Origin of the sequence: Ferrovum sp., assembly GCF_027317285.1 — a bacterium.
Taxonomy (GTDB): domain Bacteria; phylum Pseudomonadota; class Gammaproteobacteria; order Burkholderiales; family Ferrovaceae; genus Ferrovum.
Genome location: NZ_DAHVHV010000011.1, coordinates 1 through 45,929 on the forward strand (window position 1 = coordinate 1; position 45,929 = coordinate 45,929).

A 45,929-nucleotide genomic window follows, 5' to 3' on the forward strand; every position below is an offset into this window, starting at 1 on the left:
TCCAAGAAGGGTTGACCTGAGTCGTGATCATGAACCCCACCACACTCAACAGTTGGGCATGAAAGAGGTATTGGTTGCCAAACCTGAATCCGTTTCCGAAAATGACCCACAGATAAATGCCCACCAACATGACACCTGTTTCATCGGTGAATACTGGCAGTATTGTTGTTGTTCCTATATCCAGCCATGCACCTGCCAGCCGGCGGAGAACGGATGTTTTGCGACCATACAAGATGGAGGCCATCAGGATCAGGGTCAGTAATAGAAAAACACCGAGAATCCTGAAGGCGATGATGTCGCTGTGGGTCAGTGTGGCATGAGTAATGTAGCGATAGAACAGGTACACAAGGACGACCAACCCCATCCCCAGCCGGATCAGGGATTGCTCGAATTCGACCTTGTCGCATTTCGCGATACGCTCAGTGAGCCAGCCCGTCATTTTGCCTGGCATGGGTGAGGGCCTAACCATTGTGCTGAGTGGATGCGCCTCGTCTGTCGTGGACAGGCATGAGCATGTACGGGTCGAACATCAGGAACCGGATTGGCTATGTTCCGCGTGGATTTTTTCCACGGAGGTTTGAAGGGAAAGCATGACCTTGACCAACAGGGGATCGAAATGCCGCCCGCTTTCCTTGAGCAGATATTGCATGGACGATTCAATGCTCCACGCGGATTTATAGGGCCGGGTGGTGGTGAGTGCGTCGAAGACATCGGCTATGGCCACGATGCGCGCGGAGAGCGGAATGGCCTGACCTGAAATGCCAAACGGGTAACCCGACCCATCGTAGCGTTCATGGTGGGCAAGGGCCACTTCACCGCCCATCTGCAGGTATTTGGACGGACTGTCCTGCAGGATGTCATGGCCGATTTTCGGATGCTGGCGCATGATGGCAATTTCTTCGTCCGAGAGTGGACCGGTTTTGTGCAGGATACTGTCCGGTATGCCGATTTTACCGATATCGTGCAAGGGAGCCGCGAACTCGATGAGTTCCGCTTCCTCCTCGGGCAACCCGATCGCGTCTGCCAGCAGGCGACTATAACTGGACATGCGCAGCAGGTGTCTGGAAGTATCGGCATCCCGGTATTCGGCTGCACGGGCGAGCCGCATCAGCGTTTCCTTTTCACGGCAACGAATTTTTGCGGTGGCCTGGTCGACCAGATGCTCCAGCGACAGGTTCCTGTCTTCCAGAATCAATTGTTGCCGCCGCAGGGTCAGCAGGTTGCGGCAGCGCGCAAAGCACTCGTGCATGTCCACAGGTTTGGACAGAAAATCGGTCACGCCAGCGTCCAGTGCCTCGTGGCGCGTTTCCCTATCCCTCTTGATGGTGATCATGATGACCGGAACGTGTTGGTAGCCGGGCACTTGCCGCAAGAGGCGAATAAAGTCGATGCCATTCATGCCCGGCATCAAATAGTCCACCAACACCAGGCCGGCCGCATGGGTGGCTGCCCAGGCAAGCGCGGCGGAAGGGGAGGACTCTTCCCGCACCTGGATCTCGGCGCCGATGCTGCGCACGACCTGGGCGAGAATGGTGCGACTCGTAGCCTGGTCGTCAAGGATCAGAACGGCGCTGGCGGCGGTATCTGCCGGATTATTGTCTTGGGCCATGGCATCCGTCGAGGGCACAGGATGTCGTCATGATCACCGCCGATCTGCGCCACACTCGCTCATCCTTCATGATAGGTCATCTCCCGTACTGAACCACAGAGTATCGATTGTTCCCGTCATGATACGCCACCGTCAAGTGTTGGATGGTGAATCTCGCTTTTTCGAAGGGCGATCGGGCAAGACCTGACCGTCTGAGGGAATGATAATTGTTCAGCATTTCCCTGAACTTCCCTATAAAATGTGGGAAGTCTTTCCTGAATATCAATCTCGGTTTCGAGGTGGTTTGTGGTGAATCTTCCCGCACATGGCAGTCCGACCTCCCCTTCAGTTCCGGGAGAGGATGCACGCACGGACGAATTGACGGGGCTGCCCAATCGCCGGGCTCTGGAGGAATATCTGCCCCCGGCTCTGGCGCAGGCGGCACAACGACAGCAGGTCATGGCCATAGGCATCCTCGATCTGGATGATTTCAAACCGGTGAACGATGCCCTGGGGTATGAAAACGGGAATGTCCTGTTGGCCGAACTCACCCGGCGCTTGAAAAGCAACCTCGGTGAAGAAAACTTTCTGGCCAGATTGGACGGGGATGAATTCGCCGTCGTATTCAACGCGCTGGTCGCAAACGACGCCCCCAACCAACTCAGGAAACGCCTGGAACGACTGCACGGTGCCGTGACGTCTCCTTTCGTGCTGCCCGGATCCGACAAACCGGCGACCATTGGCATGACCATGGGGCTGGCGCTTTACCCGGTAGATGGGGAAAAACCCCGGGAACTGCTCAGAAAGGCAGGCGCGGCCCTGTATCAGGCCAAGGCACACAAACATGACCGGACGGAGTGGTGGCATTGGGGACCCATTCCCTCCAACACCCCCTCCATCGAACCCCCCTTCAATCCCTTTGGGGAACACGCCTTCCGGTCTCTCGAGGCGGTGCAAAATCATCTGGACCGGATCGGGCACGATTTTTTTGGGTTTTTTTATGCGGAATTGCAGAAACAGGCCACTCCATCGAAGATTCTCCAGTGTTTGACCCCCGACGAATGGGAAAAACTGATCGAGAAACAGGCCAACCATCTAAAAAACCTGATTTCTCCCCAGATGACCGTCGAATCCATCACGGCGCAGGCCACCCGGCTGGGTCAGGTACATGCGCTCGTCGGCGTTTCGGGCTCCTGGCTGACCCGGGCCATGAGCACTTATTGGGCAATCTTTCGTCGTCATCTCGACACCATGTCCCTCATGGACCGGGAGCGTCACAGAATCATGCGCACCGTGGCGGCCCGATTGCTGCTGGACGTCGAAGTCCAACTGGACCAGATCCAGAAGGTCATGGATCAATACAATGCGCATCTTTCCGTCCCCCTCCTCACCCATGGCAGAAAAAAACAGTCCGAACTGGATGATCTGGCCTCGCTCCCCGGCATTCTGGTCTGCCAGGTTTTGCGCCCCAACACCCAGGGCTCCTTTTCCATTGAACGAAGTTCCGGCGCACTGTCTTCGGAACTGATGCGCATTCTCAATACCCCGGGCACGCAACCCCTTCTGGATGCCCGTGTCCCGGCGGGCCAGGGGCTGATTGCCTGCGCCTGGCACACGGGCCAGGCGCAAACCAGCAATGCCTATGGTCAGGATCCGAGAACCCAGGTCTGGCAACAGCTCCTCTGTCCGCTTGGGGTGCGTAGTGCAGTGGCCCTCCCGATCCGTGGCGCCCAGGACATCGAATCCGTTCTTGTCCTGATGGGCGGTTACCCCCATCAGTTTGCAGCTGACTGGATCCAGACCTTCGTCACCTCGTTGCAAAATCGCTGGCACCAGATTTCCGTGACCTACCACACGGTAAACCGGTCTCCTGACACCCCCAATTCCTCTTTTTATCGAAAACTGTTGCATTCGAACGGACTGAAAATGTTCGTTCAGCCGGTCATCGACCTTCACACGGGCCATCTGGTCAAGATCGAAGCATTGGCCCGCCTGGTGGATCCCGAGGGGAAAGTCATCCCGCCCGATGAATTCATCCCCGCCTTGCGCGCCAGTGACCTGACCACCCTTTTTCTTCGGGGTCTGGAACAATGTCTCGAACTGATTCAGGCCAACAGGGAGAATGGTCAGGAGGTGCATATCGCGCTGAATCTTCCGCCCAGCACCCTTCTCCACCCCGAGTGTGCCCTGTGGATCGACGAGAATCTGCGCAGGCATGCAGTATTGCCCCAGCAATTGACCCTGGAGTTATTGGAGGATCAGGAGTTCGACATCCACGAAGTGGATCGGGCCATGAAACGTTTGACCCGACTGGGGGTCCAACTGGCCATCGACGACCTGGGTTCGGGTTACAGCAGCCTTCAGCGGTTCTCGGACTTTCCCTTCGATATCATCAAAATCGACAGATCCATCCTGAAAAGCATCTCTTCCGATCCGATCAAGACCCTGAAACTGATTCGAACCATGATCCAGATTGGTCAGGATTTTGAACGCACCGTGATCGTCGAAGGTCTGGAAAATGCAGACATCATCGAGGTCGTCACTCTTCTGGGCGGACGGTTCGGCCAGGGATATGCCCTCGCCAGACCGATGCCGATCAAGGCCCTGAAATCCTGGACATGCCCCATCGAGTTCAACCTCGCCACTCAAAGTACGCTCCGGTCTTATCTGGGCGCCCTGGCCTACTATTGGCGCTACCTGAGGTTTGATCCCACGACGCCTCACTTTCCCATCCAGCCCCCGGAAACCTGCCCCCTCAGAAGTTTCCTGTTCCATCATCCTCTGGAAAACAGGATCGGGATCGGGCACCTGGATGCCCTCACCACCCCCAACGCCCCCGACAAACGCCAGGAAGCCGGCGACCGGTTGTGTCAGTGGCTCCTCGAACGACTCTGAAAACACACCCAGCGTCATGTTTTTATTACAACAAAATAGCAAAAACGATCTATATACATCCTCAGGCGGCGATGCTACCATCCCCGGATATAAAAGCAAGCGCCGACAACTCCATCAACGGCGTGCTCCGGGGGAAACCACTCATGCGTAACATTACGCTGCATCACTCCAGCACTCACAAATTCATCCTTTTGAATGAAAGCGAACCGGGAGATGAGGGGGGGATTCGTTCAAATCAGTACCTCGTCATGGAAGGGGATTCGGCGGTCCTGCTGGATCCCGGCGGGTTCGGCGTGATGCCGCGCGTGCTGGCCGAACTGCTGCGCCACACCTCTCCCGACAACCTGAAGGCCATCATGCTTTCCCATCAGGATCCGGACATCGTTGGCGGCATCTCCACCTGGCTCGAACTGACCCAGGCGCCGGTGTACGTCTCCCGCATCTGGTTACGTTTTCTGCCCCACTATGGCATCAGGACCATGGAACGTTTCATCGGCGTCCCGGATGCCGGGATGACCTGCACCCTGGACCCCGGTTTTGATCTTCAACTCCTTCCCGCACATTTTCTTCATTCCGAAGGGCAGATCAACGTCTACGATCCCGTCTCCAAGATTCTTTTTTCCGGGGACATCGGGGCCGCCATGCTGCCCGACGACCTGGATTACCCCTTCGTCGACGATTTTTCCCAACACCTGCCCTATATCGAATGGTTCCATCGGCGCTACATGTGTGGCAATCGGGCCGCCCGACTCTGGGTGGACATGGTCTCCAAACTGGATATCAGGATGATTGCCCCGCAACATGGCCCCATTTACCGCCACCAGTCGGTCAAGGACTTCCTGGCGTGGTTCAGGGAACTGGAATGCGGCATCGACCTGATGACCGCGCCGGGAATCTTCCGCTCGGCATGATCTGATGAAAACACCGGTAACCCCTGCCGAAGAATCCCCCGTCGACCTGGAAAGGACACGGCTGTACGTCGTTGAACGGATCGCCACCCTTCTGGAAAGTCAGGTCCGCTCCCAGCTCTTCACGAACAACATCAGCGAACTGGTCAAAAGCGTTCACCAGGAACTCTCCGAACATCTGGATCAGACCCTCTCCCAGGTGGGCAAACTCACCCTGAAGGAAGAAGACCGGTCGTATCTTTCCGAGCGGCTATTGTCCAGTCGTGCACGCTACGGCAGGCTGGAACGGGCCATGGACATCCTGTTCAAGGAACGCCAGCGCCAGTGGTTGCAAAACATTGCCCTATTGCAACAGATTGCACTGGAATTCAACCACACCGTAGAAGGCTTCAAAAATTCCCTGGTGGAAAAGGACCTGCTGGAACGACAAAGCAGAATCCTCGAAACCATCATGCTTTCCCATGAAAAGGTGACCCAGTGGAAAGCCTTCGTCCAGGAGATCCTCTCGGGTTTTCACACCATCTTCCCCTTCAACTTCTTCTTCATCGCTTTTGTGGAAGAATCCGGATTGTCGCTTTATCTGTACTATCTGGGCGATTATTCCGATGAAATCAAAGCGATGGCCAAAACCCAACTGGTCGGGGAGGTCATCGAAAAACTCAAATTGCCCAAGGATGCCCCTCTGGACATCGAGGAGTTTCATATCCTCACCCATGAATCCATTCACCTGCATCTGGATCACAGGGTGGAAATGATCACTGTCCCCGTCCCGGATCTGGAAATGTCCAAACTGGACGGCGTCCTGGGTCTGGCCTTCGGCTCATCCAAAAAACTGTCGGCGCAGGAAGCCAGCGTCATCCGTTCCACCCTGGCGATCATGGTCATGGTGGTCGGCTCCAGCAAAACCCTGAGTCGCACCTTGTCGGAACTCGAATATTATTCCACCCATGACCCCTTGACCGGGCTGCATAACCGCCGTTACTTCCAGGAACTGCTCAGTTACGAAGAGGGTCGATCCGAACGGAACGCTCATAACTTTTGCGTACTGATGCTGGATCTGGACGACTTCAAGGATGTCAACGATACCTACGGACATCCCTGCGGGGACAGCGTCCTGAAACAGGTGGCAGAGACCATCGTTCATTCCATGCGCAAGGGGGATATTGCCACCCGCATCGGCGGAGATGAATTTGCCGTCATCCTGACCGAAACGGACAAGGAGGGCGGGATTGCCGTGGCCGAGAAACTGCGCCTCGGACTGCGGGAACTGTGCTTCCTCAGCCCCGACGGAAAGGAATTTCACATCACCACCTCCATCGGCATCGTCACCTACCCGGAGGATGGGGACAAGGTGGCCGACCTGATGACCGGGGTCGATGTGGGGCTGTACCGGGCCAAACAAATGGGGAAAGACGGGGTCGGCACCATTCGTTCCTCGGGGGAATTACAGGCAGGACGCACCATCCGCGACAACGCCGAAAAGTTGCGCCAGGCCTTGAAGAGCCATCGCATCGTCCCCTATTATCAGCCCGTGTTCGACCTCAGGACCGGCGAGATCGTGGCCTTCGAAACTCTGGCACGCATGAAGGAACTCAACGGGGATACCACTTCCGCCGGAATGTTCATAGAAACCATCGAAAAATACGGACTGGGCCGGGATCTGGATCGCGCCATCCTGGAAAATGCCTTTACCGACCTGCATGCGCTCAGGGAAAAGGGACTTCCCCTCCCGCGCCTGTTTCTGAATCTTTCTGCCCAGGAGATTCAGGGGCGGGGGATTCTCGGCTTCGCCGAACAACTCTGCCGCCAGTTGTCCCTCCCGCCCAATCTCGTCGTATTCGAAATCCTGGAAAGGGACGCCATCGGCGACATGACCAACATGCGCAAGTTCCTGACCAACCTGCGGGATAAAGGATTCTCTTTCGCCCTGGATGATTTCGGCAGTGGTTACAACTCGTTTCATTACCTGCGGGAACTTCGTTTCGATTTCGTCAAACTCGATGGAGCCTTCGTCAGAAACATTCTCAATTCGAAAATCGACTATATTCTGATCAAGAATCTCAATCAACTGTGTCAGGAGTTAGGCATTTTGACAGTCGCCGAGTTCGTGGAAAGCCGTGAAGTGCTCATGGCGCTGGTGGACATGGGCGTCAACTATGCCCAGGGATTTCATCTGGGACTTCCCGGATCGCAAATGACCGCCCCCACGAAAAAACTCATTCTCCCGGAGAAAAAAACTTGAGCAACCATCCGTCCCCGCTCATCGAGTCCGACGACCTGGCCTTGAGAAAATCTTTTATCGGGCTGAAAGAGAGCGACTTTCTCCTGCTCCGGACCTCCTTGCCGAGGGATGGAAAAGTCCTGGAGGAAATCGCCCGGACACTCAATGCCCATCTCGCCCGGATCGATGAAACCCGCGATTATTTCAATGACCCCAAAATGGCGGATCGGCTGCAACAGGTGCAGGTGGACTATTTTCACAGTCTGTTCATGGGTCCCCACGATGAGTCGTTCTTCCGGCAACGTTTCCTGACAGGCCAGCGGCATCATGAGATCGGGCTGGAGCCCGAGTGGTACATCGGCGCCTTCTGTCACTACCTCGTGGGAATTCTCCGCCACATTCATGAGGCGCATCCCGCCGATGCGCTGGAACGAACCGTGTCCCTCATCAAAATCGCCCTGTTCGACATCAGTTTGACCACCGAGGCTTATTTTCGGGCCGAACACGAACAACTCACCCTCCTGTCCAAGGTCTTCCAGGACAACATCGAAGGGGTGGTCATTACCGATACCGGCGGCATCATCCAGCATGCCAACAAGATGTCCGGGCGGCTGATCGGCATTCCCCCGGACCTGTTGATCGGAGTTTCCTTTACGGAACTGATGGCCCTGCCTTCAGCCTCCCCTTCCTTTGCAGACCTGTGCGGCAACGCGCTCGAACAGGAACAGTGGCAGGGAGAAGTGGAATTGAACCGGGTCGGGGCCCATGCCTTCCCGGCCAAAGTGACGATCATGAGCATGGATGCCGCCCATCCCGACCACCGGCAATGGGTCATCGAGTTCACCGACATCACGGAAGCCAAACGCAACCAGGCCGAGCTTGCAGCCAGGACAGAGGAATTGTTCCGCTCCAACCGGGATCTCGAACAATTTGCCTATATTGCCTCCCATGACCTGCAGGAACCGTTGCGCATGGTCGCCAGTTACACCCAGTTGCTGGCGCGACGCTATCAGGGAAAACTCGACGCAGATGCCGACGAGTTCATCCACTATGCCGTGGATGGCGCCGAACGCATGCAGCAACTGATCAATGACCTGCTCACCTTTTCCAGAATCGGGACCCAGGGCAGCCAACATAAGCCGGTCGATATCCAGCTCATCCTGAATCGCGCCCTCTTCAATCTGAAAAGCACCCTGGAGGACTCCCAGGCCCAGGTCACCCATGGCCCCCTCTCCGAGGTTCCTGGCGATACGACCCAACTGGTGCAGTTATTCCAGAATTTGATCGGAAATGCCGTCAAGTTCCGCAGCAAGGAGCCGCCCAGGATTCACATCGAAGCCCAGGAAAAAGAACACGAATGGTTGTTTTCCGTTCAGGACAATGGCATCGGAATCGCACCCGAGTACGCGCAACAGGTCTTCTCGATCTTCCAGCGACTGCACAGCCGTCAGGAATACCCCGGCACGGGTATTGGCCTGGCACTCTGCAAAAAGATCGTGGAACGCCACCACGGAAGGATATGGGTCGAACCGGCACCGAACGGTTCCGGTTCTCTGTTTCAATTCACCTTGATCAAGGAGCACACAAAATGAGCGGACTGATGGGGCGACCAGCCGAGTTTCTGCTGGTGGAGGACAACCCGGGGGACGTGCGACTGACGAAGGAAGCCCTTGCGGAAAGCAAGCTCTACAACAACCTGAACGTCGTCCATGACGGTCTGGAAGCCCTGCGTTTCCTGCGCCAGGATCCGCCCTATGAAAACGCGCCGCGCCCCGACGTCATTCTTCTCGATCTCAACCTGCCCAAAATCGACGGCCGGGAAGTGCTGGCCACCATCAAGTCCACCCCGGAGTTCAAACGGATCCCCGTCGTCGTCATTTCTTCCTCCGAAGCAGAGGCCGACATCCTCCGATCCTATGACCTGCACGTCAACTGCTATGTCACCAAGCCGGTCAATCTCGATCAATTCATCAAGGTCGTACAGTCCATCGAATCCTTCTGGCTGACCATCGTCAAACTTCCCCAGATTTCGCCGGAATCATGAAACTCCTTCTGGTCGAAGACAATCCCGGAGATGTCAGGTTATTCAACCTGATGCTGCTGGGGGAGAGTCCACCCATCGAACTGGTTCATTGTGAATCCCTGGGCGGGGCCCTGGCGGTCATCGAGGAATCCCGCCTATCCTCTCCCTTTGACGCCATCCTCCTGGATCTGTCGCTCCCGGACAGCCAGGGAGTCGAAACCTTCCACCGCATCCATGAGGTTGCGCCCGACATTCCCATCGTCATTCTGACGGCCCTCAACGACAAATCCGTGGCTTCCCGACTGGCCTCCCTGGGAGCACAGGATTACCTCGTCAAGGGATTCGTGGAAGCGGACCTCATGATCCGTTCGCTCCACTATGCAATCGAACGAAAAAAGACCGAAGTCGGCCTGAAAGTGGTTTCGAAGGTCTTCGAGTGCATGCTGGAAGGGATCATCATGGTGGACAGTGAACTATTGGTCACCCATGTCAACCAGGCCTTTACCAACATCATGGGCTACCAGGCCGAGGAAGTCATCGGACACCCGGTCCAGACGCTCATGTCCGACCGGCAGGAAAACACACTCGCCACACTCTGGCACGTACTGACCACCCAGGGGTCATGGCAGGGAGAAGTCTGGCAACGACGCAAATCGGGAGAGATCTTTCCCGCGCACATGAGCGCCAGTGAGGTGTCTCGTTCCCATCGGGAATCCTCCCGGTTCGTCATCGTTTTTTCCGACATTTCGGACATCAAGTTGTCCGAGGAAAGACTCCACTATCTGGCCCACCACGACCCGCTCACGGGCCTGCCCAACCGCCTCTTTCTCAATGACCGCCTGGAACAGGCCATCCTGCACGGAAAACGTCAGAAGAGCGGCGTGACGGTCATGTTCATCGACATCGACCATTTCAAACAGATCAATGACTCCATGGGCCATGCCGCTGGCGACCTGCTCCTTCGGACCACCGCCGAACGACTGGTCACGGCCATTCGCGAAACGGATACGGTCGCCCGCCTGGGCGGCGATGAGTTTGCCATCATCCTGACCGACACCAACCAGTCCAGCGATCTCGAAAGCATTGCCAAAAAGATTCTGGACACCGTTTCCCAGCCCGTCTCACTCCAGGAATTGGGAAAGGTGCAATTGTCCGTCAGCATCGGCATCGCCTCTCACCGTGCCGAACTGTCCGCAGACGAGTTGCTGGAAAAGGCCGACACCGCCATGTACGTGGCCAAAAAGGCCGGCAGGAACCAGTTTCGCTTTTTCAGTCCGAATCTGGATACCGCCGACATCCAGGCCAGGAAAATCGAAGAAGAAACCCTCCGGGCGCTGGACCACCAGGAATTTTCCCTGAGTTACCAACCCCAGTTCGACCTGTCCTCCGGAAAGGTCATCGGCGTTGAAGCATTGCTCCGCTGGCAACATCCGCAACGCGGCCTGTTACAGGCGACGGATTTCATTTCTTCCCTGGAGGATTCGGGATTGATCGTCCCCCTGGGCGAATGGATCCTGACCACGGCCTGCCAGGAATGGAAATCCTGGGGCGCACGCGGTCAACCTCCCATCAAACTGGCCATCAACCTGACCTACAAGCAGTTCACCCATGACGGTTTCCTGGTCATGGTGGAAAGGGTCCTGCGCCAGACGGGCATGGAACCCTGCTGGCTGGAGTTCGAACTGGCACGCCACATCATCACGGAAAACCGCAGTCGTCATTTTACGGTGATCCAGTCGCTCAAGAATCTGGGGATTCGCATCGCCATCAACGGATTCGATTCGGGGGTTTCCTCGCTCAACACCCTCCACCAACTCAAAATCGACACCCTCAAGGTAGATCGTTCCCTGCTGACCGATCTTGGTCACAGCAAGGGCAATGCGCTCTACACCCGGCTCATCCTGTCCCTGGCGCAAAGTTTCGATTTGAAGAGCGTGGCGGAGGGGGTGGAAAATGCGCAACAACTCACCTTTCTGTCCGATCACCATTGCACCGAAGTCCAGGGGTTCCTGTTGTCCCATCCTCTGTCGGCAGATGACCTGTTCCACCTGATCGAGCAGCAAAACAACGAGGCCCCTCCCTCTTCCGCCCGGAATGATTTCTCGTGAAAGTTCCGGTCACGCCTGTCGGGGGGCCGCTTCTCCGGGTCTGCGCTCCCCCCGGTCGTTACGGACGAAAAATGGTTTCCTGACCCGCCAGGAGCTTGCGGATATTGGCGTGATGATGCACCAGCAAAATCACGGCCAGGAGCAGGACGGTCCCCCGCAGCAACCAGGTCTGCAAAAAAAACAGGCCGAAGAAGGGGGTTGCCAGGGAAGTACACAGGGCCGACAGGGAAGAGATGCGGGTCACCGCCATGACGGACAGCCAGACCACCAGGGAACATAGCCCCATCAGGGGATTCAGGGCCAACAGGATACCCAGGGCGGTGGCCACGCCCTTGCCTCCCTTGAACCTGAAAAAGACGGGATACCCGTGCCCCAGGAAGACGGCAACCGCCCCCAGGGCCACGGCCACCTCCGGGGTCCCCAGGGGGACCAGGACACGCATCACCAGCCACACCGCCAGCCATCCCTTGAACGCGTCTCCCAGGAGCACGATGGCCGCCCCCAGACGACTGCCTCCCCGCAGCATGTTGGTGGCACCGGGGTTTTTGGAGCCAAAGGAGCGCGGATCGGGCAGTTTCATGACCCGACTGACCACCACGGCAAAGGATAGGGACCCCATCAGGTAAGCGCCCAAGGTCACAAGGAACAGAATGAGTTGGACAGCGGTCATGAATTATCCTCGGGGATGATGACGGGCATGTAATTGACGCAAGCGTTCGCGGGCCACATGGGTATAGATCTGGGTGGTGGAAATGTCGGCATGACCGAGCAGAAGTTGGACAACCCGCAAATCCGCACCATGGTTCACCAGATGAGTCGCAAAAGCATGACGAAGGGTATGGGGGGAGAGCGGGGTCGTGATGCCTGCACGACCTGCATGTTGTTTGATGCGGTACCAGAAAGCCTGACGCGTCATGGAATCCCGTCGGTGGGTCACAAACAGGGCACGGTGCGGCTGCCCCGCCAGCAAGACAGGGCGCGCCTCCTCGAGATAGCGTTCGAGCCACTCCCTGGCCGGTTCGCCCAGGGGAACCAGGCGCTCCTTGCCGCCCTTGCCCTGCACCCGAACCACCCCTTCGACCAGCCCCAGATGAGCCAGGGGCAAGTCCACCAGTTCGCTGACGCGCAGACCGCTGGCGTAGAGCACCTCGAGCATGGCGCGATCACGCAGACCCAGGGGAGTCGCCACGGGAGGCGCTTGCAGCAGGCTTTCCACCTCTCCTTCGGAAAGTCCGATCGGAAGCCCTCGCTGAATGCGCGGAGACTCCAGACGGAGCGAAGGGTCTCCGGACATCCCTTCCGTGCGTACCGCAAACTGGTAGAAGCGCCTGACGCTGGACAGGGCTCGGGCAGCACTGGTACTGGAAAATTTCCGTTCCTGGAAAAGGTACGCGAGCCACCCCTGCAACTGGAGTTCCGACACCGCATAGGGGGAAACTGCCCCGTATCGGGACGCCAACCAGCCGGCCAGAAGGATCAGATCCCGCCGGTAACTGTCCAGGGTGTTGCGGGCCAGCCCATCTTCCAGCCAGAGACAGTCGCAAAACCGCTCCAGAGCCTGCGTCCAGTCTTCTGCCACCGCAGACACCCTGCCCCTCCTCCCGGGGAAGAAACCTTAAAGAGGCTTGGCCGCTGTTTTGATGCGGTTGGGCAATTTTTCGCGAATACGGGCCGACTTGCCGGAGCGATCGCGCAGGTAGTACAGTTTGGCGCGTCGCACATCGCCACGACGCTTCACCTCGATCCCCGTAATCGAAGGGGACCAGGTCTGGAAGGTCCGTTCCACGCCTTCGCCGGAAGAAACCTTGCGCACGGTAAACGCCGAGTTCAGGCCGCGATTACGTTTGGCAATGACCACGCCTTCAAAGGCCTGTACCCGTTTACGTTCGCCTTCCACCACGGCGACGCTGACCACCACGGTGTCGCCCGGCGCAAAATCCGGGATGGTTTTGCTCAAGCGGGCCATTTCTTCCTGTTCGAGTTGTTCGATGATATTCATGGGTTGATTCCTTGGGCCTCGAAGGCCATTTGATACTCTTTCAAGAGTTTTTCATCATCCCCGGAAAGCGGTTGGCGAGCCAACATATCCGGGCGTTTTTTCCAGGTGCACCCAAGCGACTGCATCCTGCGCCAGCGCTGGATGTGGGCATGATTGCCCGACATCAACACCGGCGGTACTGCCATTCCTTCATAGAGTTCCGGACGGGTGTAGTGCGGCGCTTCCAGCAACCCCTGCACAAAAGATTCCACCCCCACGGACCCCTGGTTGCCCAAGGTTCCAGGCAACTGCCGAATCACCGCATCCATCAGGGTCATGGCGGGCAATTCCCCCCCCGACAACACATAATCTCCCAGGGAGATCTCCTCATCCACCGCGCAGTCGATGACGCGCTGGTCGATGCCCTCGTACCGCCCTGCCAGCAGGATCAGTCCTTCCCGCCGGGTCAATTCCATCACGCGCCCATGATCCAGAGGCCTGCCCTGGGGCGACAGATACACCACATGGGTCTGTTCCACCCCCACTCCCCGTTGCCGCGCACGCGCAGCATTCAGGGCCTTCAGCAGGGGATCGGGCAACATCACCATCCCCGGCCCCCCGCCGTAGGGACGATCATCCACCGTATGATAGTTGTCCGTGGTGAAGGCGCGGGGGTTCCATGGCGTGAACGACCAGATGCCCTGCTCCAATGCACGCCGGGTCACCCCATGCTGGGTCAGCGCAGAAAACATTTCCGGAAACAGCGTGACCACGTCAAAGACATAGGTCATCAGTAATCCAGCCCCCAATCCACCCGTATCACGCCCTCGGCCAGACGCACTTCCTGCAGCACGGGGGCAACAAAGGGAATGAGCCGTTCCACCTCGCCCGCGCGCACCACCAACACCGGATGGGCGCCTGTTTCGAGCAATTCCCCGACCGTTCCCAACGCTTCACCCGCCTCATTGCGCACGGACATCCCCACCAGATCGGACCAATAAAACTCGTCCGGCTCCAGGGCAGGCAATTCACTGCGCGGGATGACCACTTCGAGGCCACGCAGAAACTCTGCCTGGGTACGGTCCGTCACCCCCGCCAGAGCGGCCACCAATCCCCCACCCTGTATCTGCCAGTCCACCAGCGCATAGCGCTGATACTGCCCCTCTTTTCCCAACCCCCACTCGGCATAGTGGGACAAACTGTCCAGCGCTTCACTGTAGGTATGGACGCGCACCCAGCCCTTGACCCCGAAGGGGGTGCCGATGCGCCCCATCACCACCCAATCAGGCAGCGACAGTTTGCGCTCCGACACGTTTGACCAACTTTGCCACCGCGTCGGAAACCTGGGCCCCACGCTCCTGCCAGAAGGCCACGCGCGCCAGGTCGAGACGCAGGGCATCGGCGGCCCCGGCAACGCCCAGCGGGTTATAAAAACCCAGCCGCTCGATAAAACGACCATCGCGACGATTACGGGAATCAGCCACGACCACATTGTAGAAAGGACGATTACGCGCACCGCCACGGGACAAACGGATCACAACCATGTTTACCTGTTCCTGTCAGAGTGGCACGCGGGAACACCCCTCGTACCGAAAAGTCTTTGATTATAAGCCAATCCACCCCGAAGACACAAGAGGCATCATCCCAACTGACGATGTAAGAACTCGTGGAAATGCAACATGCCGTCTTCCATGGGGGACTGGTAAGGCCCCCCCTCCTCCCGGCCGCGTGCGGCCAGGGCACGGCGGCCCCGGTCCATGCGCTCACAAATCTCGTCATCTTCCCGGGCGGTTTCAAAGTAAGCCTGCTGCTGGGCTTCCACGAACTCGCGCTCGAACAGAACGATTTCTTCCGGGTAGTAGAATTCCACCACATTGGTACACTGGTTCGGCCCCGCAGGCCACACCGTGCTGACCACCAGCACATGGGGATACCATTCCACCATGATGTTGGGGTAAATGACCATCCAGATCGCTCCGTTCGCCGGTTCCCGATCACCACTGTAGCGCCGGACCACTTCATGCCACTGCTGATAAACAGGCGACCCGGGTCTTCTCAGGTGATCCTTCACCCCCACGGTCTGCACACTGTACCCCTCCCCGAATTCCCAGCGCAGGTCATCACAATTCACGAAACCGGATAATCCCGGGTGAAAGGGCACCACGTGGTAATCCTCGAGATAAACTTCGATGAAGGTTTTCCAGTTGAAATGATGATGAAAGGTCTTGATCGAATCCATCTGGTATCCGGAAAAATCCAGATCACGCGCTGCCCGGCACCGTGCCAGCCCTTGCAGGACCGATTCGCCCCCTTCAAAGAGCAGCCCGTTCCAGCGCAGCAGTTCGGTACGTTCCAGATCCAGGCAGGGCCGATCGGCAAAATGGGGGGCACCCGCCAGACGGCCGCTCAGATCGTAGGTCCAGCGATGAAGCGGACACACGATATTCTGGGCATGTCCGCGCCCCTGCAGCATGATGGCCTGACGATGGCGGCAGACATTGGACAACAGCGCCACCGAACGGCCATCGTTGACCAGAACCTGCCCATGGTCGCGCCACGGCAGGGAAAAATAGTCCCCTGCGCTGGCCACCATGAGTTCATGCCCCACGTACTGGGGAGATTTCAGAAATAAACCTTCCCGCTCCACCGTTTCAAAGGTGGGGTCGATGTACCAGCGCAATGGCAGATGAGGCAAGGCACTGGAGAATTGCGACATGGATCCCAAACCACTCATGTCCACACCCTCTCTAAGTAAAGCGCAAGAATGCAGGTTGTATGATGTCAGGATCGCCTTGGCGGCCTAACGGACAAAAGGGGGATTATACCCTGAAACCCCACGGGAAGGGCACTGATCAGTTAGAATGAAGCGTTTCGGGGGATGCAAGCCCTCTTCTTCGAGATCACCACCATGACCGAACCCGCCGCGCCAGAAAGTTATGAAAGCGCCCTGAAGGAACTGGAAGGTCAATTGAATCGTCTGGAAAACGATCCGCTGACCCTGGAGGAAGCGCTGGCCACTTACCAGCGAGGCACTTTTCTATTGAACTACTGCCAGAACCGCCTGACAGAGGCAGAACAACGCATTCAGGTACTGGAAGGAGAAAAATTGCAGGATTATCGTATCTCATGACCGTATCTCCCGATTTTTCCGACTGGATGACAGAACAGCGCGCGGCCATGGAACAGTTCCTGGACCAGCAGTTACCCGCCCCCAACGTGGCCCCCACCCGCCTGCACGAGGCCATGCGCCACGCCACCCTGGGCGGGGGGAAACGGATCCGCGCCCTGCTGGCTCTGGCCGCCGGGGAACTGGTCGACGCGCCCCGCGCACGCCTGCTGTGCGTGGCGGGCAGCCTGGAATTGATCCATACCTACTCCCTGATTCACGACGATCTGCCCTGCCTGGATAACGATGTCCTGCGCCGGGGCAAACCCACCTGCCATATCCAGTTTGGAGAAGCCACCGCCCTGCTGGCTGGAGATGCACTGCAGTCCCTGGCCTTTCAATGGTTGTCGGAAGAGTCGGAGCCCCGGTTCCAGGCCAGCCAGATCTCCCTGATTCATCTGCTGGCCGTCGCCAGCGGTTCGCGCGGCATGGCAGGAGGACAGGCCATCGACCTGGAGAGCACGACCACCCCCCTTCCCCTGCCCGAACTGGAGATCATGCACCTCAAAAAGACGGGCGCCCTGATCCGTGCCGCCATCCTGATGGGCGCACACTGCGGACCCACCCCCCTGGAAGCCGCCGATCTGCAACAACTGACCCACTTCGCCAATCGGGTGGGGTTGCTGTTTCAAATCGTCGACGATATCCTGGATGCCACCATGGATACCTCCACCCTCGGAAAAACAGCCGGCAAGGACGAGGCTCACCAGAAGGCCACCTACGTCACCCTCCTGGGCCTGGGTCCCGCCCGCCAACGGGCAGAGGAACTGGAACAGGAAGCGCTGCTCACCCTTGCCCGCCTGCCCCTGGCCACCCGCCGTCTGGAAGACTTGACGCGCTTCATGAACGCGCGTCATCATTGACCAGCCATGCCCAATTTCACCCCGCCCACGCTCGACCAGATCCATTCCCCCGCCGACCTGCGTCGTCTCGAACGTCGCGCGCTCCCCTACCTGGCCACCGAACTGCGCCAATTCATCCTGCACAGCGTGGCCCGCACCGGCGGTCATCTCTCGAGCAATCTGGGTACCGTGGAACTGGCCCTGGCCCTGCATTATGTGTTCGACACCCCGCGTGATCGCCTGGTCTGGGATGTGGGACATCAAACCTATGCCCACAAGATCCTGACCGGACGTCGCGCCGGCATGGCACACCTGCGCATGAAAGGCGGACTGTCGGGTTTCCCCAAACGCAGCGAAAGCGAATACGATGCCTTCGGCACGGCCCACTCCAGCACCTCCCTCAGCGCAGCCCTGGGCATGGCAACGGCTTTCCACCGTGCGGGCAAGAGCGAACGGGCCATTGCCGTCATCGGCGATGGCGCCCTGACCGGCGGCATGGCCTTCGAGGCCATGAACAACGCCAAGAATACGGGCGCCAATCTGGTCGTCGTCCTCAATGATAACGACATGTCCATCTCTCCCCCGGTCGGCGCCCTGCAACATCATCTGGCCCGGATCCTGTCCGGACGCCTGTACAATTCGGTGCGCCGGGGCGGTGAAAAGGTTCTGGGGGTGGCCCCCCCCATCCTGGAGTTTGCAAAACGCTGGGAAGAACACATGAAGGGGATGATGACCCCGCCCGCCACCCTGTTCGAGGAATTCGGCTTCAACTATATCGGCCCCATCGACGGCCATGATCTGGACATTCTGGTCTCCACGCTGACCAACGTCCGCAAACTGGAGGGCCCCCAGTTCCTCCATGTGGTGACGCGCAAGGGCAAGGGCTATCCGCCCGCCGAGGAAGACCCGATCCGATACCACGGAGTCACCCCCTTCGATCCCGAGCGGGGCATTCAACCCAGCCTCAGCCCGGCCCCCGCTTACACGGACATCTTCGGCCAATGGCTGTGCGACATGGCAGCGACCGATCCCCGCCTGATCGGGATCACGCCCGCCATGTGCGAAGGATCCGGCCTCACTCATTTTGCCCGGCAGTATCCCGAACGTTATTTCGATGTCGGGATTGCCGAACAACACGCCCTGACTTTTGCAGCCGGGTTGGCCTGTGAAGGCATGAAACCCGTGGTCGCCATTTATTCCACCTTCCTGCAGCGGGCCTATGACCAACTGATTCACGACATCGCCCTGCAGAACCTGCCCGTGGTTCTGGCCATCGACCGGGCCGGCCTGGTGGGGGCGGATGGCGCCACCCATGCCGGCCAGTTCGACCTGACTTACCTGCGTCCCCTGCCCAACCTGACGATCATGGCGCCCAGCGATGAAAACGAATGTCGCCAGATGCTGAGTACCGCCTTTGCCCTGGAAGGCCCCAGCGCCGTGCGGTATCCGCGCGGACGCGGACCGGGAACTCCCGTCGACCCCAGCCTCTCGGCCCTGCCCGTCGGCAGGGCCGAAGTGCGGCAACGGGGCAGGAACGTCGTTCTGCTCGCCTTTGGCAGCATGCTCACGCCCGCGCTGGAAGCCGGACAACGCCTCCAGGCCACTGTGGTCAACATGCGGTTCATCAAGCCACTGGATGAAGCCCTGATCCTGGAAATGGCCCTGACCCACGATCTGGTCGTCACCGTGGAAGAAAACGCCCTGATGGGCGGCGCAGGAAGTGCCGTGGGAGAGTGCCTGGCCCACCATCAAGTCTCGGTGCCCATTCTCCACCTGGGGCTGCCCGATCACTTCATCGATCAGGGGGAAGTCCGTCAGTTATGGCAGGACTGCGGCCTGGATGCCTCCGGACTGGAACGTCAGATACGGGCACGCCTGGAGTCCCTGACCCATCCGAACCGCGCCCTTGGTTGAGTGCTCCGGGAACTCCCGAAGACTTTTCCACTCCCACCTGCTGGCATCGTTCTTTCTCACCCCCCCTGACCTACGGAGTTTCCATGAACGCCTTTGATCCCGACCTCATTCCCGACATCCAGTCCACCCCGGATACCCGCGAAATCGCCATCGACCGTGTAGGCATCAAAGGCATCCGCCACCCGGTGAAAGTGTCGGACCGTGCCCTGGGGGACGTGCAACACACCATCGCCACGTTCAACATGTACGTCCACCTGCCCAAGCATTTCAAGGGGACCCACATGTCCCGCTTCGTGGAAATCCTCAACCGCGAGGAACGGGAAATTTCGGTGGAATCCTTCGGCCAGATTCTTCAGGACATGGTCCAGCGCCTGGAAGCGCCCGCCGGTCTGATCGAAATGAGTTTTCCCTATTTCGTCAGCAAGGCTGCCCCGGTTTCCGGCGTGAAATCCCTGATCGACTACGAAGTCACCTTCATCGGCAAACTGGCGTTGGGGAAATTCTCCTTCGCCATGAAGGTACTGATCCCCGTCACCAGCCTTTGCCCCTGTTCCAAGGAAATTTCCGCCTACGGCGCCCATAACCAGCGTTCCCATGTCACCATCACGGCCCACACCCAAACCTTCGTCTGGATCGAGGAAATCATCCGCATTGCGGAAGAATCCGCATCCTGCGAACTGTTCGGATTGCTCAAACGGGCTGACGAGAAATGGGTCACGGAACGTGCCTACGACAACCCGAAATTCGTGGAGGACATGGTGCGCGACATCGCCCGGAAACTGGATGACGATCCCCGCATCGAAGCCTATGTGGTGGAATCAGAAAACTTCGAGTCGATTCACAACCATTCGGCCTACGCCCTGATCGAACGGGTCAGGCACGCACCCACGCATCCCGCAGGGTCACAGCCCGGTTGAAGACGCGCCGCGCCGGGCTGGAATCCCGGTCATCCTGCACGAAGTAGCCCATGCGCTCAAACTGAAACACCTGGGGACTGTCTTCCGTCACCAGGGCAGTCTCCACCCGAACCTGCAATTCCTCCATGGAATGGGGGTTGAGCAGGGTCCGGTAATCCGGTGCCGCCGCCGGATTGGGGTCCAGGAACAGGCGCTCGTATAACCGGACGGTCGCTTGCCCGGAATGGGTCTGGGAGAGCCAGTGGATGTTGCCCTTGACCTTGACCCGATCGGCGCCCGCCGTACCGCTGCGCGTTTCCGCATCGTAGGTCGCATGGACCACGGTCACTTCCCCCGTCACCGGATCGGTTTCAAACCCGGTACAGGTGATGACGTAGGCATACCGCAAGCGCACCGACTTGCCCGGTGCCAGCCGGAAAAACCCTTTGACCGGTTCCACCATGAAATCCTCCCGTTCGATCAGCAACTCGCGGGTCAGGGGAAGGGACCGTTCGCCCCACTCGGGGTGCTGGGGATGGTTGGGGGCAGAACATTGCTCGACCAATGCCTCGGGAAAGTTGTCCAGTACCAGACGCAGGGGACGCAGGACGGCCACCCGGCGCGGCGCATGCTCGTTGAGGTCACTGCGCAGACAATCCTCCAGCACGCTGTAGTCGATGACGCTGTCCGCCTTGGAAATACCGATCCGCTCACAAAACAGGCGGATGGCGGCCGGCGTGTAACCGCGCCGGCGCAACCCCACCAGCGTGGGCATGCGGGGATCATCCCAGCCGCTGACCCGACCTTCCTCCACCAGCTCGAGCAATTTCCGTTTGCTCATCAGGGTGTGACTCAAATTGAGGCGGGAGAATTCGTACTGGTGGGGCTGTCCGGGAACCGGCGTGTTGGCCACCACCCAGTCGTACAGCGGACGGTGATCCTCGAACTCCAGGGTGCAGAGGGAATGGGTGATCCGCTCCTCGGCATCGGAAATGGCATGGGCGTAGTCGTACATGGGGTAAATGCACCAGGCCGACCCGGTCCGCCAGTGGGGCACGTGGCGGATCCGGTAGAGAGCCGGGTCCCGCAGGTTGAGGTTGGGTGAGGCCATGTCGATGCGCGCGCGCAGGAGATAGCGTCCATCGGGGAACTCTCCGGCACGCATGCGCCGGAACAGGTCCAGACTTTCCGCAGCCGGACGTTCCCGCCACGGACTGGGGCGTCCCGCCTCGGTCAACGAACCCCGGTAGGCGCGAATCTCCTCTGCCGACAACTCGTCCACGTAGGCCTTTCCTGCCTCGATCAACCCTTCGGCATAACGGTAACACCGGTCGAAGTAATCCGACGCGTAGTAAAGGTGATCGCCCCACTCGAATCCCAGCCAGCGCACCGTGTCCAGAATGGACTCGACGTATTCCATCTCTTCCCTGGCCGGATTGGTATCGTCGAAACGCAGGTGGCAAACCCCGCCAAAATCCCGTGCCAACCCGAAGTTGAGGCAAATGGACTTGGCGTGACCGATATGCAGGTACCCATTGGGTTCAGGTGGAAAACGGGTCACCACCCGCCCGCCGGTACGCCCGGCAGACAGATCCTCAGTGACCAGGTGACGAATGAAATTCGTGGGAGTAACAGTGGATTCGCTCATCCAGTGATGATAACCGGGTCCCCCCCCAAGATCAACCCACTCACCACGCGTCGGCAAACAGGTTTCTGTGCGCATTTCTATCGCGCATTTTTAAGCGATCGCCGAAATCAATAAAACCTTTAATGTATTCAATGTCGGTTTTTGTGACCCCTTCGGTTTCAAATACTTTTTTCCATTGAGACACCTGATCGGCCACCAAAAACCACTCTTCTATCGCATCTTTCCGAGACAACCCAAATCTTTCGCACTGCGATAATGCGTTTTGTACAGATGCCTCACTGCCGCGCGCACCAACGCCCATTTGTTGTCTGCCTGCGTTTGACATTAACGGCAAAATATCAAATGCAGGCGCAATCTCCCAATAACCATCCTTGAACATGAATGCGTGATTTTTTTCATGATCGTCTGTATTTTCAATCAATATATTGAAAACCATTCTCCTGAAGATTTCGCGCCTGGATTTTGTTTGCCCAGAAGGTTTTGATGACTGTCGAACAAAATCAGCCATTGCGGGGTAGCTTAACACCCCCTCTGGATGTGCTGCAGGGTTCACTCCGTTTGTCAAAACGGTTTTCGCTGACAGGCAATGTATGCGTCGTTCATTTTCCCTGTCGAACCTGCGCACCATGACAACATGACCAATAGACGTCTGGACGGCAAACGTCTCCGGGACGGTAATCCCGGATTTTGACGCCAAAACCATAGAAGCGTGTTCGACAAGACCAGTATCGACATTGCTTCCGCGCGGAAATTTCGCGATGTATTCAACCCCGTCAGCCACCACAAGAGCTTTTGGGTGCGCGCCCCCCATGGATTTCGTTGAACTTGCAATCAGCTTTTCTCTTTCGGACAGCGGTTCATTGTTTTCAATTCTGAAAATCATATCCTGGAGCAGTTCAATAGAACCAATCTCAGGAAGCGGACCGGCATCGTGCGGCGCATAGAAATCTTTGTTTTTTGAAAAACCAAGCGCCCCAAAATGACCGTCGCCGGCAAGATACAGAAGATCAAGAACGTTAATCTGCTCCGGGTTATCCAGATATCGTATCGCTCTCTCCCCCCACCTGTCCGGCATTGAATCGCTAATAGCGCCAAGGCCCTCTGATGCGTCAAGGGGGATAATGGGGAGCGATATGAGAGGCATATCACCTGACAACGGATAACCTGATGCCATCCATTCCCTATGATACGAAAAAGAGTACCCGCGCCCATGCGCAACCATTCTGACATCGCCAACCGGGGCCGGTTTTTTTGGGTCTACCAAATTCCAAACGTGCAGAATATCATTCATTTCACCCTCTTTCTGGAAGCCCTCAGAATCTCCATGGACAACGCTTGCTGATCAAGGCTTGGGTCGGCGATGTTTGCGAATTCACGAGTCTTTCCGATCAAAAAGAAAGCCACTGCATAGCAGGAAACCCCGACCGTGGGATCTCCTGCCTCCATACGACGCAATGTTGGCACTGAAACCCCAAGACGGAGCGCCCACACGCGCAAAGACTCGCCACGACGTTCTCTCGCCACCCTCAAATCGGAACCAACTTTGATCAAGGCGTTGCGAGCTTGGCCGGGAATGCTTGAAACCGTTTTTGCAGGTCTGCTCATCGTGAATATAAGCATATACATGACCCGGTTTTATGTCAATCTATATGTTTACATTCTTCGATCACCGACAACAACCAGACGAGGATCTGGCCCACAAACACGACGAACGGAATCAAAGGCAGTTGACAGGCACCCCGCTTCCTGTCCAGACTAGGGCGCATGAACGTACGCCCGACTTCACTTCTGCCCGCCCTCTTTCCGACCATCGTGCCTCCAGAGCCTTTCCTCGACGAAGCCGACCTGCTCCGGGAGCTCGGGACCCTGCCCGCCGCGCCCGTGGTTTGGCAGGTACGGTCCCTCGACTCCACCAACCGCTGCCTGCTCGAATGGGCGCCCCAGGGACTTCCCCGATATTTTTGTCTGGCTGCCCGTCAACAAACGGCCGGACGGGGGCGGCAAGGCCGCGCCTGGGTTTCCGATCCCGAGGGGTCCCTGACTTTTTCCCTATGGTCGGTTTTCGATCGCTCCCTTCAGGAGTTGAGCGGACTGCCCCTGGTGGTCTCGCTGGGGGTGCTGGAAGCGCTCCATTCCCTGGGCATCACCACCGTGGGGGTCAAATGGCCCAACGACCTGTGGCGCGAGGGACGCAAGGTGGCCGGCGTACTGGTGGAAACCACCCGCCTTTCCAGCGGACAGGTGGGGGCAGTCATCGGAATTGGCCTCAACGTCGCCCTTCCTCCTGCCGTTCAGGAGGCCTTCTCCCTTTCCCTGAATGATCTGAGGGATGAAGCGGGCCAGGCCCCCCCGCGCGGCACGGTCCTCGGACGTCTCCTGAACACGCTGATTCCCTTGCTGGAATCCTTCGCCCAATCGGGTTTTTCCCCCTTTGCAGAAACCTGGATGACGCATTGTGTGCACCGCAACCAACTGGTCACCCTGCGTCATCCCGATCAAACCCTCAGCCAGGGAGAGTGTATCGGGCTCAGCCCGCTGGGTGGCCTGATTCTGCGGAATCCGGCGGGCGATTCGCAAACCTACCACGGAGGTGAACTGTCCCTGCGCTGGGAGGGAACCTGACGTGCGGCTGTACCTCGATCTGGGCAACAGCCAGTTGAAATGGGGGCTGCGCCAGGAGGGCACCTGGATTCGGCAGGGCCGTCTGCCGCTGAAGCACCTCGACCAACTGGCGACCGAATGGCGCAACTTGCCGCCCATCCGTGCTGCGCATGGCGTTTCCGTCGCCCACCCGGATCTGCGGGCCCAGGTGGAGCGCGCCTGCCTGGCGTTGGGACAGGCGCCCTGCTGGCATTCCAGCAAACCTTCCGAAGGGGGGATTTGCAATGGATACGACAACCCGGCCCAACTCGGTCCGGATCGCTGGATGGCCCTGCAGGGTGCCTGGCAGCTCCAGCACCGGGCCGCCCTGGTGGTGATGGCGGGAACGGCCACCACGCTGGACAGTCTGGACGAAAAGGGGAATTTTTTAGGGGGGATGATCCTGCCCGGACTGACCCTCATGCGCCAAAGTCTCCACCAGAGCACGGCGCACCTTCCGGCCATAGAACAGGGAACCTATACCCTGCAGGCCCGTTCCACCCAGGATGCCATCCGGAGCGGAACCCTGGCGGCCACCCTCGGAGCCCTCACACTGGCCCGGGAGGCACTCAGTCAAAAGGATTCCCGGGTGCCCGTCTTTTTGGGCGGGGGACACCATGCCGAACTCAGTCCGTACCTGGAAGCGCCTCTTCACATCTACCCGGAACTGGTTCTGGAAGGGCTGGCCCTGCTCCTGGAGAAGGATCAGGCGCGGATCTGATGCAGGAGCGCCGTGGTGGAACGCTCATGTTCGAAGGGAATGGACAGCACCCGCCCCCCCCGCGCAAGCACGGACGGTGCCCCCACGATGGCGGACACGGGCCAGTCCCCCCCCTTCACCAGAACCTCGGGCTGACACTCCAGAATGCGGGCCAGGGGGGTATCTTCTTCGAACCAGGTCACCAGACTCACGCATTCCAGAGCGGCCACCAGTGCCAGCCGGTCGGCCAGGACATTGATGGGGCGATCAGCCCCCTTACCCAGACGACGCACGGAAGCATCACTGTTCAGGGCCACCACCAGGGCAGCGCCCTGCGCCCGCGCCCGAGCCAGATAAGTCACATGTCCGCGATGCAGGATGTCGAATACCCCGTTGGTAAATACCAGAGGACGAGGGATCTCCACCAGGCGCACCGACCAGCATTCGGGCGCGACGATCTTCCGTTCGAAGGCGGGAGGCGTGTCCTGCACTACCGGCTCAGGGGGATACCGGTTGAGTCGTGGCGGGCAGTCCTTCCTCCACCGGCGCGGGGGCCTGGACCGGCGCGGGCGGTCCACTCTCGGCCTTGACCGCCGGGTTGGCTTCACTGGCCGGGATGGACGCCGTCGAATATTCAAAGACCTTGACGACTTTCTTGACCCCACTGGTGGTACTGGCCAGTTTGGCTGCAGCATCTCCCTCGCCCTGGGTCACCAGACCCATCAGGTAGACAATATCACCACTACTGGTCACACTCACCTGAAGGGGCGAGAATTTACTGTCATTGTCGGTAATGAAGCGGGTATTGACCTTGGTGGTCAGATAGGCATCCTCTGCCCGCTGGGACAGGGAACTGGGCGGTCCGATCCGGATGTCGTCGATGACCTGCCGCACGTTCGTCAACTTGTGCGCCATGGCATCCACATCGCTCCGCGTCGCCTCATCCGGCACCTGCCCCGTCAACAGCAGGTTGCGGTTGAAACTGGATGCGTTGACATTGACGTCACTGCCATACTTTCTTGAAATGGCTTCCGACATATGAATCTGAATGTCTTCATCATCCAGCTGGGCGCCCGTGGTGCGCCGATCCTGAGCCACCAGTCCGGTTCCCACCGCGCCCGTCGCCATCAGGGGCACACACCCCTGTGTCAGAGGCAAAACACCCAGCATCAACCATAGAGACCAGTTTTTTTTCATTCGTCCGCTCCTACCAGAATACAATCGATGGCATCGCACAAACAGTGCAACACCAGAATGTGAACCTCCTGAATCCGTGCCGTGTTCTGAGCCTCCACCGAGAGGTGGACATCATTCCCCGTCAGCAACTCGGCCAGTTTTCCCCCGCCCTTGCCCGTCAGTGCCACCACCACCATGTCACGATCATGCGCTGCCCGAACCGCCTCGAGAACATTGGGGGACTGCCCGCTGGTGGAAATGGCCAGCAGAATATCCCGCGCCTGTCCCAGAGCCTGCACCTGCTTGGAAAACACCTTGTCGAACTGGTAATCATTGGCGATGGAAGTCAGGGTCGAAGCATCGGTGGTCAGCGCAATCGCCGCCAGAGGGGGGCGCTCCACCTCGAAGCGGTTGAGCAACTCGGCGGAGAAATGCTGCGCATCCGCCGCCGACCCGCCATTCCCGCACACCAGAATCTTGCCTTCTGCCAACAGGCACTGCACCATGCGCTCCGCTGCCATGGCAATGGGGGCGGACAGCACTTGCGCCAGCGTCATCTTCAATTGGGCACTTTCCTGAAAGTGCCGGGTCATGCGAGCGATCAGATCCATCGCCCCATTGTAAACCATATCCCCGGTACAGGTGAACCCTCCCGCTCAGGCCCCCTTGAGACGCAACGCCTCGGCGTAGAGCTGGTTACGGGGCAACCCCGTCGCCTCTCCCATCCATTGCACGGCTTCCCTGACCGGCAAATGGGTCAGCAAAACAGCCAGCCAGCGTTCCTGGGCCGGTTCCAGCGCCGTAGCGGCCCGGACCACCACGGGGGCCGGCTCGACGGCCAGGACGAATTCTCCGCGCTGCTGATTGGGATCCGCCTGGACCCACTGTACGGCTTCCTCGAGCGTGGAGCGGTGCAGGGTCTCGAAACGCTTGGTCAACTCGCGTCCCAGGGTCACCCGGCGAGCCCCCCCCCATTCCTGGGCCAACACCGTCAACGTGGCCAGAATACGGTGCGGCGCTTCGTAAAAGACCACCACGGCAGCCAGATCCGCCAGGGACTGGATCTGACGCTGGCGTTCCCCCTTCCTGGCCGGCAAAAAGCCATGAAAATAAAACTGCGGACAGGTCATCCCCGCAACCGACAGCAAGGTCGTCACTGCACTGACCCCGGGAATCGGCACCACCTTCCCGCCAGCATTCAGGACCTCATCCACCACCCGCGCGCCGGGATCGCTGATGGCAGGGGTTCCCGCATCGGAAATCAGGGCCACCGAGTGCCCTTCCTGCAATTTGTGGATCAGAAGTTGCGCCTTTTTACGTTCATTGTGCTGATGCAGGGACATCAGGGGCGCCATAATCCCGAAGTGGTCCAGCAAGGGACGGGAAGTGCGGGTATCCTCGGCCGCGATCAGGTCCACCTTGCGCAACACCTCGAGGGCGCGCAGGGTCAGATCTCCCAGATGGCCAATGGGGGTCGCCACCACATAGAGCGTGCCCCCAGGTCCCTGGGATTCAGAAGCGTGCAAGGGGGAATATGTCAAGGAACTCTCCATGAACCAGAAAGGCAGTACAGCAGAAGAATGGGCCGCCCAGTTTCTGCAACGTCAGGGACTGACTCTCATCGCCCGAAACTACCACTGCCGATTCGGTGAAATCGACGCCATTGCACGGGACGGCACCACCCTGGTTTTCGTGGAAGTGCGCTGGCGGCAGCGCGCCACTTCCCTTCTACTCGAAAGCATCGACGCCCGCAAACAGCGGTGCTGGTGGCTGACCGCCCGACACTATCTGGCACATCACGGTCTTCCGGCGCGCTGCCGCTTCGATGTCCTGCTCCTGGAAGGCCATCACTGCCACCTGCGGCACTGGCTCCGGAATGTGGCCCTCGACTCCTTCAGTCGCGAAAGTTATTGAACTGCAGGGGGATCTCCAGATCACGGGCGCGGATCAGAGCGATGGCTTCCTGCAACACATCGCGCTTGGCCCCGGTGACCCGCACCGTGTCCCCTTGCAAACTCCCCTGCACCTTGAGTTTGCTGTCCTTGAGCAACTTGACGATCTTCTTGCCCAATTCGGTTTCCACCCCCACCTTGACCGTCACGACCTGCTTGACCTTGGCACCGCCAATGGTTTCTTCCTTGCCAAAATCCAGCGTACGGATATCGATGCCCCGCTTGACCAGTTTGAGGCGCAATATTTCCTTGACCTGTTCCAGTTTGAACGCATCGTCGGCATAGACCGTCAACACATACTCGCTTTGTTCCACCCGGGCATCGGACCCCTTGAAGTCGAAGCGCGTCCCCACCTCCCGGTTGACCTGCTCCACCGCATTGCGCACTTCCTGCTTGTCCACTTCGGAAACGATGTCGAAAGAAGGCATTTTCCTTTTACCCCTTGCGCTGCAAACGGGCGGCAATGCGCATGCGCAGTGCATTGAGGCGGATGAACCCCGCCGCATCGGCCTGCTGGTATGCCCCCCCGTCGTCTTCAAAGGTGGCGATGGTCGGATCGAAAAGAGAGTCCGTCCGTGACTCCCGTCCGACCACCGTCACCGTCCCCTTGTATAACTTGAGTCGAACCCATCCGTTCACGGTCTGCTGGGTATGATCGATCAGGGTTTGCAGGGCCCGCCGTTCCGGGCTCCACCAATAACCGTTATAAATCAGGGCCGCGTAGCGAGGCATCAGATCATCCTTGAGGTGCGCCACTTCACGGTCCAGAGTCAGGGATTCGATGGCCCGGTGCGCCTTGAGCAAAATCGTTCCGCCGGGGGTCTCATAGCACCCGCGCGATTTCATTCCGACAAAGCGGTTTTCCACCAGATCCAGGCGCCCAATCCCATGCTCTCCGCCCATGCGGTTGAGTTCGGCCAATAAAGTCGCGGGCGTCATGGGGACCCCGTTCAGGGTGACGGCATCGCCTTTCCCGAAGGTCAGTTCCAGGTAGCAGGGTTGATCCGGGGCCGCTTCGGGAGCCACGGTCCAGCGCCACATGTCCGCCTCGGGCTCGCGCGCCGGGTCTTCCAGGCCCTTGCCTTCATAGGAAATGTGCAGCAGGTTGGCGTCCATGCTGTAGGGACTGCCGCCGTTCTTGTGTTTCATCTCCACGGGAATCCCGTGGGATTCGGCGTAGGCCAGCAATTTTTCGCGCGAGTTCAGGTCCCATTCGCGCCAGGGGGCAATCACCTTGATGTTGGGTTCGAGGGCGTAATAGCCCAGTTCGAAACGCACCTGATCGTTCCCTTTCCCCGTCGCTCCGTGAGAGACCGCATCGGCCCCCACCTGTCGGGCAATCTCGATCTGGCGCTTGGCGATCAGGGGGCGGGCAATACTGGTCCCCAGCAGGTACTCGCCCTCGTAAACCGTGTTGGCGCGAAACATGGGGTAAACGAAGTCGCGCACGAACTCCTCACGCAGGTCCTCGATGAAGATCTGCTGAATACCGAACTGCTGGGCCTTGCGCCGTGCCGGCTCCAGTTCTTCCCCCTGTCCGATGTCCGCCGTGAAGGTAACCACCTCACATTGGTAGGTATCCTGCAACCACTTGAGGATGACCGAGGTATCGAGCCCTCCGGAATAGGCCAAGACAACTTTCCTGATATCACTCATCACTGCGCTTTCCTTGTCAATCGTTGCCGGGGATCATGCCGTTTCCAGGCGCCCCAGGAGCAAATATTCCATCAACGCCTTCTGCACATGCAGACGATTCTCCGCCTCATCCCACACCACGCTCTGCACCCCTTCCAATACCCCGGCAGACACCTCTTCCCCCCGGTGAGCGGGCAGGCAATGCATGAACAGGGCTTCGGGATGGGCCTGAGCCATCATTTCCTCGTCCACCCGGAAATCCGCAAAAACTTCACGCCGCACTTCGCTTTCGGCTTCATAGCCCATGCTGGTCCAGACATCCGTGGTCACCAGATGCGCGCCCCGCGCCGCATCCATGGGATCGGCAAAGACACTCAGATGTGCCAGTTCTTCGGAAGTGGCTGCCCGGGTGTCCAGGGCATAGCCGTGGGGGGTCGAAACATGCAACTGGAACCCGAACAGGGCAGCCGCCTGCAACCAGGTGGCACACATGTTGTTGCCGTCGCCCACCCAGGCCACGGTCTTGCCCGCCAGGGAACCGCGCTGCTCCATGAAGGTGAAGATGTCCGCCATGATCTGGCAGGGATGGTATTGATTGGTCAACCCGTTGATGACGGGAACCCGGGAATGCACCGCAAAGCGCTCGATGATGGACTGGTCGAAGGTACGGATCATGACGATGTCCACCATCCGGGAAACCACCCGTGCCACATCCTCGATGGGTTCGCCCCGTCCCAACTGGGTTTCCCCCGTGGTCAGGTTGATGGCCGAACCGCCCAACTGGTGAATGCCAGCCTCGAAGGACACCCGTGTGCGCGTGCTGTGTTTCTCGAACACCATGGCCAACATGCGATCCCTGAGGGGATGGTAGATGGTGTAGGACTTGAAAAGCGCCTTGAGGTGACGGGTGCGCTGAAAGAGGTAGTCGAATTCCTCCTGGGTAAAATCCTTGAACTGAAGAAAATGCTTCATGCCCCCTCCAAAAACTGCCGCACCAGGGGAATCAACCCGGACAGCAACCGGTCGATGTCCGCCTGTCCGATGATCAACGGCGGAAGCAACCGGATGACCTTGTCCGAAGTGACATTGATCAACAACCCCTTCTCCAGGGCCAACGTGACCAGGGCCCCACAGGGACGATCCAGTTCAATGCCCACCATCAGCCCCTGCCCCCGGATCGCCACGACTCCCGCGACCGAGGCCAGCCCCGCTTCCAGTCCGGCCCGCAACTGTTCCCCGCGTTCCCGCGCATTGGCCAGCAATCCTTCGGATTCCATGATCTCCAGCGTGGCCAGGGCAGCCGCGCACACCAGGGGTCCGCCCCCAAAAGTCGTGCCGTGATTTCCGGGCTTGAACACCTCGGCGGCTTTCCCACGCGCCAGACATGCGCCAATGGGCACACCGGAACCGAGGCCCTTGGCCAGAATCAGCACATCGGGAGAAACCCCGGCCTGCTGGGTGGCAAACCAGTCCCCGGTCCGGCCGATGCCGGTCTGGACCTCATCCACCATATAGAGCCACTGGCGTTCCTCGCACAGCCGCTTCACCCCTTGCTGGTAGGCGTGGTCAGCCACGTGAATGCCACCCTCTCCCTGGATGGGCTCCAGCAGGACGGCCACCACATTGGAATTGCGTTCGGCCACCGCAGCCACGGCCTCCAGATCGTTGTAGGGAACACGCACGAAACCGGACACCAGCGGTTCGAACCCCGCCTGGGCCTTACGGCTGCCGGTTGCCGAAAGCGTGGCGATGGTACGTCCATGCCAGGCCTTTTCCATGACGATGAGGGTGGGCAGTTCGATACCGCGCTGATGTCCGTACAGGCGCGCGAGTTTGATGGCTGCTTCGTTGGCTTCCGCCCCCGAGTTGCAGAAAAAGGCCCCGTCCATCCCGGCAATCCGGCATAACCGTTCCGCCAACTGTTCCTGGCGCAACACGCGATAAACATTCGAGGTATGGATCAACTGTCCGGCCTGCTCGGCAATCGCGCGCACCAGACGGGGGTGCGCATGGCCCAGTCCGTTGACGGCAATACCCGCCAAAGCATCCAGATAAACGCGCCCCGCCTCATCCCACAGCCAAACCCCCTGGCCATGGGTGAAAGCCACGGGCAACCGCGCGTAGGTATTGAGCAAATGATCCATGCACTCTCCCATTCAAGAAAGCGATAAAACAAAAACGGCGACGATATGCCTACCGCCGCCTCAGGGACTTACCCCTTCAACCAGAAACCGTAGGTCGATCAGGCACTCATCCCCTTGATCGCAGCGGACAGCCGGCTTTTGGTGCGCGCTGCAGAATTCTTGTGAATGATTTTCTTGTCGGCGATCCGGTCAATGGTGGAAGTAGCTACTTGAAACACGGTCTGTGCAGCGGTCTTGTCCCCTTCCAGAACGGCCTTGCGCACCTTCTTGATGGCAGTACGCAAGGTGGAGCGCAGGGACATGTTGTGCGCGCGCTGGGCTTTGGCCTGACGGGCACGTTTTTCGGCTTGAGCGGAATTGGCCATTTTGAATCACCTCTGGTGGACGGGAAATACCGTCACGCATCATTAACATTAACGGAAACCCTGGATTCTAACCTGTTGACCGAGGATTATCAATCCCATGAAAAGAAAAAAAGCAAGGGAAATTGAAATTGACAGGGGGATGGGGTATAGTCGAGACTGGATCTAATCTTAGGGAAGGAGAAGGCAGTGAGCATGGTACCCGATCGCGCCGAGTTGGTGGATCGCTTGCGGACGTTCGACATCATCCCCACGCACCAGCGTCTGGTGATTGCCCAGGCATTGTTTTCCCGACGCCAGCACGTTTCGGCCGATCAGTTACTCAGCCAGGTCAACCTGACCCATGCCGAGGTTTCCAAGGCCACCATCTACAACACGCTCAACCTGTTCGAAGAAAAAGGCCTGGTCCGGCGCGTCGTCGTTGATCCGGAACGGATTTTCTACGACACGTTCATCGACTCCCACCCCCACCTCTTTGACGTCGAGAAAGGCGAACTGTACGACATCGAAGCACCGGACCTGCAGATCGTCGGGCTTCCGCCGCTCCCGCCCGGCATGCGCCAGGAAGGGCTGGACATCGTCATTCGCATGCGCCCCGTCGCGTCCTTCAACCAGGGCTGACTGGCTCCCGGGCGGCACCCGGACCCCGCCGAAAGGCTGGCTCGACCTGGGTCAGGCCAGCGCTTTGGGCAGAGGGAAAACCACGCGTTCCGGCGTCCCCTCCAGTTCCTGAACCCCCTGCGCCCCCAGTTGCCTCAGCCGGTCCACCACTTCCTGAACCAGAACGGCAGGCGCAGAAGCCCCGGCCGTGACCCCCACATGGGATTTCCCCACCAGCCAGGCCGGGTCCAGATCGTCGGCACGGTCCACCATGTAAGCCTCGATCCCGCGGTGGAGAGCCACTTCACGCAAGCGGTTCGAATTGGAACTGGTGGGAGAACCCACCACGATGACCAGGTCCGCGCTCCGGGTCAAGTCCTTGACCGCATCCTGGCGATTCTGCGTGGCGTAGCAGATGTCGTCCTTGCGTGGGCCCTGAATGGCCGGATAACGAAGGCGCAGGGCGTCGATCACGCGCTGGGCATCGTCCACCGACAAGGTGGTCTGGGTGACATAAGCCAGTCGTTCCGGGTGGCTGACCTTCAAATTTTCTACATCCGCCGGGGTTTCCACCAGATAGATGCGATCGGGGGCCTGACCCAGCGTTCCTTCCACCTCGGGGTGCCCGCGATGCCCGATCATGACGATTTCCTGACCGGCCGCGTGCAAACGGGCCACTTCGGTGTGAACCTTGGTCACCAGGGGGCAGGTGGCATCGAACACATGCAGGCCACGCGCTTCCGCCTCGGCCCGCACGGCCATGGAAACCCCATGGGCACTGAAAATGACTGTGGAACCTGCGGGAACCTGGGCCAGTTCGTCCACAAAAACCGCTCCCTGACGGCGCAAATTTTCCACCACGAAACGATTATGCACCACCTCGTGCCGCACGTAAATCGGCGGACCGAAACGTTCGAGGGCCCGTTCCACAATCTCGATGGCGCGATCCACCCCCGCACAGAAACCACGCGGATTGGCCAGAATCACAAAAAATGGGGATCGCTCGCTCATGCCAAAGGCCCTCCTGGCTTTTCTCCGGATTTGGCAGAAGCACGTTTGCCCTGCCCTTCCAGCAGCAACATGACCACGCCCAGCGTAATGGCCGAATCCGCTCCGTTGAACGCAGGCCAGTAATGCTGTCCCACATGCCATTGCACGAAATCGGTCACCTCTCCCGCCACCAGACGGTCCACCAGATTCCCCAGAGCGCCCCCCATGATCAGCGCCAGCCCGGTGCAAAACCAGCGCTCTGCGGCATGGCGCCAGATCAGAATACTGAGCACGATGACGGCAAGCACGGCGATGGCGCTGAACAATCCTTTCTGCCACCCCCCCGAACTGGCCAGAAAACTGAACGCCGCGCCCTGGTTGAAGGCCAGCACCCAGTTGAACCAGTCCGTCACCCGCACCACCTGCCCCGGCACCAGATGTCCGCGTACCCAGGCCTTGCTGGCCTGATCCGCCCCCACCACACCCAGGGCAAGCAGCCAGCCCCATCCCAGGCTACGCATGCTGGCGCTCCTCTCCTGCCCCGAACAGGTTGCAGGTACAGCGGTCGCAAAGATCCGGATGGTCGGGCAGGGTTCCCCGCACCGAGCGATAATGCCAGCAACGGGGGCATTTGGTGCCCTGCGTCAGGGCGATCTGCAGTCCCACCTGCCAGCCCCCCCCGGTCCCGGGAACCTCCAGGGAAAGGGTGCCTTCAGGCCAGTCCGGCATCGAACGGGAACTCACCCTGGCCTGCGACGTGATGAACAGGAAACGCAAATCGTCGCCCATGGCCTGCAAGGCCTGCAAGGGCGCCCCCTGGGCGTGCAAGGTTACCTCTGCCTGGAGGGAGGAGCCCAAAGCGCCGGCGGCGCGCAACGGTTCCAGGTGCTTTCTGACCTGTTCGCGCAGGGTGCGCAATCGATCCCAATCCGAACGCAATGCCGCTTCCCCCGTCAACGCCGGCAGTACGTGCCATTGTTCCAGAAATACGGAAGAGGCCGTTTCCGGGGTTTTGCCCTGCAGAGTCGCCCAGACCTCTTCCGCCGTAAAGGTCAGAACCGGAGCCAGCCAGCGCGTCAACGCCTGGGTGATGTGCCAGAGGGCATTCTGCGCAGCGCGCCGGGAACGGGACGCCTTCCCGGCGGTGTAGAGCCGGTCCTTCAGGATGTCCAGATAAAAGGCCCCCAGGTCCTCGGAACAGAAGGTCAGCAACCGTTGGGTGACCTGATGAAACTCATTCTGGTCATACCCTTTCCGAACCGTTTCATCGACTTCACGGGTCAGGGCCAGCGCATAGCGATCGAGGGTGAGCCAGGACTCCGGCGCCAGGGCATCCCGCCGGGGATCGAAATCCGCCAGGTTGGCCAGCAGGAAGCGCAGAGTATTCCGCAGGCGACGGTAGGCTTCCACCACCCGGTCGAGAATCTCCTTCGACAAACACAATTCTCCCGAATAATCCGTACTGGCCACCCAGAGGCGCAGGTTGTCCGCCCCCAACTCCTTCATCACGGTCTGCGGCACCACCACATTGCCCAGAGACTTGCTCATCTTGCGTCCCTGCCCGTCCACCACGAAGCCATGGGTCAGCAAAGCCCGGTAAGGCGCATGCCCGTTGAGGGCCACGCTGGTCAGGAGCGAAGACTGAAACCAGCCCCGATGCTGGTCCGAACCCTCGAGGTACAGATCCGCCGGAAAACCCAGTTCAGGGCGTTGGCCCAGGACGGTCGCATGAGTCGAACCGGAGTCGAACCAGACGTCCAGCGTATCCGTCAGAGGACGGTACGCTTCGGCATCCGCGCCCAACCAGGATTCGGCTGGCGTGCTGAACCAGGCTTCGATTCCCTGCGTCTCCACGGCCAGGGCAACTTTTTCTGCCAAGGCTGAAGTCTCCGGGTGCAGGGCTCCCGTCTGACGGTGGACGAAAAACGGAATGGGCACGCCCCAGGCGCGCTGGCGCGACACGCACCAATCCGGCCGATTGTCGATCATGGCGGACAAACGGGCATGTCCCCAGGCAGGGTAGAAACGGGTTTCCGCCACCGCCTTCTGGCTGAGGGAGCGCAGTGCAGGTCGTTCCGCGCCCGGCGCATCCATGACGATGAACCACTGCGGGGTGGCCCGAAAGATGATGGGAGTCTTGTGACGCCAACAATGGGGATAACTGTGTTGAAGAGGCACATGAGCAAGCAGGCGTTCCCGTACCGCCAGGGCTTCCACCAGCACTGCATTGGCCGCCCAGACCTTGAGCCCCCCCACCAAAGGCACCTCCTGCAGAAAAACGGCGCGGTCATCCATCAAATGATCCACACTCAACCGATAGCGCAAACCTACCTGATGATCTTCCACGCCGTGGGCCGGGGCCGTATGAACCAACCCGGTCCCCGTCTCCACGGTCACATGCTCGCCGCAGACCAGGGGAACGGTACGTTCCGCCAGGGGATGCTGCAGGGAGAGGTGCTCGAGACGGGCGCCCTTGACCGGCCCCCATACCTGCTGCGCTTCCAGCCCGTAACGCAGGAGCGCGCTGACCCGCAGACTTTCCTGCAGGAGCAGCAGTCCGCGCGTCGTTTGCACCAGTTCGTAGGCCAGTTCCGGGTGTACCGCCACCGCCTGGTTGGCCGGCAGGGTCCAGGGGGTGGTCGTCCAGATCACGGCAAAAGCCGGCCCCGGCAAGGCATCCATGCCAAAACATCGGGCCAATCCGGCCTCATCCCGCACCGGAAAAGCCACATCGATGGCCGGTGAAGTACGCTCCTCGTATTCCACTTCGGCTTCCGCCAGGGCCGAACCGCATTCCGGGCACCAGTTGACCGGTTTGAGGCCGGGTTTCAGATAGCCGGCTTCCCAGATCCTGGTCAGGGTTCGAAGAATGCCTGCTTCCGTTTCCGGGTTCATGGTGAGGTAGGGCTGATCCCAGTCCGCCATCACCCCCAGACGGATGAAATCGGCTTTCTGCTGGTTCACCTGGGTCGTGGCGTAGGCCCGGCACAGTTCGCGGAAACGGGCGGGCGGAAGGTGGCGTCCGTGTTCCTTTTCCACCTGCAGTTCGATGGGCAGGCCGTGACAGTCCCAGCCCGGCACGTAGGGGGCGTCAAAACCGGACAATGTACGACTCTTGACGATGATGTCCTTGAGGATCTTGTTGACGGCGTGACCGATGTGGAGGTTACCATTGGCGTAGGGAGGACCATCATGGAGAATGAAGCGGGGTCTCCCCTGACAATGATCCCGTAATTGCCGGTAGCGTTTCTGTTCCAGCCATGTTTCCAGCCAGCGCGGTTCCCGCCGCGCCAGGTCGGCACGCATGGGAAACGGGGTTTCCGGCAAATTGAGGGTATCCCTGTAATCGGTCATGACGCATCCTGAATGAGTGACTGCTGGGCAAAGTAGGCGCGCGCCGCTGCGGCATCCGCCTGCATCTGTGCCACCAGTTGATCCGTATTTGAAAAATGTCGTTCATCGCGCAATTTATGCAGAAAGCGCACTTCCACCCGTTGCCCGTAGATCGTCTGCCCGAAATCGAACAGATGGACCTCCAGCAATGGCGCATCGAGGGGATTCACCGTGGGGCGATGACCCAGGCTGGCGACCCCGGACAGAGGGTGCGGCGCAGGACCGCATACTTCCACCACGAACACCCCCGCCAGGGGAGGCCGATGCCGCAACGCCAGGTTCAGGGTGGGAAACCCCAGGGTACGCCCCAACTGATGTCCATACCCCACTCGCCCCACCAGGGAAAAGTGACGACCCAGCAAGGCCGCTGCCCGCGTCAGGTCACCCGCGTCCAAACAGGCGCGAATGGCGCTGCTGGAAACACGTTCGCCCCCAATCCGCACACTCTGCATTGCCGCACATTCAAAACCCAGGGTCCGACCCATCTCGCGCAAGAGTGAGAAATCTCCCTGACGGCGGTTCCCGAAGCGGAAATCATCGCCCACCAGCACCCAGCGCGCCGAAAAACCCTGCACCAGCACCCGACGCACGAAATCGGCAGCAGGCAGGGCGGCCAACGCCGCATTGAAGCGCAAAACCCGCACCTGGTCCACCCCCATCTGCTTCATCCACAGATACTTGCGCGTCAGGGAAGTCAGGCGCGGCGGGGCGGAAACCCCCTCAAAAAACTCCCGGGGATAGGGCTCGAAGGTCAACACCGTGGGAACCAGCCCACGCTCGCCCGCTTCCCTCACCAACTGTTCGAGCATGGCTTGATGACCCCGATGAACGCCATCGAAATTGCCCAACGTCAGGGCCGTACCCACGGTCCCTACCGGCAAATGATCGATGGCGATGCGTTTCATGGGTCAATTCAAAAGGTACGATTCTATCATGAGCCCTCCCGCCTCAGGAACTCTCGTCCTCAGGGCTCGCGGCCGGCGCGGCCAGGGCCTCCTCGACCCGGGCACGATCCAGCGCAGGCGCAAAAAGTTGTATGAAGTCATAGACAAAACCCCGCAAATAGGTTCCTGCCCGCAGGGCGATCCGGGTCAGACTGGGTTCGAACAGATGGGCCATGTCCCGTACCCTCAAATCGCGATCCAGGTTCTGATCGTAGGCCATGGCGGCAATGACTCCAACCCCCATCCCCACGCGCACGTAAGTCTTGATCACGTCCGCGTCCAGGGCCGTCAGCACCACATTGGGCGACAACCCGTGGCGCTCGAAGGCCTGATTGATCCGGGCGCGCCCCGTGAAAGCATGGTCATAGGTGATCATGGGGTACTGAACCAATGCCTCCAGAGTCAAGGGTTCCAGTGCCAGCAGGGGGTGATCGGGCTTGGCCACCAGGACCCGGTTCCACTGGTAACACGGCAGGATGCGCAAATCGGGAAACAGGTCCAATCCTTCCGTGGCGATGGCCAGGTCCGCCCGTCCCGCCACGACTTCCTGCGCCACATGCAAGGGATTCCCCTGATGAAGCACCAGTTTGACCTCGGGATAACGCTGGGCGAACTGCATGATCACGGGAGGAAGCACATACCGCGCCTGGGTATGGGTAGTGGCAATGGTCAACTGGCCCGCCTTTTGGCGGCTGAACTCCTGTCCTGCCGTCTTGAGGTTGCGCGCCTCCAGCAGGACCCGGCGGGCCAGGGTCAGGATTTCCTGTCCTGCCGGCGTGACGCTCACCACCCGCTTGCCATTGCGCACGAAAATCTCTACGCCCAATTCATCCTCGAGCAAGCGAATCTGCTTGCTCACACCGGGTTGCGAGGTGAACAGGTTGTCCGCCGCCTGGGATACGTTCAATCCCGCCTCGGCCACTTCCACCAGATAACGCAATTGCTGTAGTTTCATGGGACCCCTCCCGCCACAGGCTCAGCATTCATTATAATCATTGGTTAGGTACATACAATAACTTATTACTTAGTTTTCTATAACGCCTCAGGTATGCTCTCTTCCAAACTCTATCTCACTCTCTCGGGGAACCCGCTGGCATGCTTGTCAATTTCATCCTGTCCGGCGCTGCGGGGGGACTACTGATCGGAATGACCGGAATCGGCGGGGGATCCCTCATGACCCCCCTGCTGGTCATGGGCTTTGGCATCCCCACCGCAACGGCCATTGGAACCGACCTGCTCTACGCCGCGTTGACCAAGGCCGGGGCCGTTGCCTGTCATCAACGCCACGGAAATGTGTCCTGGCGCACAGCAGGCTGGCTGCTGGTGGGCAGTCTGCCGGGAAGCGGACTCACGCTCTGGATCCTGCAGCGGATTCCTGCCAGCCCCCTGCTGGATCAAACGCTGCGCCAGGGATTGGCCGTGGCCCTGACGCTGACCACCCTGGCCCTCTGGAAACGGCGCACCAAACCCAAACCGACCGATCCCCCACATGCACGGGCCTGGACCCCGATACTGGGCTTTTTCATCGGCGTCCTCGTCACGCTTTCCTCAGTGGGGGGCGGCGCACTGGGCACAGCGCTGCTGCTGGTTCTCTACCCCAGTTTCACCCTTTCCACCATTGTCGCCACGGAACTGGCCCATGCGGTGCCGCTGACCCTGCTGGCCGGTTTGGGACACCTGCGCCTGGGGCATGTGGACGGGACCCTGTTGGCCGCCCTCCTGGCAGGATCTCTCCCAGGGCTTTGGGTGGGTACCCGGCTCAATCACTTTTTACCGGAAAGAATCACCCGCGCCGGACTCTCCCTGTTACTGCTCGGTCTGGCTTTTGGCTTGTGGCACAGCGTGCCGGGAAAAATCGCGTAACCGGAATCCCAAACCCCACAGGGTCGCAAAATAACTGCCGCCAGCGCCCACCAGCAACGGGATCAGATGCCTTATCCGGGCACCAAAGGGAGCCGTCAGCCAGAAGGATTCCGCTCCCTGACCGATCCAGAGCACCGCTCCCATCACCCCCAGCGCCCCCCCCAGTTTCAGCAAAAACCCGGACCAGCCCGCTCCTGGCCGATACACGCCGCGCCGGCGCAGCCCCCAATACAACAAACCGGCATTGCCGCAGGCACCCAGACTGGTCGCCAGGGCCAGGCCGGCATGATGCAGGGGACCGATGAACAGGGCGTTCATCCCCTGGGTCAGCACCAGGATCAGCAGGGCGATCTTGACCGGGGTCTTGATATCCTGCCGGGCGTAAAACCCCGGGGCCAGGATCTTGATGCTGATCAGCCCCATCAACCCCAGACTATAGGCCAGCAGCGCCAGATCGACCTGTACGACGTCGTGCGGACCGAAAGCACCGCGCATGAACAGGGTGGAAACCAGAGGCACCCCGATCAGGGCCAGCGCCAATGCAGCGGGCAACGTCAACATCAAGGTCAGCCGCAATCCCCAGTCCAGCAAAGCCGAATACCCCACCTGGTCGTCCATCGCATGGGTACGCGCCAAACTGGGCAAGAGGATCGTGCCCAGAGCAGCCCCCAGCAAACCCGTGGGAAACTCCATCAGACGATCGGCGTAAAACAACCAGGAAATACTGCCGGTAGGCAGGTAGGACGAAAACAGGGTACTCAACAATAAACTGATCTGCCCCACCGACACCCCGATCACCGCCGGACCCATCAATTTCAAGACCCGCCGCACCCTGGGATCAAAGGGATCCCAGCGCCAGCGCGGAACCATCTGCAACTGACGCAGGAAGGGCCACTGAAAAAGGAGTTGCAACACGCCGCCGGCAAGAGCGCCCCAGGCCAGGGCGGCAACGGGCGGATGGAAGAACCGGGACAGTGCCAGCACAAAAAACAGAAAAGCGACATTCAGCCAGATGGGGGTTATGGCCGGCACCCAGAACCGGCTCCAGGTATTGAGAATGCCGGCAGACAAAGCAACCAGGGCAATGAAAAAGATATAGGGGAAGGTGATGCGCAGCAATTGGGCGGTCAGCGCAAATTCGGCTGGATTCCGGTGAAACCCCGGAGCCGTCATCCACAGGATCTGCGGCGCAAAAAGCACGCCCAGCAAGGTCGTCACCAACAACGCCACCACCAGCACACTGGCCACATGATCCACCAGATGGCGCGCCGCCTCGTCCCCATGTTTGGCGCGTTGGGCTGCCAGCAGGGGAACGAAGGCCTGCGAGAAAGCGCCCTCGGCAAACAGGCGGCGCAACAGATTGGGGAGCCGGAAAGCCACCACGAAAGCATCTGTTTCACCCGCTGCGCCAAAGGCGTGCGCCACCACCACATCGCGCAGAAAGCCGAAGATGCGTGAGAGCAACGTCATGCTGCTGGTTTGGGCGAGAGATTTAAGAAGATTCATTACAGCCCCGGAATCCGGTATAATACATGGTTTCAGTGCTGATGTAGCTCAGTTGGTAGAGCAACTGATTCGTAATCAGTAGGTCGGGGGTTCGACTCCTCTCATCAGCACCATAAAAAAACAGGCACGACAAACCATTCTGGTTTATCGGCGCGGGCGGGTGATTCGGTTGCGCCCTGGTGGTCCAACCTCACGCGGGATGAGGCAGGGTGCTCGCTCCCCATGCCGCCCCCCCCTGGCCGATACCCTGCTTGCCTGCAGGTGCTCGCCTGCAGATTTGGCTTCCTTTGAAGGAGAGATCAAATGGCCAGAAAGCCATACTGGCTGGGGAGCATTCTGGGAATACCGGTCGGTCTGGATTCCTCATGGTTTCTCGTCTTTTGCCTGCTCACCTGGATGTTGGCGGACAATTACTATCCCGCCGAATTCTCCAATTGGCCACCGGTGTTGTACTGGATCATGGGCGCAGTGACCGCCCTGTCCTATTTCGCATGCATCTTGCTGCACGAAATGGGACATTCCGTTGTGGCTCTCTGGTACAGAATCCGGGTAAATAATATTACGCTCTTCATGTTTGGGGGCGTGGCGCAAATCGAAGGGGAAGCGCCCAGTGCCTTCGCGGAGTTCTTGATCGCGCTTGCAGGGCCTCTGGTCAGTTTCATTCTGGCTTTCGCAGGCTATTCGCTTCTGCCCGTCTTTTCAGACAATCCCCCCCTGCTGGCCTTGATCAAGTATCTGGCCTATATCAATTTGGCGCTGGGGTTGTTCAATCTCGTTCCCGGATATCCTCTCGACGGAGGGCGCATATTTCGGGCGATCGTATGGGGCATCACCGGAAATGCGCGGCGTGCCACCTTCATTGCCGCAAGGGTCGGGCAAGTCTTCGCTTATGTTTTCATCCTGTTCGGTATCCGGGAAATGCTTTCAGGGGACCTCGGGGGCGGATTATGGACGATTTTCCTGGGTTGGTTCCTCAAAAAAATAGCGACAACCCAATTGCGGCAGTTGGCGGACTCAGGCAGATAAATAAATGGGTTGCGCACATCTCTCGGGCGATAACGGCTTGGTCCGGGACACGGCAAAAATTCATGAACCGTGGCGCGGCCCCACCCTCATCAGGAGCGTCCTGCGCCTGCTGTGCCTTTTCTGTTTCCTCCCGCTCCACTTTCCGGTTCAGGCCGCCATCTCCACATTGACGCAAGGATATTTCATTTTTTCTCCGGAAAACTCTCCGCCCACGGAGGAACCCGAGCATTGGAACCCGGTCACGCTTCCCGACAACTGGAATTTGAGTCACCCTGACCGGGGCGGAATCGGGTGGTACCAGTTCACTTTTTTTCTGGATCGTCCCAGTCACGATCTTTGGGGCATCTACCTACCCCGACTGAGCGCCAATGCTCAAGTTTTTGTCAATGGAATCCTGGTGGGCAGCGGCGGACGCATGGTCGAACCGATTTCCCTCAACAGTTTCCGGCCCCTGCTTTTTCCCGTCCCCGGCCGTCTGTTACACCCCGGGAACAACCTTCTCTCCATTGCCATACTGGGCTACCCCAATGAGACGTCCGGCCTGGAAAGCGTGCAGTTCGGGCTGTTCAACGAACTTGCCCCACGCCTTGACCATCGCTACATGCTCGAGGTCACGACCCCCATCACGGTCTGCGTCCTGAACATCTCCCTGGCATTGGGTTTGTTTCTCCTCTGGAGACACCATCGCACGGAACCGCTTTATCTCATGCTTGCCCTGGGAAGTTTATGCAGCGGCATCTATACCTCCTCATTTTTCCTGACGGAAATTCCCGTACGGCACGACCTCTGGCTATGGTTCGTCTATACCCTCGCCATGGGGTTTTCCTATATCATCCTGCTGGTCATCCACCGCTTCGTTCGGGTCAAACACCCCGTTCTGGAACGCTGGGTCGGCGCATACACCCTGATCACGCCCCTCCTGATCGCCTGGGCCGGCCCATCGCACTATTTAAAACTCTTCGGATACATGGGGGTCAGTTACGGGCTCATTTCCCCCTACCTGTTCTATCTGGTCATCCTGCACCGCAAAACAGGGGACAAGATTGAATCCCTCCTCCTGCTCATCGTATTGTTGGTGCTGGCCGGGATAGGCATTCATGATCTGGACCAGATGATCCTTCCCCACAGACACTTGCCCAATTACTATGCGTATTGGGCCGCTTCCTCCATGGGACTGGTCATCACCCTTCTGGTCATCCTGCGTTTCGACCGTACCCTCAACCAGTACATCCTGCTGAATTCGGAACTCAACCGCCAGGTCGAAGAAAAATCCCGGGCATTGGCCTCCAGTTACAAGGAACATCTCACCTTACTCACCCATACGGCGCTGCTGGACGAACGGGAACACATCCTGCGCGACCTGCATGACGGATTGGGCGGATACCTGGTCAGCGCACTGGCGCTCATCGACCGGATGCCCCTGACCACGCCCGCCTTGCAAAAGACCCTGCATACCGCCCTGGATGATTTGCGCCTCATGGCCGATTCCATCGACGACAAAAACGGGGATTTGTCCCTCCTGATCGCCAGCGTGCGCGAACGTCTCGATCTCGCCATGAGCGCCTGTGACATCACCCTTCACTGGCAAGTCACCGCCTCCCCTCAGCTGCCTCATCCCAGCCCTTCACGCCATGTACAACTGGTCCGAATGATCCAGGAAATATTCAACAACGTGGCCAAACACAGTCGGGCACGGCATGTAAATTTCATTCTCGCGGATTCTTTCCTGGAAATCAGGGATGATGGAATCGGTTTTGACCCTCGGTCCCAGAGAACCGGACGAGGTTTGACCAATCTGAGACGGCGCGCCGCGGAATTGGACCTGATCCTGACCATTCAATCAGACCACCACGGCACCCTGATCCGTATGGAATGGGGGCCCGCGGCACTCCTTTCGGCCCCCGACACCAAACCCGACCAGGCTTCGGATGCCCCGCGCCCGATATGACCGGACTGCTCCCCGGCCCTTTACGGCAGCGTCAATGCAGCGCAAGGCACGTGCGGAGGCCGTCAGGCAACTGGGGCAGGCTTACTCCGTCGATTCGATGACTTCCCCGTAGGCATCTTCGAGGTAATGAATGGTCTTGAATTCGCCATGGCGCACAGAGATCCAGTCATCTTTCACTTCCACCTCGTATTCGGATGGCCTCATCAACTGCAGGAGCGCAAACCATACGTGGGCATCTTCAGGCGCCTCTAACGGAAAATCGGCCAGTTCATCGCCGGCATAGGCAGAGACGAGCGCTCTGAAATGAGCCCATTTGTCTTGATCCGAGGTATCGAACTCCTCTATGTAGGTCTTGACCACCGTGTGGAATTCCTGCTTGGTCACCTGAAAAGTGGGCATACAGATCACTCGCTGAATAAAGACGGCTCCATCTTACCTGCTTTTGCGCCCCGGTGCCGGCTAAACCTGCCCCGTATTCATCATGAGGTTCACCAGGAAATCAGTGGGTTCTGATCTCCGATGATACACCCGTCTGCCCGTCAAACCTCTACATTCAAGACAGTGGTTGGAAGTTGGGTGCCTTTGTTAGTGCGAATGCAAATGGTGGGCGTCCGGGAAATGAGGATGCGAGTGCCTGATCGGCTCATGGCGGTGCAGGTGGGTATGGCGGGTGCCGGGAAGCACGGGCTCATTGTGTCCGTGGTCATGGTGCTCATCGCCTTCACCGTGAACATGCTCGTGGACATGCTCAAGCGATTCGTGGGTATGCTCATGCTCGTGCTGCTCGGTGAGGTGCAGCCACACACCGATAGCCATCAACCCAGCCGCTACCAGCAACTTCGGCGTCAGGGATTCGTCGAGGA

Annotated in this window: 43 protein-coding genes, 1 tRNA gene and 3 pseudogenes; 19 read left to right on the forward strand and 28 right to left on the reverse strand. The window is 59.2% G+C overall.

Annotated elements, in window-relative coordinates:
* Both M6F29_RS04165 and M6F29_RS04170 read right to left on the reverse strand, forming a co-directional pair.
* Window positions 1-451, reverse strand: a pseudogene (locus M6F29_RS04165) (ATP-binding protein); the annotation flags it as partial.
* Window positions 452-529: 78 nt separating this feature from the next.
* Complete coding sequence (locus tag M6F29_RS04170) at window positions 530-1,609, reverse strand: HD domain-containing phosphohydrolase (protein WP_297455274.1); 1,080 nt, start codon at window positions 1,607-1,609, stop codon at window positions 530-532.
* Window positions 1,610-1,897: 288 nt separating this feature from the next.
* On the opposite strand from M6F29_RS04170, the gene M6F29_RS04175 reads away from it, so the two are divergent.
* The 7 genes and pseudogenes from M6F29_RS04175 to M6F29_RS04200 all read left to right on the forward strand — a co-directional run bounded on the left by M6F29_RS04175 (window position 1,898) and on the right by M6F29_RS04200 (window position 11,743).
* The gene (locus tag M6F29_RS04175) at window positions 1,898-4,483 is read left to right on the forward strand and encodes an EAL domain-containing protein (RefSeq protein ID WP_298157659.1); all 2,586 of its coding nucleotides are present in this window, start codon (window positions 1,898-1,900) and stop codon (window positions 4,481-4,483) included.
* A 143-nt stretch (window positions 4,484-4,626) separates the two neighbouring features.
* Complete coding sequence (locus M6F29_RS04180; RefSeq protein ID WP_297481456.1) at window positions 4,627-5,394, forward strand: oxygen-binding di-iron domain-containing protein; 768 nt, start codon at window positions 4,627-4,629, stop codon at window positions 5,392-5,394.
* 4 nt (window positions 5,395-5,398) lie between these two features.
* Window positions 5,399-7,633 (forward strand): putative bifunctional diguanylate cyclase/phosphodiesterase, encoded by a 2,235-nt coding sequence (locus M6F29_RS04185; RefSeq protein WP_298157660.1) that lies wholly within the window; start codon window positions 5,399-5,401, stop codon window positions 7,631-7,633.
* A gap of 41 nt (window positions 7,634-7,674) precedes the next feature.
* Window positions 7,675-8,106, forward strand: a pseudogene (locus M6F29_RS12520) (protoglobin domain-containing protein); the annotation flags it as partial.
* On the forward strand, window positions 8,086-9,204 hold the full coding sequence (locus M6F29_RS04190) for a PAS domain-containing sensor histidine kinase (protein ID WP_524537703.1): 1,119 nt from the start codon (window positions 8,086-8,088) through the stop codon (window positions 9,202-9,204). The pseudogene M6F29_RS12520 and the gene M6F29_RS04190, both read left to right, overlap by 21 nt.
* Window positions 9,201-9,656, forward strand: a complete 456-nt coding sequence (locus tag M6F29_RS04195) for a response regulator (RefSeq protein WP_297484944.1) — start codon at window positions 9,201-9,203, stop codon at window positions 9,654-9,656. The genes M6F29_RS04190 and M6F29_RS04195 overlap by 4 nt, the downstream gene beginning before the upstream one ends.
* A complete protein-coding gene (locus M6F29_RS04200) occupies window positions 9,653-11,743 on the forward strand; it encodes an EAL domain-containing response regulator (RefSeq protein WP_298157662.1) in 2,091 nt (696 codons plus the stop codon). Before M6F29_RS04195 ends, M6F29_RS04200 begins: the two co-directional genes overlap by 4 nt.
* Before the next feature lie 58 nt (window positions 11,744-11,801).
* Here M6F29_RS04200 and plsY read toward each other — a convergent pair whose 3' ends face one another.
* From plsY to put2H, 7 genes are all read right to left on the reverse strand, one after another.
* A complete protein-coding gene (plsY, locus tag M6F29_RS04205) occupies window positions 11,802-12,413 on the reverse strand; it encodes a glycerol-3-phosphate 1-O-acyltransferase PlsY (RefSeq protein WP_298157663.1) in 612 nt (203 codons plus the stop codon).
* Window positions 12,414-12,416: 3 nt separating this feature from the next.
* A complete protein-coding gene (xerD, locus tag M6F29_RS04210) occupies window positions 12,417-13,331 on the reverse strand; it encodes a site-specific tyrosine recombinase XerD (RefSeq protein WP_298157664.1) in 915 nt (304 codons plus the stop codon).
* 27 nt (window positions 13,332-13,358) lie between these two features.
* Complete coding sequence (rplS, locus tag M6F29_RS04215; protein WP_297455634.1) at window positions 13,359-13,742, reverse strand: 50S ribosomal protein L19; 384 nt, start codon at window positions 13,740-13,742, stop codon at window positions 13,359-13,361.
* Window positions 13,739-14,512: a tRNA (guanosine(37)-N1)-methyltransferase TrmD gene (gene trmD, locus M6F29_RS04220; protein WP_297455632.1), complete on the reverse strand. Its 774-nt coding sequence runs from the start codon at window positions 14,510-14,512 to the stop codon at window positions 13,739-13,741. The genes rplS and trmD overlap by 4 nt, the downstream gene beginning before the upstream one ends.
* Window positions 14,512-15,033 carry a ribosome maturation factor RimM gene (gene rimM / locus M6F29_RS04225; RefSeq protein ID WP_298157665.1) on the reverse strand — a complete coding sequence of 174 codons (522 nt, stop codon included), beginning with the start codon at window positions 15,031-15,033 and terminating at the stop codon, window positions 14,512-14,514. The genes trmD and rimM overlap by 1 nt, the downstream gene beginning before the upstream one ends.
* Window positions 15,005-15,265 carry a 30S ribosomal protein S16 gene (gene rpsP / locus M6F29_RS04230; RefSeq protein WP_297455629.1) on the reverse strand — a complete coding sequence of 87 codons (261 nt, stop codon included), beginning with the start codon at window positions 15,263-15,265 and terminating at the stop codon, window positions 15,005-15,007. Before rpsP ends, rimM begins: the two co-directional genes overlap by 29 nt.
* Before the next feature lie 95 nt (window positions 15,266-15,360).
* The gene (put2H, locus tag M6F29_RS04235; RefSeq protein WP_298157666.1) at window positions 15,361-16,455 is read right to left on the reverse strand and encodes a putrescine 2-hydroxylase Put2H; all 1,095 of its coding nucleotides are present in this window, start codon (window positions 16,453-16,455) and stop codon (window positions 15,361-15,363) included.
* Between the two features lie 144 nt (window positions 16,456-16,599).
* On the opposite strand from put2H, the gene xseB reads away from it, so the two are divergent.
* The 4 genes from xseB to folE2 all read left to right on the forward strand — a co-directional run bounded on the left by xseB (window position 16,600) and on the right by folE2 (window position 20,560).
* Window positions 16,600-16,851: an exodeoxyribonuclease VII small subunit gene (gene xseB, locus M6F29_RS04240; protein ID WP_298157667.1), complete on the forward strand. Its 252-nt coding sequence runs from the start codon at window positions 16,600-16,602 to the stop codon at window positions 16,849-16,851.
* Window positions 16,848-17,750: a polyprenyl synthetase family protein gene (locus M6F29_RS04245; RefSeq protein ID WP_298157668.1), complete on the forward strand. Its 903-nt coding sequence runs from the start codon at window positions 16,848-16,850 to the stop codon at window positions 17,748-17,750. Before xseB ends, M6F29_RS04245 begins: the two co-directional genes overlap by 4 nt.
* Before the next feature lie 6 nt (window positions 17,751-17,756).
* The gene (gene dxs, locus M6F29_RS04250; protein WP_298157669.1) at window positions 17,757-19,643 is read left to right on the forward strand and encodes a 1-deoxy-D-xylulose-5-phosphate synthase; all 1,887 of its coding nucleotides are present in this window, start codon (window positions 17,757-17,759) and stop codon (window positions 19,641-19,643) included.
* 83 nt (window positions 19,644-19,726) lie between these two features.
* Complete coding sequence (folE2, locus tag M6F29_RS04255; RefSeq protein ID WP_297481436.1) at window positions 19,727-20,560, forward strand: GTP cyclohydrolase FolE2; 834 nt, start codon at window positions 19,727-19,729, stop codon at window positions 20,558-20,560.
* Here the strand turns inward: folE2 and M6F29_RS04260 are convergent.
* The gene (locus M6F29_RS04260) at window positions 20,517-22,187 is read right to left on the reverse strand and encodes a glutamine--tRNA ligase/YqeY domain fusion protein (RefSeq protein WP_298157670.1); all 1,671 of its coding nucleotides are present in this window, start codon (window positions 22,185-22,187) and stop codon (window positions 20,517-20,519) included. The genes folE2 and M6F29_RS04260 overlap by 44 nt on opposite strands.
* 40 nt (window positions 22,188-22,227) lie before the next feature.
* A complete protein-coding gene (locus M6F29_RS04265) occupies window positions 22,228-23,478 on the reverse strand; it encodes a type II toxin-antitoxin system HipA family toxin (protein ID WP_298157671.1) in 1,251 nt (416 codons plus the stop codon).
* A gap of 473 nt (window positions 23,479-23,951) precedes the next feature.
* Here M6F29_RS04265 and M6F29_RS04270 point away from each other — a divergent pair, with 473 nt between their 5' ends.
* The gene (locus M6F29_RS04270) at window positions 23,952-24,809 is read left to right on the forward strand and encodes a biotin--[acetyl-CoA-carboxylase] ligase (RefSeq protein WP_298157672.1); all 858 of its coding nucleotides are present in this window, start codon (window positions 23,952-23,954) and stop codon (window positions 24,807-24,809) included.
* Window position 24,810: 1 nt separating this feature from the next.
* Entirely contained in the window at window positions 24,811-25,548 is a 738-nt protein-coding gene (locus M6F29_RS04275) for a type III pantothenate kinase (protein ID WP_298157673.1), read from the forward strand.
* Here the strand turns inward: M6F29_RS04275 and M6F29_RS04280 are convergent.
* The 4 genes from M6F29_RS04280 to rsmI are packed head-to-tail and all read right to left on the reverse strand — an operon-like array spanning window position 25,533 to window position 28,244.
* On the reverse strand, window positions 25,533-26,018 hold the full coding sequence (locus M6F29_RS04280; RefSeq protein WP_298157674.1) for an adenylyltransferase/cytidyltransferase family protein: 486 nt from the start codon (window positions 26,016-26,018) through the stop codon (window positions 25,533-25,535). The genes M6F29_RS04275 and M6F29_RS04280 overlap by 16 nt on opposite strands.
* A gap of 7 nt (window positions 26,019-26,025) precedes the next feature.
* Complete coding sequence (locus tag M6F29_RS04285) at window positions 26,026-26,724, reverse strand: BON domain-containing protein (protein ID WP_298157675.1); 699 nt, start codon at window positions 26,722-26,724, stop codon at window positions 26,026-26,028.
* Window positions 26,721-27,314 carry a phosphoheptose isomerase gene (locus M6F29_RS04290; RefSeq protein WP_297455911.1) on the reverse strand — a complete coding sequence of 198 codons (594 nt, stop codon included), beginning with the start codon at window positions 27,312-27,314 and terminating at the stop codon, window positions 26,721-26,723. The genes M6F29_RS04285 and M6F29_RS04290 overlap by 4 nt, the downstream gene beginning before the upstream one ends.
* Window positions 27,315-27,359: 45 nt before the next feature.
* Complete coding sequence (gene rsmI, locus M6F29_RS04295; RefSeq protein WP_298157676.1) at window positions 27,360-28,244, reverse strand: 16S rRNA (cytidine(1402)-2'-O)-methyltransferase; 885 nt, start codon at window positions 28,242-28,244, stop codon at window positions 27,360-27,362.
* 10 nt (window positions 28,245-28,254) lie between these two features.
* Between rsmI and M6F29_RS04300 the strand changes: the two genes are divergently transcribed.
* On the forward strand, window positions 28,255-28,617 hold the full coding sequence (locus M6F29_RS04300; RefSeq protein ID WP_298157677.1) for a YraN family protein: 363 nt from the start codon (window positions 28,255-28,257) through the stop codon (window positions 28,615-28,617).
* Here M6F29_RS04300 and M6F29_RS04305 read toward each other — a convergent pair.
* The 5 genes from M6F29_RS04305 to rpsT form a co-directional block, all read right to left on the reverse strand.
* Window positions 28,598-29,083, reverse strand: coding sequence for a YajQ family cyclic di-GMP-binding protein (locus M6F29_RS04305; RefSeq protein WP_297457517.1), 486 nt, complete (start codon window positions 29,081-29,083; stop codon window positions 28,598-28,600). The two genes, M6F29_RS04300 and M6F29_RS04305, sit on opposite strands and share 20 nt — an antisense overlap.
* A 7-nt stretch (window positions 29,084-29,090) precedes the next feature.
* Complete coding sequence (locus M6F29_RS04310; protein WP_297457520.1) at window positions 29,091-30,311, reverse strand: argininosuccinate synthase; 1,221 nt, start codon at window positions 30,309-30,311, stop codon at window positions 29,091-29,093.
* A 33-nt stretch (window positions 30,312-30,344) separates the two neighbouring features.
* On the reverse strand, window positions 30,345-31,262 hold the full coding sequence (argF, locus tag M6F29_RS04315) for an ornithine carbamoyltransferase (RefSeq protein ID WP_298157678.1): 918 nt from the start codon (window positions 31,260-31,262) through the stop codon (window positions 30,345-30,347).
* Window positions 31,259-32,434 (reverse strand): aspartate aminotransferase family protein, encoded by a 1,176-nt coding sequence (locus M6F29_RS04320; protein WP_298157679.1) that lies wholly within the window; start codon window positions 32,432-32,434, stop codon window positions 31,259-31,261. The genes argF and M6F29_RS04320 overlap by 4 nt, the downstream gene beginning before the upstream one ends.
* Window positions 32,435-32,532: 98 nt before the next feature.
* Window positions 32,533-32,799, reverse strand: a complete 267-nt coding sequence (rpsT, locus tag M6F29_RS04325) for a 30S ribosomal protein S20 (RefSeq protein ID WP_297455661.1) — start codon at window positions 32,797-32,799, stop codon at window positions 32,533-32,535.
* Between the two features lie 192 nt (window positions 32,800-32,991).
* On the opposite strand from rpsT, the gene M6F29_RS04330 reads away from it, so the two are divergent.
* Window positions 32,992-33,417 carry a Fur family transcriptional regulator gene (locus M6F29_RS04330; RefSeq protein WP_297481464.1) on the forward strand — a complete coding sequence of 142 codons (426 nt, stop codon included), beginning with the start codon at window positions 32,992-32,994 and terminating at the stop codon, window positions 33,415-33,417.
* A gap of 51 nt (window positions 33,418-33,468) precedes the next feature.
* Here M6F29_RS04330 and ispH read toward each other — a convergent pair whose 3' ends face one another.
* The 5 genes from ispH to cysB are packed head-to-tail and all read right to left on the reverse strand — an operon-like array spanning window position 33,469 to window position 39,678.
* Window positions 33,469-34,407, reverse strand: coding sequence for a 4-hydroxy-3-methylbut-2-enyl diphosphate reductase (gene ispH / locus M6F29_RS04335; RefSeq protein ID WP_298157680.1), 939 nt, complete (start codon window positions 34,405-34,407; stop codon window positions 33,469-33,471).
* Window positions 34,404-34,907: a signal peptidase II gene (lspA, locus tag M6F29_RS04340; protein ID WP_298157681.1), complete on the reverse strand. Its 504-nt coding sequence runs from the start codon at window positions 34,905-34,907 to the stop codon at window positions 34,404-34,406. The genes ispH and lspA overlap by 4 nt, the downstream gene beginning before the upstream one ends.
* The gene (ileS, locus tag M6F29_RS04345; RefSeq protein WP_298157682.1) at window positions 34,900-37,740 is read right to left on the reverse strand and encodes an isoleucine--tRNA ligase; all 2,841 of its coding nucleotides are present in this window, start codon (window positions 37,738-37,740) and stop codon (window positions 34,900-34,902) included. Before ileS ends, lspA begins: the two co-directional genes overlap by 8 nt.
* On the reverse strand, window positions 37,737-38,684 hold the full coding sequence (locus M6F29_RS04350) for a bifunctional riboflavin kinase/FAD synthetase (protein ID WP_298157683.1): 948 nt from the start codon (window positions 38,682-38,684) through the stop codon (window positions 37,737-37,739). The genes ileS and M6F29_RS04350 overlap by 4 nt, the downstream gene beginning before the upstream one ends.
* A gap of 43 nt (window positions 38,685-38,727) precedes the next feature.
* Window positions 38,728-39,678, reverse strand: coding sequence for an HTH-type transcriptional regulator CysB (cysB, locus tag M6F29_RS04355; protein ID WP_297485664.1), 951 nt, complete (start codon window positions 39,676-39,678; stop codon window positions 38,728-38,730).
* Window positions 39,679-39,818: 140 nt separating this feature from the next.
* Here cysB and M6F29_RS04360 point away from each other — a divergent pair, with 140 nt between their 5' ends.
* The gene (locus M6F29_RS04360) at window positions 39,819-40,586 is read left to right on the forward strand and encodes a sulfite exporter TauE/SafE family protein (RefSeq protein WP_297481408.1); all 768 of its coding nucleotides are present in this window, start codon (window positions 39,819-39,821) and stop codon (window positions 40,584-40,586) included.
* Here M6F29_RS04360 and murJ read toward each other — a convergent pair.
* Window positions 40,530-42,092, reverse strand: a complete 1,563-nt coding sequence (murJ, locus tag M6F29_RS04365) for a murein biosynthesis integral membrane protein MurJ (protein ID WP_298157684.1) — start codon at window positions 42,090-42,092, stop codon at window positions 40,530-40,532. The genes M6F29_RS04360 and murJ overlap by 57 nt on opposite strands.
* 37 nt (window positions 42,093-42,129) lie before the next feature.
* Between murJ and M6F29_RS04370 the strand changes: the two genes are divergently transcribed.
* From M6F29_RS04370 to M6F29_RS04380, 3 genes are all read left to right on the forward strand, one after another.
* A tRNA-Thr gene (locus M6F29_RS04370) sits at window positions 42,130-42,205 on the forward strand.
* A 190-nt stretch (window positions 42,206-42,395) separates the two neighbouring features.
* Window positions 42,396-43,118 (forward strand): site-2 protease family protein, encoded by a 723-nt coding sequence (locus tag M6F29_RS04375; protein ID WP_298157685.1) that lies wholly within the window; start codon window positions 42,396-42,398, stop codon window positions 43,116-43,118.
* 4 nt (window positions 43,119-43,122) lie between these two features.
* A complete protein-coding gene (locus tag M6F29_RS04380; RefSeq protein WP_298157686.1) occupies window positions 43,123-45,066 on the forward strand; it encodes a sensor histidine kinase in 1,944 nt (647 codons plus the stop codon).
* An 81-nt stretch (window positions 45,067-45,147) separates the two neighbouring features.
* Here the strand turns inward: M6F29_RS04380 and M6F29_RS04385 are convergent, their stop codons facing one another.
* Together M6F29_RS04385 and M6F29_RS12245 are read right to left on the reverse strand one after the other, a co-directional pair.
* Window positions 45,148-45,465 (reverse strand): hypothetical protein, encoded by a 318-nt coding sequence (locus M6F29_RS04385; RefSeq protein WP_297455653.1) that lies wholly within the window; start codon window positions 45,463-45,465, stop codon window positions 45,148-45,150.
* Window positions 45,466-45,651: 186 nt separating this feature from the next.
* Window positions 45,652-45,929 (reverse strand): annotated as a pseudogene (locus M6F29_RS12245) (EamA family transporter); the annotation flags it as partial.

Bases quoted from the DNA above. Each gene is read 5' to 3' on its own strand.
- M6F29_RS04375 (WP_298157685.1), top strand. From the start codon at position 42,396: ATGGCCAGAAAGCCATACTGGCTGGGGAGCATTCTGGGAATACCGGTC.
- M6F29_RS04385 (WP_297455653.1), bottom strand. From the start codon at position 45,465: ATGCCCACTTTTCAGGTGACCAAGCAGGAATTCCACACGGTGGTCAAG.
- folE2 (WP_297481436.1), top strand. From the start codon at position 19,727: ATGAACGCCTTTGATCCCGACCTCATTCCCGACATCCAGTCCACCCCG.
- M6F29_RS04300 (WP_298157677.1), top strand. From the start codon at position 28,255: ATGAACCAGAAAGGCAGTACAGCAGAAGAATGGGCCGCCCAGTTTCTG.
- M6F29_RS04305 (WP_297457517.1), bottom strand. From the start codon at position 29,083: ATGCCTTCTTTCGACATCGTTTCCGAAGTGGACAAGCAGGAAGTGCGC.
- ileS (WP_298157682.1), bottom strand. From the start codon at position 37,740: ATGACCGATTACAGGGATACCCTCAATTTGCCGGAAACCCCGTTTCCC.
- M6F29_RS04360 (WP_297481408.1), top strand. From the start codon at position 39,819: ATGCTTGTCAATTTCATCCTGTCCGGCGCTGCGGGGGGACTACTGATC.
- plsY (WP_298157663.1), bottom strand. From the start codon at position 12,413: ATGACCGCTGTCCAACTCATTCTGTTCCTTGTGACCTTGGGCGCTTAC.
- M6F29_RS04330 (WP_297481464.1), top strand. From the start codon at position 32,992: ATGGTACCCGATCGCGCCGAGTTGGTGGATCGCTTGCGGACGTTCGAC.
- M6F29_RS04245 (WP_298157668.1), top strand. From the start codon at position 16,848: ATGACCGTATCTCCCGATTTTTCCGACTGGATGACAGAACAGCGCGCG.
- M6F29_RS04270 (WP_298157672.1), top strand. From the start codon at position 23,952: ATGAACGTACGCCCGACTTCACTTCTGCCCGCCCTCTTTCCGACCATC.
- M6F29_RS04310 (WP_297457520.1), bottom strand. From the start codon at position 30,311: ATGAGTGATATCAGGAAAGTTGTCTTGGCCTATTCCGGAGGGCTCGAT.
- dxs (WP_298157669.1), top strand. From the start codon at position 17,757: ATGCCCAATTTCACCCCGCCCACGCTCGACCAGATCCATTCCCCCGCC.
- ispH (WP_298157680.1), bottom strand. From the start codon at position 34,407: ATGAGCGAGCGATCCCCATTTTTTGTGATTCTGGCCAATCCGCGTGGT.
- murJ (WP_298157684.1), bottom strand. From the start codon at position 42,092: ATGAATCTTCTTAAATCTCTCGCCCAAACCAGCAGCATGACGTTGCTC.
- M6F29_RS04380 (WP_298157686.1), top strand. From the start codon at position 43,123: ATGGGTTGCGCACATCTCTCGGGCGATAACGGCTTGGTCCGGGACACG.
- M6F29_RS04200 (WP_298157662.1), top strand. From the start codon at position 9,653: ATGAAACTCCTTCTGGTCGAAGACAATCCCGGAGATGTCAGGTTATTC.
- M6F29_RS04185 (WP_298157660.1), top strand. From the start codon at position 5,399: ATGAAAACACCGGTAACCCCTGCCGAAGAATCCCCCGTCGACCTGGAA.
- rpsT (WP_297455661.1), bottom strand. From the start codon at position 32,799: ATGGCCAATTCCGCTCAAGCCGAAAAACGTGCCCGTCAGGCCAAAGCC.
- rpsP (WP_297455629.1), bottom strand. From the start codon at position 15,265: ATGGTTGTGATCCGTTTGTCCCGTGGCGGTGCGCGTAATCGTCCTTTC.
- cysB (WP_297485664.1), bottom strand. From the start codon at position 39,678: ATGAAACTACAGCAATTGCGTTATCTGGTGGAAGTGGCCGAGGCGGGA.
- M6F29_RS04285 (WP_298157675.1), bottom strand. From the start codon at position 26,724: ATGAAAAAAAACTGGTCTCTATGGTTGATGCTGGGTGTTTTGCCTCTG.
- put2H (WP_298157666.1), bottom strand. From the start codon at position 16,455: ATGAGTGGTTTGGGATCCATGTCGCAATTCTCCAGTGCCTTGCCTCAT.
- M6F29_RS04265 (WP_298157671.1), bottom strand. From the start codon at position 23,478: ATGAATGATATTCTGCACGTTTGGAATTTGGTAGACCCAAAAAAACCG.
- M6F29_RS04195 (WP_297484944.1), top strand. From the start codon at position 9,201: ATGAGCGGACTGATGGGGCGACCAGCCGAGTTTCTGCTGGTGGAGGAC.
- rplS (WP_297455634.1), bottom strand. From the start codon at position 13,742: ATGAATATCATCGAACAACTCGAACAGGAAGAAATGGCCCGCTTGAGC.
- argF (WP_298157678.1), bottom strand. From the start codon at position 31,262: ATGAAGCATTTTCTTCAGTTCAAGGATTTTACCCAGGAGGAATTCGAC.
- xseB (WP_298157667.1), top strand. From the start codon at position 16,600: ATGCAAGCCCTCTTCTTCGAGATCACCACCATGACCGAACCCGCCGCG.
- M6F29_RS04320 (WP_298157679.1), bottom strand. From the start codon at position 32,434: ATGGATCATTTGCTCAATACCTACGCGCGGTTGCCCGTGGCTTTCACC.
- M6F29_RS04350 (WP_298157683.1), bottom strand. From the start codon at position 38,684: ATGAAACGCATCGCCATCGATCATTTGCCGGTAGGGACCGTGGGTACG.
- M6F29_RS04290 (WP_297455911.1), bottom strand. From the start codon at position 27,314: ATGGATCTGATCGCTCGCATGACCCGGCACTTTCAGGAAAGTGCCCAA.
- M6F29_RS04260 (WP_298157670.1), bottom strand. From the start codon at position 22,187: ATGAGCGAATCCACTGTTACTCCCACGAATTTCATTCGTCACCTGGTC.
- M6F29_RS04180 (WP_297481456.1), top strand. From the start codon at position 4,627: ATGCGTAACATTACGCTGCATCACTCCAGCACTCACAAATTCATCCTT.
- M6F29_RS04170 (WP_297455274.1), bottom strand. From the start codon at position 1,609: ATGGCCCAAGACAATAATCCGGCAGATACCGCCGCCAGCGCCGTTCTG.
- trmD (WP_297455632.1), bottom strand. From the start codon at position 14,512: ATGACCTATGTCTTTGACGTGGTCACGCTGTTTCCGGAAATGTTTTCT.
- lspA (WP_298157681.1), bottom strand. From the start codon at position 34,907: ATGCGTAGCCTGGGATGGGGCTGGCTGCTTGCCCTGGGTGTGGTGGGG.